Below are 55,431 nucleotides of genomic sequence, written 5' to 3'. Positions count from 1 at the left end.
ATCGACCGGCAACGCTGCGGCCCCGCCTTCCCCGTCCGCCTCCTCATCTTCGTCCGGCGGCGCAGCGGGCGCGGCGAACAGGTCGAGTTGCGGCGTGGGGGTGGCATCGGCGGACTGCTGTTCCAGCCAGGCCAGATGCTTGCGCGCGGCGCGGATCACCGGCTGCGGCACGCCGGCCAGTTGGGCGACCTGCAGGCCATAGCTCTGGCTCGCCGGGCCGTCCTGCACGGCGTGCAGGAACACGATGCCGTCGCCATGTTCCACGGCGGACAGGTGCACGTTGGCCGCCTGCGCGAACTCCTGCGGCAGCTGCGTCAGCTCGAAATAGTGGGTGGCGAACAGCGTGTGGCTGCGGTTGTGCGAGAGCAGGTGGCGGGCGATGGCCCAGGCGAGCGCCAGCCCGTCGAACGTCGAGGTGCCCCGGCCAATCTCGTCCATCAGCACAAGGCTGGACGGCGTGGCGTGGTGCAGGATGCCCGCCGCCTCGGTCATTTCCACCATGAACGTGGAACGGCCGCCGGCAAGATCGTCTGCTGCGCCAATCCGCGTGAAGATGCGGTCGACCGGACCGATCACGGCGCGCCGCGCCGGTACCCAGGCGCCCACACATGCCAGCAGCACGATCAGCGCGGTCTGGCGCATGAACGTCGACTTACCGCCCATGTTCGGGCCGGTGATCAGCAGCAGCTTGCGCGCCTCGGTCAACTGGCAGTCGTTGGGGATGAACTCGGTCGAATCGGCGGCTAGCTGGCCCTCGACCACCGGGTGGCGGCCTTGCACGATGTCGATCACGTTCTCGCTCACGCGCTCGGGCTGGACCCAGTCGAGCGTGCGGGCCCGTTCGGCCAGTGCTGCCAGCACATCGAGCCGCCCCAGCCCGCCCGCCACGCGTTGCAGGGCGGAGATATGCGGCAGCAGGGCCTGGAGCAGCGCTTCGTAGAGAACCTTCTCACGCGCCAGCGCGCGGTCCTGTGCGGACAGCGCCTTGTCCTCGAAGGACTTCAGCTCTGGCGTGATGTAGCGCTCGGCGTTCTTGAGCGTCTGGCGCCGGCGGTAGTCGTCGGGCACCTTGTCCGCCTGGCCGTTCGTCACCTCTATATAGAAGCCATGCACGCGGTTGTACTCCACGCGCAGGTTGGCGATGCCCGTACGGGAGCGCTCGCGTGCCTCGAGGTCGATCAGGAACTGGCCGCAGTTCTCGGAAATGTCTCGTAGTTCGTCCAGATCGGCATCGTAGCCGCGCGCAATCACGCCGCCGTCGCGCAGCACCGTGGACGGTTCCTCGGCGACGGCTCGCACCAGCAGGCCGAGGCAGTCTTCCGGGATTTCGAGGTCGTCGAGGGTCTGCGCCAGCAGCGGGGCGTCGTCGGCCAGCGTCACGGTGGCGCGCACGTCGGGCAGCGCGCGCAGGGTGTCGCGCAGCGACGACAGGTCGCGGGGCCGCGCCGTCAGCAGGGCGAGCCGGGACGTGATGCGCTCGACGTCAGCCAGCCGGCGCAGGTTGGTGCGCAGGGCGTCCGGGTCCTGGGCGATCAGCGCGCCGATGGCCTGCTGGCGCGCACGCGGCAGCGCGGGGTCGCGCAGCGGGTGATGGAGCCAGTGGCGCAGCGCGCGGCTGCCCATCGCCGTGGCGCAGGTGTCGAGCAGCGAGAACAGCGTCGGCGATTCGCCGCCGCGCAGCGTTTCCGTCAGTTCCAGGTTGCGCCGCGTGGCCGAATCGAGGCCCACGAATTCCGATTCGCGTTCGACGGTCACGCCCTGTACATGCCGTAGCGACTGGCCCTGGGTGGCCGCCGCGTAATTCAGCAGCGCGCCGGCCGCGCCAAGCGCCGCGCCGAGGCCCGCGCAGCCGAACGGTTCCAGACTTGCCACGCCAATCTGCTCGCGCAGCCGGCGCGTGCCGGCATCCTGGTCGAAATGCCACTCCGGCAGCCGGGTACGCGCGCAGGTCAGCGCCGGCAGGTCGATGCCATCGGCAAACAGCAGTTCGGCGGGGCGGATCCGTTCGAGTTCGCGGCCCAGTTGTGCCGCCTCGCACTCCATCAGCCGCAGTTCGCCGCTGGCGAGGTTCAGCCAGGCGAGGCCGGTCTTGCTGATGCCGCGCCGTGTGGTCTGCTGGTGCACGGCCATCAGGAACGTGTCGACCTTGTCCGGCAGCAGCGCGGCGTCGGTCAGCGTGCCCGGCGTGACGATGCGGACCACCTTGCGCTCCACCGGGCCCTTGCTCGTGGCCGGATCGCCGATCTGCTCGCAGATCGCCACCGATTCGCCCAGCTTGACGAGCTTGATCAGGTACTGGTCGACCGAATGGAACGGGATACCGGCCATGCGGATGGGCACGCCGCCGGACTGTCCGCGCGACGTCAACGTGATGTCCAGCAACCGCGCGGCTTTCTCCGCGTCGTCATGGAACAGCTCGTAGAAGTCCCCCATCCGGTAGAACAGCAGCGTGTCCGGATGATCCGCCTTGATGCGGAGGTACTGGATCATCATCGGCGTGTGCTTCTCGGGCGCGCCGCGCTTCGCGGTGGACTTGGTGTCCGGCGCGGCGGTGGTGTCTCCAGGCGCCGCCTCGGCGGACGTGTCTGGCGTGGCAGGCACGTCAGGGGTGGGGCCGAGGGCGTCCCCGGCATCACGATCGGCGGAAAGGGCTTCTACGGACATGCATTCCTCTCGGGCGGCCACGGCGGGCCGCCGGTATATCGATTGCCGTCAGGCGGATTGCCTCCGCCACGGCACAAAGCGGCATTTTACTGCCTGCCCGTGCCCGCACCTTGAGGCAAATTCTGAAAATGCGTGAGAAATGTTCTCAGCGCTGGCCTTCTTGTCGGAAATCACGCCGCGCTCAGCGCGGCAGCATCCGGTGCGTGTGTGCATAGGCACGCAGGATCTCGTTGATGCGCGTCTGCCAGCCGTCGCCGGTGGCCTTGAACGCCTCCACCACGTCGCGGTCCGCGCGCATGTTCAGCGTGACCTTGCGGGCCTCCGGCGGCAGGGCGGGGCGCCCGCGGCGCGGGGCCGGGCGCATTTGCTCGAGCTGCGCGTCGGTCAGCGGCGGGTTGTCGGGGGCGCTGAGTGCGCCGCGCGTGATCGCGGCGTCCTCGGCATCGTCAGGAATGTGGATCGTTTGCTTTGTCGACATAGTTCAAGACCTCTCGGCGGTTTGCCTTGCGCAGGCTGATCACCCGCATCACATTGCCGCGCATCGTGTAGACCATCACGTAGATCCGTTGACCAATCGGACCCACCGCAATCGTGCGGGCCTCGTTGTAGTCGTAGGGGGTGTCGATGACGACCTGCGCGGCGTCCAGATCGAGCATGACTGCCACCTCCAGCGACACGCCATGCTTGAAGCGGTTGACGAGACTCTTGGCGGCATCGAACTCGATGAAGACGGAATTAGTGTATGGACAACAAAGAAGCGGGTCAAGATATTTTTTGCCCATGCATAAAATATGAGAGTTCTCTGGTGCAACCCATCGTAGGGGCCGGGCAGCCCAAGGTCTTTGGGAGGATTCTGAAAAAGTCGGCGCACCTGACGAGAATTGTCAGGCGGCGGATATGTCACGCGGCAAACTGTCACCCACGCCGGTTCGGCGGCGGAATTGCGCCAAATCCTGTCACTTTTGGGGGTTTTTGCGGCTGGCACGTAGTTTGGATAGGAGTAGGCGGTCAACCTGCCGGAATCGCCCGATGCCAAACATCCCAACAGACAACCCCCGACTGCCCCAGCGGCTGCGCCGGGGATTTACGCTGATCGAAATGATGATCGTCGTGGCCGTCATCGGCATCCTTGCCGCGCTGGCGATTCCGGCCTATCAGCAATACATCATCAAGACGCAGATCTCACGCGGGTTCTGGGAGGCCGCGAACTACAAGACGGCCGTGGAGGAGCGCATTCACAACGGCGTGTTCGCGTTCCCGGACCCGGTGGGCACGCTTGGCTACGTGCGCTCGACGCTGACGGCGACGGCCGATACCTTCGCGTTCAATGCCGATGGCTCGGGCGCGATCGTCGTGCTGCTCGATGGCGAGGTGCATCCCCTGGTGCGCGGTGCACGGATCACGGTTGGCAGGCTCACGAACGGCGGATGGACCTGTGCCGTGCGCGGCGATGGCCTCACGTCGATGGTGTTGCCGAGCGGTTGCACGCTCGAGAGTTAACGAAAAACAGGCGCCCGGAGGCGCCTGTTGTAGCGTGCAGCGAGCCGCGTGGGTCGCTTAGATCGCGGTGGACGGCTTGGCGTTGTCCAACGAGAAGGGCGACAGCAGACGCACCATCTGCGCGAACGCCTTCGGGTTGCCGGCCAGCACTTCGCCCTGTTCCATTTGGCGCGATTCGCCCGCGTAGTTGCCCACCAGGCCACCAGCCTCGGTGATCAGCAGCATGCCGGCGGCCATGTCCCACGGCTTCAGGCCGCGTTCGAAGAAGCCGTCCAGGCGGCCGCAGGCCACGTAGGCCAGGTCCAGCGCGGCGGCGCCCGGGCGACGCAGGCCGGCGCAGCTACGCGTCATCAGCGCGAACATTTCGAGGTATTCGTCCACGCCTTCCAGGTCGCGGAACGGGAAGCCGGTGCCGATCAGGCAGTCGGCCAGCTTGTCACGGCGGGTCACGCGGATGCGGCGGTTGTTCAGGAACGCGCCGGCGCCCTTGCTGGCGGTGAACAGTTCATCGCGCGTGGGGTCGTAGACCACGGCCTGCACGGGCACGCCCTTGTGCAACTGGCCGATGGAGACCGCGTACTGCGGAAAACCGTGGATGAAGTTGGTGGTGCCGTCCAGCGGGTCGATGACCCACGTGTATTCGGCTTCCGGATCGCCGTCGACCCAGGACTGGCCGGACTCTTCCGCTAGAATGGCGTGCTCGGGATAGGCGGTGCGGATGATCTCGATGATCGCGGCTTCGGCGCTGCGATCGACCTCGGTCACGAAATCGTTGTGTTGCTTGCGCGAAACGCGCACGAGATCGACGTCCATGGACGCGCGGTTGATGATGGAACCCGCCTTGCGGGCCGCCTTGACGGCGATATTGAGCATCGGATGCATGAATCTCTCCAGGCGGCGGGGCAGGGGCGCGCACCGGCACGCCAGGCCTCGCGGCGGCGCGTGCGGGGGGCCCAATAACCGGCCGAACAACACAACGAATTGTAGAAGAACGAGGCACGCCGCCCGGACAACCGGCGCCGCACCCACAAATTTGAAGGCTGCATTGTATAGGAAGCCGGCCCACCGCACGAGCCCGGCTACCTGAACTCCACTGAATGAACAAAGACTCCGCTTCGGAAACCCAAAAGACCCTGCCAGACGGATCGACGCCTGTAAGTGATGCGTTGTCCATTTTTCACCGTGTGCGCGTGGTGCTCATCGAAACCAGCCACCCCGGCAATGTCGGATCGGTCGCGCGGGCGATGAAGACCATGGGCTTTGGCGCGGGGGCCGGCAGCCTTGTGCTGGTGAATCCGCGCGAGCCGGACGTGCGCCATCACCCCGATGCCGTGGCGATGGCCAGCGGCGCTGGCGATGTGCTTGTTGATGCACAAATCGTCCCGGATATCGAATCCGCGTTGGCTGGCGCGGCCTATACCGTGGCGATGACCGCCCGCCAACGCGAGTTCGGCCCGCCGCGCCTGCTGCCGCGCGATGCCGCAGCGCGCGGGTATGAAGTGCTGGCAGCAGCACCCGATGCCGTGATCGCCTTCGTGTTCGGCAACGAGCGCTACGGCCTGCCCAACGACGCGGTGGAGCGCTGCGCCGCCGTGACCCACATTCCGGCGAATCCGGCGTATGCCTCGCTGAACCTCGCCCAGGCGGTGCAGTTGATCACCTATGAGATGCGTCTGGCGCTGTTGGCCGCGCCCGAGGCGCGCCGGGACGCCTCGCGTGATATCGGCTATGCTGGGGAGCCCGCCACGGCCGAGCAGATCGAATCGATGTTCGGTCACCTCCAGGCGGGCCTGGCGGCCATCGGCTTTCTCGATCCGACCAACCCGCGCAAGCTGATGTCGCGTCTGCGGCGCCTGTTCGCGCGGGCCGGGCTGGAGCGCGAGGAGGTCAATATCCTGCGCGGCATTGCCAAGCGGATGATGATCGCGGCGGGCGACCCATCGGACAAGATCGAAACCTCCAAAACGTCCCAACCGTCCAAGACGTCCGATAAGCCCGGCGAGACTGACAAGGAACCGTAAGACTGTGACGACTATCGCGGCAGTGTTGATCCCTGCATCTCTGGCACCCACGCCGGCACGATGTTGAACCCGGGCCCCGCGCAAAGTCCCTGACGACGTCGGGGGCGGCGCCCATGGCCGGGCGGCAGGCTCACAAATCTCTTACACTCCCTGCTCGCGCGCCTGGACGTCCCCCGAGTCCTGTCCCTTGATACTAAAAAAAGCGCTCCGGCCAAACACGGCGCCGGCGACCGCTCACGACACGATAAAGATGTTCACTCGCCTGAAGGAAGATATCGACACGATCATGCTGCGCGATCCCGCCGCGCGCAGCCGTCTGGAAGTGCTGACCTGCTATCCCGGGCTGCACGCCGTGATATTCCACCGCGTGGCCAACGTGTGCTGGCGCGGTGGCCTGCACTGGCTGGGCCGATGGATTTCGCACTGGTCGCGCTTTCTCACCGGCATCGAGATCCATCCGGCGGTCAAGCTGGGCCGGCGCGTGTTCATCGATCACGGCATGGGCGTGGTGATTGGCGAGACCGCCGAGATCGGCGACGACTGCACGATTTACCAGGGCGTGACGCTGGGCGGCACCTCGCTATACAAGGGCCAGAAGCGGCATCCGACGCTGGGCGCGGGCGTGGTGGTCAGCGCCGGGGCCAAGGTGCTGGGCGGCTTCGTTGTGGGTGATGGCGCCCGCGTGGGCTCGAACGCCGTGGTGCTGAAGCCGGTGCCGCCTGGCGCCACGGCCGTGGGCATTCCCGCGCGCATCATCATGCCTGACGCGCCAGCGGCGCAGCAGGGCGCCAAGCAGGAGTTCTCGGCCTACGGCATCACGCCGAACGCGGACGACCCGGTCTCGCTGGCGCTCAAGAGCCTGATCGACAACGCCGCCAAGCAGCATGATCGCATCGAGGCCGTGCTGGCCGCGCTCGACCGTCTTGGCGAGCATCTCGAAAACACACCGAACGACCGCTTCGACGCGAGCGAACTGCGCAAGATGATGAAGTAGGCAACGGATCGCTGCCTCGGTCGACCTAGTCGACCTAGTCGAGTTGGGGCAGCACCGTGAAGCCATCCGCGCCAAGCCGCAGCACGGCCGCGCGCGGATGGCGGCCATCGAGATCCCAGTCGGTCAGCACCCAGCGCACGGTCTCGCCGTGGGCATGGCGCGCGGGCCGGTGGGTATGGCCGTGGATGAGCGTGGCGGCGCCATGGACGTCCAGCAGCGCGGCGACGGCGGCGGGCGTGGCATCGCCGTAGGTGGGTGGGGTGGCGGCCGGATTGGCCAGTTGCCGCGCGCGGCCTGCCTCGCTGTCCGCGCGCAGCCGTTGCGCCACGGCCATGCGTGCCGAGAGCGGCAACGCCAGGAACAGCCGCTGCACCCAGCGCTTGCGCGTCCAGTGGCGGAAGCGCATGTAGCGGACGTCATCGGTACAGAGCATGTCGCCGTGACTCAGGACCACGCGCTGGCCGGCACACTCAATCAGCGTGGGATCGGGCAGCAGCGTGGCGCCGGCAGCCGCCGCGAAGTGCGCGCCGATCAGGAAATCGCGGTTGCCGTGCATCAGGTACACCGACACGCCGGCATCGGCCAGGCGCCGTAGCGACGCAGCCACATCGGCGGCGAACGGCGAGGCCGTTTCTTCGTCGCCGACCCAGAATTCAAAGAAATCGCCAAGGATAAACAGCGCGCGCGCGTCTTGCGCGGCGCGGTCCAGCACACGCCGGAACGCGGCCAGCGTGCGGGGCATGCCCGGCGTGAGATGGAGGTCGGAAATGAACCACGCCGGCGCCGGCACCTGCAAGGGCAGGGGCGCGGACGCCGGCGGGCGGGGCGTGGCGGTCATGCGCGTCGAGGGTTCGGGATCATGCCGCCAGCGGAGAGCATTAATTGCAACAGGATTGGTGCAAAGACACTTATTCGACCACAACGGCCTTTTCGATCACCACGTCATCCACCGGTACGTCCTGGTGGAAGCCCGAGCTGCCCGTGCGCACGGCCTTGATCTGGTCGACCACTTCGGTGCCTTCCACGATCTTGCCGAACACGGCGTAGCCGAAGCCTTGCGGCGTGGGCGAGCTGAAGTTCAGGAAGTCGTTGTCCACCACGTTGATGAAGAACTGGGCCGTGGCCGAATGCGGCGCGTTGGTGCGGGCCATCGCCACGGTGTACTTGTCGTTCTTCAGGCCGTTGCCGGCTTCGTTCTCGATCGCGGCGTCGGTGTCCTTCTGCTTCATGCCGGGTTCGAAACCGCCGCCCTGGATCATGAAGTTCTTGATCACGCGGTGGAAAACCGTGTTGTCGTAGTGGCCCTTGCGCACGTACGACAGGAAGTTTTCGACCGATTTCGGTGCCTTTTCGGCGTCGAGTTCGATGGTGATGACACCCTGGTTGGTGTGCAGTTGTACCTTGGACATGGCGTTACCTCTGTTCTATGGCGGTTGGTGTTCGGGGTGTTACTTGACGACAGTGGCCGATTCGATCACGACCGGCGCAGCCGGCACGTTGCGCATGGCGCCGTAGGCCGTGGTGGGCATCGACTTGATCTTGTCGATCGTGTCCATGCCTTCCACCACCTTGCCGAAGACGGCGTAGCCGTTGCCATCGGGCTGCGGGTAGTCGAGGTTCGGATTATCCACCACATTGACGAAGAACTGCGCGGTGGCCGAGTTCGGATTGGACGTGCGGGCCATGGCCACGGTGCCGGCCTTGTTCTTCAGGCCGTTCTGCGCTTCGAGCGGAATCGGCGCGCGCGTTGGCTTCTCCTTCATGTCGCGGTCGAAGCCGCCGCCCTGGACCATGAAGCCATTGATCACGCGGTGGAAGATCGTGCCGCCGTAGAAGCCGCTTTTCACGTACTCCATGAAATTGGAGACGGTCTTGGGCGCGGCTTCCGGGTACACCTCGATGGTGAACTTGCCGGCGTTCGTGACGAACTGCACGCGCTCGGTCTTGGGCGCGGCGGCGGCCGGGCTGGCGCCCTGGGCCATCGCGGCCAGTGGAGACAGGGCGGCGGCGGCCATCAGGCCAGCCAGGACGATGCGGCGGGAAACGGTCATGTTCTGGACTCCGTGATGCGGGATTGGGGGCTGGCGGCGCCTGGCAAACGTTCGGAAACGATCGCCGGCGCCCGCAAGCCTGCTAGGGGTGGATGATCAGCGTGCCGCCGGGGCACTGGCCGGCGCAGGCGCTGCCGCAGCCGGGCGTACCTGCTGCAGTGCAGCGGCGGCGCGGGTGTCCTTCGGATTGCGCTTCACGGCCTGGGCGTAGGCCTGTTCGGCCAGGCGCCGGTACACATCGCCCAGATTGCTATAGGCGATGGCATAGTCGGGGCGCGAATCCAGCGCGGCGAGCAGTTCGGCTTCGGCACGCTTCAGGTCGCCGCGCTTGGCGTAGAGCAGGGCGAGGTTGTTGTGCGGCTCGGGCAGCTCGGGGAAGTCCTGGGCCATTTCCGAGAAGGCCTTGATGGCGTCGTCCTCGCGCCCGGCCTGGGCCAGCGACCAGGCACGCTGGAAGCGCGCCTGCGCGTTGCGCGGGTTGGCGGCCAGCACGCGGTCGAAGCCCTCTACGGCGTCGTCGTAGCGCTTGTCCTTCACGGCTTTTTCCGCCGGAACCATGCCGGGGTCCGCCGAGCGGGGGCCAGTACCGGGTGCCGGCGGCGCCTCCAGATACCGCGGGCCCTGCGCGAACGCCGGGGCGGCGAGCAGGGCGCCGGCCATGGCCAGTACGCCCGCCACGGCGCGGAAGGGGCTGGCACGGCGGCCGGCGGCAGGGGCGGGGCGGGAGGTCATGGTCGGGGTGGGCAGAAGCAGGCTCATGTAAGGGCGGTCCGTTATACTCCGCGGCATTCTAGCAAAGCGGCAGGACGTGCAGCACAGGCCGCAGGGCCTTCCGGTAAGATATGGGGCCCGCACGCCGTGGCCCGCATGCTTGTGCGCGTCCGCCGAACGGCGTCCCGCGGTGCCGGTGCGTCCTCCTTCACTCTTCGATCGCTTCATGCAGCAACTGAACATCTACAACACGCTCGCGCGTGAAAAGCAGCCTTTCGTGCCAATCGAACCGGGCAAGGTCCGCATGTATGTGTGCGGCATGACCGTGTACGACTATTGTCACGTCGGCCACGCGCGCGTGATGGTGGTGTTCGACATGGTGCACCGCTGGCTGCGCGCCGCCGGCTATGACGTGACGTACGTGCAGAACATCACGGACATCGACGACAAGATCATCCGCCGGGCGGCCGAGAATGGCGAGACAATTGGCCAGCTGACCACGCGCTTCATCCAGTACATGCACGAGGATGCCGCCGCGCTGGGCATCATCCGCCCCGATCACGAGCCCCGCGCCACCGACTTCGTGCCGCAGATGCTGAACCTGATCGAGAAGCTCGAGGCCAACGGCCTGGCCTACCAGGCGGCCGATGGCGATGTGAACTACTCGGTGCGCAAGTTCCAGGGCTACGGCAAGCTGTCCGGCAAGTCGCTGGAAGACCTGCGCGCCGGTGAGCGCGTGACCGCCAACGACGCCAAGCAGGACCCGCTCGACTTCGTGCTGTGGAAGTCCGCCAAGCCGACCGAGCCGCCCGAGACCAAATGGGACTCGAAGTGGGGCAGCGGCCGGCCGGGCTGGCATATCGAATGCTCGGCCATGAGCTGCACGCTGCTGGGCGAGCATTTCGACATCCACGGCGGCGGCGCCGACCTCCAGTTCCCGCACCACGAGAACGAAATCGCCCAGTCCGAGGGCGCGAGCGGCAAGCCGTTCGTCAATATGTGGATGCATAACGGCTTCGTGCGCGTGAACGACGAAAAGATGTCGAAGTCGCTCGGCAACTTCTTCACGATCCGCGAGGTGCTGAAGGCCTACGACCCGGAAGTCGTGCGCTTCTTCATCCTGCGCGCCCACTACCGCAGCCCGCTGAACTACAGCGACGCCCACCTGGACGACGCCCGCCACGCGCTGACGCGCCTGTACACGGCGCTCAAGGAAACGCAGCCCGGCGGCTGCGCGGTCGATTGGGAGGAGCCGCACGCCAAGCGCTTCGCCGAGGCGATGAACGACGACTTCAACACGCCGATCGCGATGGCGGTGCTGTTTGACCTCGCCAGCGAGGTCAATCGCTCCGGCTCGGCACAGATGGCGCGCCAGCTCAAGTCGCTGGCCGGCACGCTGGGCCTGCTCGAGCGCGATCCGCATACCTTCCTGCAGGGCGGCAAGGTGGCCGATGGCCCCACGGCCGAGCAGATCGAGGAGCGCATCGCTGCGCGCAAGGCCGCCAAGGCCGCGCGCAATTTCGCCGAGGCGGACGGCATTCGTGCCGAACTGCTCGCGGCCGGCGTGGTGCTCGAGGACAAGCCAGGCGGTGCCACCGAGTGGAGGCGTGCTTGAACGCTGCCGCGCGCAAGCCGAAGGTGGCCGGGAAGCCGGCTGCCAAGGTGCCCGGCAAGGTGGCGACCAAGTCGACCAAGGCGGCCGGCAAGGCCGCCAAGCCGGCATTGCCCGAAGCCAAGGCGGTGCCGCTGCCGGTGGAGACGGTCGTCGACGCAGTACGTCCCGCCTATTGGGACGAGGCCTGCGCCGACCTGATGAAGCGCGATCGCATCCTCAAGAAGATGATTCCGACGTATGGCCCCGCGCACCTGATCTCGCGCGGTGATCCATTCGTCACGTTGGCGCGCTCCGTCGTCGGCCAGCAGATCTCGGTGAAGGCCGCGCAGTCGGTCTGGGAGCGCCTGGTCACGATGTGTCCGAAGCTCACGCCGGCCCAGTTCCTGAAGTCCGGCGCCGAGCAGCTCGCTACCTGTGGCCTTTCTCGCCGCAAAGCCGAATACATCATCGATCTGGCTGAACATTTCAAGGCCGGGCGCGTCCATGTGAAAGAGTGGGCAGCGATGGACGACGAGGCGGTGATCGCCGAGTTGATCCAGATCCGCGGCATCGGCCGCTGGACGGCCGAGATGTTCCTGATGTTCAATCTGATGCGGCCGAACGTGCTGCCGCTCGATGATGTCGGATTGATCAACGCGATCTCCGCCAACTACTTTAGTGGCGAACCCGTCACCCGCAGCGAGGCGCGCGAGGTGGCGGCCAACTGGGAACCGTGGCGCACGGTGGCCACGTGGTACATGTGGCGCAGCCTCGACCCCCTACCGGTGACTTACTAGGAACCACGCAGTCCATCAACAGGCAGTGACGGCGTTGATTTTGCGCATAAGTGCTTGAAAATCAACATATCGGGCGGTCGAAACCGGTATTTTTTCCGGTAGAATGCGCCCCTTCACAGACAGGTCCGTGTTTCTATGAAAACCACCTTCCTGGATTTTGAACAGCCGATTGCCGAGCTCGAGGCAAAAATCGAAGAACTGCGCTTTGTGCAGGATGACTCGGCTGTAGATATTTCCGAAGAGATTTCGCGGCTGGCCGGCAAGAGCCAGCAGCTGACCAAAGACATTTACGCCAACCTGACCCCGTGGCAGGTTGCGCAGATCGCCCGCCATCCGCAGCGTCCGTACACGCTGGACTACGTGCGGGAGATCTTCACCGACTTCCATGAACTGCACGGCGACCGCGCTTTCGCGGACGACCTGTCCATCGTCGGCGGCCTGGCCCGCTTCAATGGCCAGGCGTGCATGGTGCTTGGCCACCAGAAGGGCCGTGACACGAAGGAGCGCGCGCTGCGCAACTTCGGCATGTCCAAGCCCGAGGGCTACCGCAAGGCCAAGCGCCTGATGGAGCTGGCGGACAAGTTCGGCCTGCCGATCTTCACCTTCGTCGATACGCCGGGCGCATTCCCGGGCATCGACGCCGAGGAGCGCGGCCAGTCGGAAGCCATCGGTCACAACCTGTTTGTGATGGCCGGCCTGAAGGTGCCCCTGATCGCCACGATCATCGGCGAAGGCGGCTCGGGCGGCGCGCTGGCGATTGCCGTGGGCGACGTGGTGCAGATGCTGCAATTCGCTACCTATGCGGTGATCTCGCCGGAAGGCTGCGCTTCCATCCTCTGGAAGACCGCCGAGAAGGCACCGGAAGCCGCCGAGGCACTGGGCCTGACCGCGCACCGCCTGAAGGCGCTGGGCCTGATCGACAAGATCGTGAGCGAGCCGCTGGGCGGCGCGCATCGCGATCCGAAGAACATGGCGACGATGCTCAAGCGCTCGCTGGCGGAATCGCTGCGCCAGTTCCAGGGCATGAGCGTCAAGGAACTGCAGACACGCCGGCACGAACGGCTGATGGCCTATGGCAAGTTCAAGGAAACCGGCGCCCAGGAATGACGGGCGCGCCGGTGTGGTGCCGTTGACCGCACCCCTGACCGACAAGGTCGCACGGGCTCTCCAGGCCGGTGCGGCCTTTGTTGTTTCTGGCGGCGCGGCGCCGGTCACGGTGGCCGTGGCGCTCTCGGGCGGGCGCGATTCGGTGGCCTTGCTCCATGCCACGCGCGCCGCGGTGGCCCAAGGCACGGCGCTGGCCTCGGCCGTGCGCGTGGTGGCGCTGCACGTCCATCACGGCCTGCTGGCGCCGGCCGACGACTGGGAGCACTTCTGCGCGACGCAGTGCCGCGAGGCGCAGGTGCCGCTGGTCACCGAGCGCGTGACCGTGCAGGCGCTGGCGGGCGAGGGCATCGAGGCCGCCGCGCGCCGGGCCCGCTACGCCGCGCTCGGGCGGATGTGCCGGGCGCACGGCGCCGCGCTGCTGCTGTTCGCCCATCATCGCGACGATCAGGTGGAAACGGTGCTGATGCGGCTGTTCCGCGGCGCTGGCGTGGCTGGTATGGCCGGCATGCCCGCGCGGCGGCCGCTGGACGCGCAGGGCGACGTGCAACTGCTACGGCCCTGGCTCGATGTCTCGCGCGACGAGATCGACGCCTATTGCGCCGCGCACGGGCTGTCGTGGATCGAAGATCCTTCAAATGCCGATACCCGCTTCGTCCGCAATGCCCTGCGCGCACAACTGCCGGCGCTGCGCGAGGCCTTCCCCGCGCTGGTCGAGAACGTGCTCCAGGCCGCCTCGCATTTCGGCCAGGCAGCGGCCATGCTCGACGGGCTCGCGGCCGGTGAGCTGGCCCGTCTCGTCTCGCCGGGGCGCGACGCGGACACCCTTGCTGAACTCGATCTGGCCGGCCTGCGTGCCTTGCCCTCCGGCCACGCCGACGCCGTGCTGCGCCACTGGCTGCGCGACCTCGGCGCGCAACCGCCTTCCACAGCGCGGTTGGCCGCGATGCGGGCACAACTGATCGAGCGTGACGGCGGCGAGCCCGCCATCGCGCATGACGGACTGGTGCTGCGGCGTTTCCGCGACAAGGCGCTGGCCTGCCACGCGGTGCCGGACGCCGCGCCGGCAGCGTTCGAATTCCTCTGGCACGGCGAGGAACGCATCGTGGTGCCGGCATGGCGGGGTGCATTGCGATTCACGCGCGACGACACCTTCGGCGTGCCGGAAGCGGTGCTGCACGGCCCGCTGCGGCTGGCGGCCCGGCGGGGCGGTGAACGGATCGTGCTGCGGCCCGGCGGCCCGGCGCGCGCGCTCAAGCAGGCCTACCAGGAGGCCGCCGTGCCGGCGTGGCGGCGCGCCTGGCTGCCGCTGCTGTGGAGCGGCGCCCAAGTCGTGCTGGCAGCCGGGCTCGGCATGCATCGCCGCTGGCCGGCCGATGCGCCCCATGCGCCACGCTGGCGCGTGGAGTGGGTGGAACTCGACTAGGCTCCCATCGGGAGCAGGGGCAGCGCCCCGCCACAGCCTTGCCTGACGGCCGGCGATCGTGTATTTTCAAGGGCTTTGCACAATCGCTGGCGTCGACAAGAAGATGGCTCTCATCGTTCACAAATACGGCGGCACTTCGATGGGTTCCACGGAACGCATCAAGAATGTCGCCAAGCGCGTGGCCAAGTGGCACCGCGCCGGTCACCGCGTTGTCGTGGTGCCTTCGGCCATGTCGGGTGAAACCAATCGCCTGCTGGGCCTTGCCAAGGAAATTTCCGCGCAGCCTGACCCGCGTGAACTGGACATGCTGGCCTCCACTGGCGAGCAGGCCAGTGTGGCCCTGCTGGCCATCGCGCTGCACGGCGAAGGCATCAACGCGGTCAGCTACACGGGCTGGCAGGTGCCGGTGAAGACCGATTCGGCCTACACCAAGGCGCGGATCGAGTCGATCGACGACGAGCGCATCCTGGGTGACCTGGACGCCGGCCGCGTGGTCGTGATCACGGGCTTCCAGGGCATCGACGACAGCGGCAACGTCACCACGCTGGGCCGTGGTGGCTCCGATACCTCGGCCGTGGCCATCGCCGCCGCCATCGAGGCTGACGAGTGCCTGATCTATACCGACGTGGACGGCGTGTACACGACCGATCCGCGTGTGGTCGAGGACGCCCGCCGCCTGGACCAGATCACCTTCGAGGAAATGCTGGAAATGGCCAGCCTGGGTTCGAAGGTGCTGCAGATCCGCTCGGTGGAGTTCGCCGGCAAGTACCGCGTGAAGACGCGCGTGCTCTCGTCGCTGACCGACCCCCTGATGCCGCTCGAGCAGGAAATGCACTCGGGCACGCTGATTACTTTTGAGGAAGAGTCTGACATGGAAGCAGCCGTCATCTCCGGCATCGCCTTTGCCCGTGACGAAGCCAAGATCACCGTCCTGGGCGTGCCGGACAAGCCGGGCATCGCCTACCAGATCCTGGGCCCGATCGCCGACGCCAATATCGACGTCGACATGATCATCCAGAACCAGTCCGTGGACGGCAAGACCGACTTCACGTTCACGGTGCCGCGCGGCGAGTACCAGCGCGCGCTGACCATCCTGACCGACAGCGTGAAGGGCCATATCGGCGCCGCCAGCGTGTCCGGCGACCCGAAGGTGTCGAAGGTGTCGGTAGTGGGCGTGGGCATGCGCTCGCACGTGGGCATCGCCAGCAAGATGTTCCGCACGCTGTCGGAAGAAGGCATCAACATCCAGATGATCTCCACCTCGGAAATCAAGATCTCGGTGCTGATCGACGAGAAGTACATGGAGCTGGCCGTGCGCGCGCTCCACAAGGTGTTCGAGCTGGATCAGGCGTGATCTGGTGAGTGTTGTGTCTGGCGGGGTAGGTGTCGCGTTTTTTGCGCGATTGGTCATGGAAATGTCATTGACCAGTTGAGACGACCCCGCTAGAATACGCGCTTCGTTGTGCGGCCTCCCTCGCACAACGCAAGTTTGGGAGACGTGGCCGAGAGGTCGAAGGCACTCCCCTGCTAAGGGAGCATCCGGGCCAAAACCTGGATCGAGGGTTCGAATCCCTCCGTCTCCGCCACTACATCGTAATGGCGGCGAACCCCGGAAGATCGCGGTCTTCCGGGGTTTTGTTTTTTCTGGCGCGGGTTTTTCGGACACGACACTGACGAGGCCGATTCCGCCCGACCCGCTCAAGCGAATCGGGGCGGCCATGCAGACGCGCATGAATCTGGCGGCGGCCTGCGGCGAGGTTTGATGCGGTGCGGCATGCTAGGATGGACGCCTCCGTTTTTCGCGCTGCCCCGCCCCCATGAATACGCTCTACGCGACGCTTGGCGTACCGTCCGATGCTACGCTCGACGAGATCAAGCTCGCCTATCGCCGCGCGGCGATGAAGTGGCATCCGGACCGCAACCCCGGTCGCGAAACCGAGGCGCATGCCGCCTTCCAGCAGATTCGCGATGCCTATTCGATCCTGTCCGATGCCGAGCAGCGACAGGTCTACGACGACGTCTTCGAACGCGAAACGCGCCGCTGGGAAGCCGAGCATGCGGCCGAGGAAGCCGAGGCGCGCGAGGTGCAGGAAGCGGCCAGGCGTGCGGCACAGGAGCACTACGAGAAGATGGTCGCCATCGCCATGCGTTTTGCCGACGATGGGCACACCCGCGACGTTCTGTTCGGTGTGCTACTGGGCCGGGATTGCGAGGCGGACCTTGCCGGACGCATTGCCGACAGCGTCTGGGCGCTGCACGAGTCGCGCAAGGCCGCGGACGCAGCCGCCCCGTCACCCGAGGCCGCCCCTGCGGAAGCGGAAAAGCCCGTCAGTGCGTTCGAGACGTTCTGGCAGGGGATGTTCCGGTTCCGCTAGCCGCCCCGCGTCTCACTCGACCTTGATGTTGGCGGTCTTGACGACCTCGCCGTACTTCTTCAGGTCCGCCTGGATCTGCTTGCCAAACGCCTCCGATGAATTGCCGACCGGCACGATGCCCAGCGTGGCGAGCCGTTCGCGCGTCTCAGGCTGGTTGACCACGACGTTCAACTCCTTCGACAGTCGGTCGACGATCTCTTTTGGCGTCTTGGCGGGGGCCAGCAATCCCACCCACGAGTCGTTGACCAGGCCTGTGACGCCGGATTCCTCCAGCGTTGGCACATCCGGCAGCGTCGATACGCGGCTCGCGCCGGAGACTGCAATCGCGGTGGCCTTGCCGGTTTTCACGTATTGCTGCGCGCCGGCCACGGCCGTGTACAGCACCGGCAGCGTACCGCCCACCAGATCCCCCATCGCCTGGCCGCCGCCCTTGTAGGGGATGTGCGTCATCTTCAGGCCGGTGCGAGCCTTGAGCAGCTCGCCGGCCAGGTGCGGCGTGCTGCCGGTGCCGGCACTGCCATATGACAACCCTTCGGGTCGGGTCTGCGAATACGCGACGAGTTCCTTCAGGTTCTTTGCCGGTACGGACGGGTGGGTAATCAGGATCAGCGCCGCATCGCCAATCTTGCCGATGGGCACGAAGTCCTTGACCGGGTCGAACGGCACTTTCGGAAAGACATGCGGATTGATGACGATGGTGCCGTCGAAAGCGAGTAGCAGCGTGTAGCCATCTGGCGCCGACTGGGCCGCCATCGCGCTGCCGATATTTCCCGAGGCACCGGGCTTGTTGTCGACCACGATCTGCTGGCCAAGGCGCTGGCCCAGCCTGTCCGCAATGACGCGCGCGCTGGTATCCGACACGCCGCCCGGCGCGAACGGCACGATCAGCCGGATCGGGCGCGACGGGTACTCTTGCGCGAAGGCGCTGGTGCCAGATAGGGCAGGCGTGGCGACGGCAATGGCGCATAGCGCCTTGACGAGGGTACGGCGGTGCATAGGGTCTCCTCCTGATGCAACAGTGAGTTCGGCGGTATTCGCCTGTTATCTGCAATCTGGTGCTGCGGAACCACGGGTACGGCTTCTGTGCGATCAGACGACGATGGGCGTGGTGGCGCCATCGATCGACAGGATCGCCCCCGAGATGTAGGACGCGCGCGCCGACGCGAGAAACAGCACGGCATCGGCGATCTCTTCGGGCGCGGCAAGCCGCCCGAGCCCGGTGCGTTCGTTGGCCTTGCCGAGGGCCTCGTCGACGGTTGTGCCAGCCAGCTTCGCTTCGGCTTCCAGGCCCTGTTGAAGCCGCTCGGTGCGGGTGGCTGACGGGTTGAGGGCGTTCACCCGCACCCCGGACCGGCCATACGCGCTGGCCAGCCCTGCCGTGGCCAGCATCAGGGCGGCATTGGCGGCGCCGCCAGGCAAATGGGTCGGGCTCGCCACCTTGCCGCCCATGCCGACGACATTGACGATGGCGCCGTGGCCGGCCTGGGCCATCCGCTTGATGACCGGGTCGATGACGTGCATGTAGCTGAAGTACTTCGCGTCCATCGCATCGCGCCACGACTGGGGCGTCAGCTCCGCAGGCGGGGTGCGGCGCGCACCCCCGGCGGACGTGACCAGGATGTCGATCCCGCCCAGTGCGGCGGCTGCGGCGTCGACGGCGTGCGCGGCCTGCGCCGCGTCACTGAGGTCGGCCGCAACCGTGAAGGGATCGGCGCCCGGCGCATCGGCCACCAGTGCGGTCCGTGCGGCGGCGAGATTGGCCTCGCTGCGTCCGATGATCGCGACCTTGGCACCTTCACGCAGGAACGCTTGAGCGCAAGCGAGCCCAATGCCGCGGCTGCCGCCGGTGATCAGTACGCGCTTTTCGGTCAGTTCAAGATTCATGGGGTTTTCCTATTCGGGCTGGATGCCACCGCGTTTGGCCACGTCGGCCCATTTCCGCGTTTCCTTGTCGAGGAAGGCGCGAAACTCCGTCGGTGGGGTCAGGACGATGGTAGCCCCTTGGTCTTTCATCTGCTTGGCGAGTGCTGGGTCCTGCGTGACCTGCTGCAGGTCGTGATGGATCTGTTCCACGATGGCCGGAGACATGCCCGCCGGCCCGAACAGGCCATACCAGTTCAGCGATTCCACGCCATCGAGTCCGGCCTCCTTGAACGTCATCGCATCGGGGAAGAGGGACATGCGCTGATCCGCCGCCACGCCGATCACGCGCAGATTGCCGCTTTGCACGTGGGGCAATGCCGTCAGCACGCTGGTGAATCCGGCGCCGACATGGCCGCCGATGACATCGACCATGATCTGTGCGCCGCCCTTGTAGGACACCGGAATGGTCTTGAGATTGCCCGCCTGGCGCAGCAGCTCGCCGGTCAGTCGCGTCTGGCCTTCCGAATAACCGATGCCGAGCGGCTGGCTACGGGCGGCACTGACGAGGTCGGTCAGCGATTTCGCAGGGTTGGACTTCGATACCACCAGCACCATCGGCGAGATGGCGAGGCGTGTGATGGGGGAGAAGCCACGCACCGTGTCGTAGGGCAGGCTTTTCATCAGCACGGGATTGATCGCGTGCGAGCCCACCACCATCAGCAGCGTGTAGCCGTCCGGGGCGGACTTGTGAACGTGACTGGAGCCGATCACGCCGTTGGCGCCGGGCCGGTTGTCCACCACCACCGACTGCCCCCAACGCTCGGACAGCTTCTGCGCGACCAGGCGGCTGACGATATCGGTGCCGCCACCGGGCGCATAGGGCACGACCAGCGTGACGGTCTTTTCCGGCCACTTCGCGGCGGCGTGGCCAGAAGCCAGCGCGGCGGTACAGGCCATGGCGCCCAGCACGCCTCGAATCCAGCGAATGTTCTTCATCAGGTGTCTCCTTCCTATATGGGTCTTGTCTGACCGGATGCTCGGCGGCATCCGTGTCGGCCTTACGTGCCGCTTTTACCGCGTTGGTTCTGCTGGCGCCGCAGCCATGCGATGGAGCGGCCGCCAAGGGGCCGATCCAGCAGCGATTCGGCGAATGTCACCGCATCGAGCAGTCCGTCGAGCGAAATCCCGGTACGCAGGCCGCACTGCTCGGCCATCAGCACCAGGTCTTCGGTGGCCAGGTTGCCTGCCGCGCCGGGGGCAAACGGACAGCCGCCGATGCCGCCCACGCTGGCGTCGAAGCGGCGCACGCCAGCCTCCAGCGCGGCCCATGCGTTGGCGACGCCCAGGCCGCGCGTGTCATGCAGATGCACGGCCAGCGTGCCGGGGTCGAGTGCTTGTGCCAACGTAGCCATGCGCGATTTGACGGCGGCGGGCGCTGCAGCGCCGATGGTGTCGGCGATGACGATCTCTTCCGCGCCGGCGTCCCGCATGCGGCAGGCCAGACGCAACACCGTATCGAGATCGACCGGGCCTTCGAACGGGCAGTCGAACGCGACCGCCACATAGGCACGCGTGCGCAGGCCGAGTTCGCGCGCCCGCACCAGTGTCTGTTCGCTGACATCGGTGGCCGCGTCCAGCCCCATATTGATGTTGCGCTGGTTCATCGTCTCGGTGGCGGAGAGCACCACCGCGATCTCGGTAGCGCCGGCGCCATGCGCGCGTTCCAGGCCCTTGAGATTCGGCACCAGCGTGGAGAGCCGCAGGTCTGGGCACTGCGCCGCAGCGCGCTGGACCACGTCCGCCGCGTCGGCCATCTGCGGCACGGCCTTCGGTGAGACGAAGCTGGTGGCTTCGACGCTCCGTACGCCGGCACGCGCCAGCAGGCGGATCAGTTCTACCTTGGCATCGGTGGAGATGGCGACGGCCTGGTTCTGCAGCCCGTCGCGCGGTGCGACGTCAGTGATGACGATGTCCGGCGTGGCGTGGCGCTGTGCGTCGCTCATGCCACGGCTCCGGCTTCGCGCAGCCGCGCAATCTGTGCGTCGTCATAGCCCAGCGTGTCGCGCAGCACCGTGGCCGTATGCTCGCCCAGCGCGGGCGGACAGGTATAGGCGGCCGTGGTCACCCCGGAAAGCTTCACCGGATTGCCGGGCATCCGCACGGTCTCGCCGGTCTTCAGGGGCACCTCGACAATCATGTCGCGCGCCTCCACCTGCGGCTCGCGCAACGCATGCGCGAAATCGTTGACGGGCCCACACGGAATGCGCGCCTGCCGCAAACGGGCCAGCCAGTAGGCCGACGACTCGGCGCGCAGTTCGTTGGTGATGATGGCGTCGATCCGCGCCTTGTCGGCATAGCGGCCCGGCTGCTTCAGGTACTCGGGCGCGCGCAGTTCGGGATGATCGATCACGCTCAGGAAGCGTTCGAAGAACGCGTCGCCGATGCAGGCAATGATGATGTGGCCGTCGCTGGTCGGATAGGTGTTGTACGGCACGTGCACGAAATGGCTGTTGCCGATACGTTCGGGCACCAGGCCGGACATCAGGTGCATCGTCGCCATGTAGTTCAGCAGCGAGATCTGGGCGTCCAGCATCGAGATGTCCACGTGCTGGCCCACCCCGGTCTGCTCGCGCGCCGCCAGCGCCGCCAGCACGCCGATGGCGCCGAATACCCCGCCGCCCAGATCCCCAACGGGGATGCCGCTGCGTACCGGCGGGCCATCCGACATGCCGGTGATGGACATGCCGCCACCCATGGCCTGCACCACCTGGTCGAACGCGGGCTGCTGCCGGTCCGGCCCGGTCTGGCCGAAGCCGGTGACGGAGCAGGTGATGATGCGCGGGTTGACCTTGGAGAGCGATGCGTAATCGATACCCAGCCGCTCCGTCACGCCAGCGCTGAAATTGTCGAAGACAACGTCGGCATTGCGCACGAGATCCAGAAACACCGCCCGGCCTGCCTCGGACTTCAGGTCCACGCACACGCTTTCCTTGTTGCGGTTCAGCGTGAGGAAGTACGCACCCATCCCGTCGCGGGCGTAGTCCTCGCTCTCCGCCAGCAATTTGCGCGTGCCCTCTCCGGTGCCGGGGGGCTCCACCTTGATCGTGCGGGCACCCAGGTCGGCCAGCAGCATGGTGCCGTACGGGCCCGAGAGCATATGGGTCAGGTCAAGTACGGTGATGTGTCCTAGCGCCTGCATGGCTTCCTCCGTGTTCGTATGGAGGGTTCAGTGCAATCGGTGTGCCAGTGCCTGAGGAGTTCGCTAAGTAACTGATTCATAACGGAATGGGAGAGGAAGGATGACGTTCCGCATGTTTCATGAAACACTGTTGAGACATTTCATGAAACGGCCGTGAAACGCTCGTGCGATGGTCACGAGAGGCGCCGCAGCGCCCGGAGGCGGCCGACGAGGAGACCCATGCGCAACACTTCCCCTGAGCGCGGCAGCCTGCCGCGGCTTTGTTTTATCAGTTACAAGCACCTCAGCCGCTTCGCCATGACGGTGCTGGACGAGTTCGCCGACCGCGCCACGATAGAGGTGGTCAATGGTTCGTTCGAGGCCGCACTGGACGCCGCGCACGAGCGCCTGCGCGAGGGGGCGGCTGACGTCTTCGTCAGCGCCGGGGCGAACGCCACGATCCTGCGCAACGCGCTCGATGCACCCGTCGCCACCATCAAGCTCAGTGGCTTCGACATCCTGGTGGCGCTCCTGCAGGCACGGCATATTTCGAACCGGGTAGGCGTGGTGATGTACGGCGAGTGCATTCCCGAACTGGATGCGGTCCGCGAGTTGCTCAATATCGAGGTGGCGCAGTACGCGTACCGCACCCCTGACGAGGCACGGCAGTGCTTCGAGCGGCTCGTGCGTGACGGCTATGAGGTGGTGGTGGGTTCCAGCATCGTCATGGAGCTGGCGGAGCAGTACGGCATCCAGGGGCGCCTGGCCTACTCGATCAATGCGGTGCGCCAGGGGATTGAGGACGCCATCGAACTGGCGCGCGTGGCCCGCCTGGAAGCGGGGCGCTATGACCAGCTCAACGGCGTGCTGCACAACCTGCAGGAGGCCGTGCTGGCCGTCGACCGCGACAATCGCGTGATTGCCGTCAACCCGCCGATGGAAATGCTGCTGGGCCGCGTCAAGGCGAGAATGATCGGCCAGCATCTGGAGGACATCGAGCCGGCGCTGTCGCTGCAATCCACGCTGGCCAGCGGCATGCAGGAGCGGGGCAGCGTGTTTCGCTTCGCGCAGCGCGACTGGATCGCCAATCGCACCCCGATCCGCGAGCATGGCGACACGGTGGGCGCGGCCATTACGCTCTATGACGCGCGCAATATCCAGGATGCGGATGCCAGCCTGCGCAGCCAGCAGCGCCGGCATCCGCGCAATGCGCGCAACCGCTTCGACAACCTGATCGGCGCCAGCCCGGCCTTCGAACGCGCCTGCGCGACGGCGCGGCGCTATGCCAGGACGGATCTCACGGTGCTGCTATCTGGCGAGAGCGGGGTGGGCAAGGAGCAGTTTGCGCAAGCGATTCATAACGAGAGCAAGCGCGCCGCCAAGCCGTTCGTCGCCATCAACTGCGCGGCCTTCCCGGAGGCGCTGCTGGAAAGCGAGCTGTTCGGCTACGACGAGGGCGCCTTCACCGGATCGCGCCGTGGGGGCAAGCGCGGGCTGTTCGAATCGGCCCATACCGGCACGCTGTTTCTCGACGAGATTGGCGATATGCCCGTCTCGCTGCAGACGCGGCTGCTGCGCGTGCTGCAGGAGCGCGAGATCCTGCGTCTGGGCGGTGCCATACCGATTCCGGTCGACGTGCGGATTATCGCGGCGACGCATCAGCCGCTGCCGCAGTTGATCGCCTCCAGGCAGTTCCGTCAGGATCTCTACTACCGTATCAACACGCTGCAACTGGCGTTGCCACCGCTGCGCGAGCGCAGCGAGGACATCGCCTTGCTCGCCACATTCCTGCTGCGGCGCTCGCTGGACCGGCTGGACTCGCGCCTCGACGCACCGGCCCTGGTCGCGCGCTTGCTGCCAAGGCTGCAGGCGCACGCCTGGCCGGGCAATATCCGTGAGCTGGAGAATATCTGCGAGCGGATGGCGGTGTTCTTCTCGCAATGGGAGGATCTGGAGCACATTGCGTTCGACGAACTGCATCACGATTGCCCGGAACTGTTCGGGGCGGTCAGCGTCATGGCGCCACCACCCGAGCTTGCGCCGTCATCATCGACCGCGCCCCGTGCACGCGTGCTGGAAGTGCTGGCCGAGTGTGGCGGCAATCGTCAGCAGGCGGCGCAACGGCTGGGCGTGAGCCGCGCGACGTTGTGGCGTTGGGAGAAGGCGGCCACGGCACAGGTTGGATAGGCTCGCTCCGCGCGACGCGATCGATCCAGTGCTGGAGTTTCTCGCGCACATCTGCCAAGATTGCGCCCCCTCTAAGATCACCGGCGAACTCGCGCAGTCTCATGGCCTCAAGCAAAGCTCACCACGCCACCGGATGGGCGGCGGCCGTCATCGCTGCAGTGGTCATCGCGAAGACCGGCAGCGAAGGGTGGGGCTGGGCCAGCATAGCGGGGTTTGTGGCGGCGATGCTGGGCAGCACCGCGCCAGACTGGATGGAAGTGGCATGGTGGTCGAGGTCGCGTCGGCTGTGGATTACCCATCGCACCTGGACGCATTGGGGCATCGCGTGGATTGGCCTCCTGCTATGGGCCTACCACGCGCTGGGCACCCATCCGTTGGCCGCACCCGCATTCGGCTTTGCCTGCGGGGGCGTCATGCACTTGCTGGCCGACTGGCCGAACCCGCTGGGCGTACCGTGGATCGCGGGGCGCCATTCGCTGAACTGGTGGAAGAGCGGGCGGTGCGACCTTCTCATCGTCGCGGCTTCATGGCTGATCGCCCTCGCGGTATCCCGCGAGTTCTGGCTGCATGGCGGCCATCCCCTCGCAATCGTCCGGCATCTGCGGACGCACTTCTGACACGCCGGGACGGTGATCCGGCGCCGCTAGCATCGCCGGAAGATCGCGGTCTTCCTATTCCCTCGGCTGGAAATAAAGATTGATGTGGGCGGGCGCCACGCCGTTCTCGTCGCGCGGCAGCGGGTTGGAGCGTGCCACGGCGCGCAGCACGGCGTTGTCCCAGCCGGTGTGTCCGCTCGAGCGGGCCAGCCGGGCCTCCAGCACGGTGCCGTCCGGTGCCAGATGCACTGCGACCACGGCGGTGGGATTGTCGGGCAGGTCTCCATCGAAGAGGATGTTGGGCGTGACCCGGCGTCGCACCTTGTCCGCATAGCCCGGCGACGTGGTGCCGCCTGTGCCGGCACCGTCGCCGGGGCGGCTGCCTGCACCGCTTGCACTGGCTGTGGCGGCTGCGGTGGCCGCAGCGGCCTGACGCTCGGCGTCGCGGAGGTTTTGCTCACGCTGCTGCGCTTGCGCGGCGGCTTCGAAAGCCTTCGCGGCTTCGGTTGCCCTCGTGGCTTCAAGTGCCTTGGCTGCCGCACGGCGTTTCTCGGCCTGCAAGGCAATGTCGGGCCTGTCTTCCGATTTCAGCTCGGGTTCCAGCTTCCGTTCCAGCTTCCGTTCCGGCTGCGGGACCACGGGCTTCGTCTCGACCACGGTCTGCGGCGGATTTTCGGGGATCGCGTCCCACAACTCGGCTTCCACGCCGACCGGGGTCCGGCTCTGCCAATGGACCGCGTAATAGAGCCACAAGCCCAGCAGCACGTGGATAAACAGGGCCAGCAGGAAACTCGGCAGGGTTCCCCGTTCCAGTGGCTTTCGACCTGACATGGCATCTCCGCGATTCATGCCCTTGATCTGACCATAGTCCCGCCGTCGGGCGATTTCAACCTGCCCCGGAGGCGCCTTTCCACTGGCGCTGGATGCGCGCGGCGTCGTCCGCGTCGGACGTGGCAACGTCCAGCCAGCCGGGAATGTGCCGGTCGGGGAGGCGCTTCGGTTCGGCCATGAGCAGATGAGCGATTTCGGATAGGATGCTGCGCGGCGCTGCGCTATTGTCGCGAGCGGCCATGTTGACCCCCGCACACTATTTGATTGATCGCCCCCGCGCACGGCAGTTGCGTCTCCGCAACGCCATCGCCCCCAACCGATGACGAAACTTCTCAAGGAGGACGGCGCGATTGCGCTGGCAGACAGCATCCCCGACGCTGTTTTCCTGGTCGACCAGACCGGGCAGATCCGCTACGCCAACACGGTGTGCGAGGAGATCCTCGGCTACCGGCAGTCCGATCTGGTCGGCCAGCTGGTGCTCGAACTGGTGGTGCCGGCGGACCGGGAGAAGACGCTGCGCGAGGCCGGCCGGGTCCTGGCTGGCAACAAGCGCGTGGGCTTCGAGAATCGCTACCGGCACCGAAACGGTGCGGACGTCCATCTGTCCTGGTCGGCCCAATGGCACGCGGCGCACGAGCTGCGCATCGGCGTGGCCCGGGACGTGACCGCGCAGCGGCAGACGCCGGCCATCCCTCCCCATCCCCCCGACCATGCCAGTCGGCTCGACGCGCTCGCCCCCCACGAACGCAGGGTGCTGAACCTGCTGCTGACCGAAGCCGGCGAGAAGCAGATCGCCGAACAGCTCGGGCTGGCGGTCTCCACCACGCACTCCTACATCACCGGCATCTATCGCAAATTCGGCGTGCGCGGCCGGGCGGGGCTGATGAGCCTGTGGCTGCGGCACCTGCTGCACGACTGACGCCCCGGCAAAAAAACGCCGGCCCGAGGGCCGGCGCAGAGTGATGCCCGGATGTTGCGCGATGTCAGGACGCGCGGCGGCACGTGCCCTGGAGGATGCTGCCGAGCGACAGGTTGAGCCACGCCAGCGAGTCGGTGCCCGTTTTCAGGAAGACATGGGCGAAGGTGGGCGGATCGGCGGCCGGGTCGCCCGGCTCGGCATCCAGGTCGCCATCGGCGGCGATTGCCACACCGTTCAGCGTGACGTCATCCTGGAACCTGTTCAGCATCAGCGGCAGCGTGAGCGCCCTGCTGGCGACGGTGAGCTTGCCACCGGCGACGGTCAGCGTCTCCCGCGCCATTGTGCCGTCAAGCACTGCCGTCGCGCCGTCCACAACGCGGTTGGCGTAAGAGCAGGCCCACGTGCCGTCAAGCTCCCCGGCCACCAGCGCGCGGGCGGGCTGGATGGTCCAGGTGCCGGTGGCGACCGCTCCCGCCTCGGCGTAGTTCATGTCAAAGCGCATGCCGCCGTTCGGGTTGACGAACAGCCGGCCACGGAAGTAGCCGCCGCCGTTCATCACCAGGTCGAATGCACCCGGAAAGCGCGTCTGGTCGGCCAGGGTCAGCTTGCCCAGTTGCGGGGTGGCGCAGGTGACGAGATCCGCGCTGTTGCAAAGCTGCACGTTGCCGTCGGTGTCGAAGCGCATGCCGGCCGGCGTGCTCGCGGGGCCCGCTAGCGGCTTGCCGGTGGCCTGGTCGTAGATGGCGAAGTTCATCAGCACGTTGTAGGTGCCGGCCAGGCTGCTCAGCGCCGGCGGGTCGATGGTGACCGCGCTCGCGGCGATATCGCCGGCCAGCAGGCCCGTGCTGGTGCCCAGCAGGTTCGGCAGGCCGGTGATCTCGCCAACCAGGCCGTCGGCCCCCTGGTGGAAGCTCAGGCCGATGCCCGCCAGCTTGGCGGTCAGGTTGGCCGGGGGCGGGTCCGCGCTATCGGCCACGAGGCCGCTCACGGTGAAATTGCCTTCCGTGTTCGTGTAGTTGCCGATGACCGTGCCGCGCAGGCCGAAGGCCGAATCGATAAAGCTGAGGGTGAGCTTGCCGCGCGACGGGGCGTCCACGGTGAGGGCGATGGTGTCGCCGAAGGACAGCGTGCCCGAGTACTTGACCGGTACTGGCGCCGGCGGCTCGGCGGGAGCCGCCGGCGTCTCTGTTTGCACGGGCGCCTGCCCGTCGCTGCCCCCGCAGCCGGCCAGGGCAGCCCCCACGACCAGCGCGCCCATCAGATATTTCCACTTCAGCATGACTAACCCCTTCTTCCCATTGTTCGTTTGTCTTGTCGACGCCAGACGTAGCTGGCGGCGGGAGCAAACGGTAACAAGGATCCGGGGCGCCTCACCATCCTGCTAATCAGAGGGGCGCTGGTCGAAGGTCGCTGGCTGGGCCGGTTATTCCGCCTCGATCCCGGCCTGCTTCACGACCTTGCCCCACTTCGTCAGGTCGGACTGGATCACCGCTGCGTAGGCCTGCGGCGTGCCGCCCTGCACCTCGATACCCGCCGCTTCCAGCTTGGCGCGCACCTCGGGCAGCTTCAGCGCCGCGTTGATCTCGGTGTTGAGCTTGGCGACGATCTCCTTCGGCGTGCCGGCCGGGGCCAGGAAGCCGCCGTTGGTGTTGGCGTCGTAGCCCTTGAGCCCCTGTTCCTCGGCCGTCGGCACATTGGGCAGGGTCTTGGAGCGATTCCGGGTGGAGACCGCCACGGCGCGCACGTTGCCCGCCTTCACCTGCTCCTGGATGGCGCTGATGGTGTCGATATAGAGCGCCGTGCGGCCGGCCACCAGATCGGGGTGGGCGGCGGACGAGCCCTTGTAGGGCACCAGCAGCACCGGCGCGCCGCTGACCATGCGGAACATCTCGGCGGCCATCTCCTGCGCGCTGCCACGGCCGGACGTGGCCACCTTGGCTTCGCCCGGGTTGGCCTTCATCCACGTCACCAGTTCAGGCATGGTCTTGACCGGCAGCTTCGGGTAGATCGCGAACACCAGCGGAATCTCGTGGGTGTAGACGATGGGCTCGAAGCTCTTCTGCGGGTCCCAGCCGAGGTTCTTGAACAGGAACTTGTTGATGTTGTGGCTGCCGCCCACGATGCCGATGGTGTAGCCGTCCGGCTTGGCGTTGGCCAGCACCGCCGTGCCGAGGTTGTTGGAGGCGCCCGGGCGGTTCTCGACGATGAACGGCTGGCCGAACTTGACCGAGAGCTTCTCGCCCACGACCCGCGCGATCAGGTCGATGCCGCCGCCGGCCGGGGCCGGGACGATGATGGTGACCGGGCGGCTCGGGTAGTTGGGCTGCGCCGAGGCCATCCCCGGCGCCACGATCAGCGTGGTGGACAGCGCAGCGGACAGGCCAAGGGTCTTGATGAAAGGGGTGAATTGCATCGTTGTCTCCGTTCGATTTCTGGTCAACTCTTGTTAACTCTGTGATGTCAGCCGCGCCCGACGAAGGGCATCGCGCTGGCCATGACGGTCATGGTCAGGACGTTGGCCTCAAGCGGCAGCGAGGCCATGTGGCGCACGGCATTGGCGACGTGGGTGGCATCCATCATCGGCTCCGGCGCGGTGGTGCCGTTGGCCTGCAGCACGCCGCGCGTCATGCGTTCGGACAGTTCGGTCAGGGCGTTGCCGATGTCGATCTGGCTGGCCACGATGTGGTAGGCGCGGCCGTCCAGCGCCAGCGCCTTTGTCAGCCCGGTGACGGCATGCTTGCTGGCCGTGTACGGCGCCGTGAACGGGCGCGGCGTGTGCGCGGAGATCGAGCCATTGTTGATGATGCGCCCGCCCTGCGGGGACTGCCGGCGCATCAGGCCGAAGGCGGCCCGCGCGCACAGGAAGACGCCCGTGACGTTGGTGTTGATCACGTTGAACCACTTGTCCAGCGGCAGCTCGTCCATCGGCACGGCCGGGGCGTTGACGCCGGCGTTGTTGAACAGCAGGTCCAGCCGGCCGAACTCGCGCTCGATGGTGTCGAACAGGGCCTGCACGCTTGCCGGGTCGGTCACGTCGGTGGGCGCGGCCATGGCGGGCTGGCCGCGTTCGGCGGCCTCGGCGGCCAGCGCCTGCAGCGGCTCGGCACGCCGGCCGGCCAGCACGACGGTCCAGCCGTCATTGAGCAGGGCGATGGCCGTCAGGCGGCCTACGCCGCTGCCGGCGCCGGTGACGAGGGCGATCTTGCGGGGTGCGTTCAAGGGGGTCTCCTATATATATATATGGTGGCGGATGGCCTTCAGCGGGCGACGGTCAGCGCTAGCTCGCCGATGCCTGCCACGCTGGCCTGGATGACATCGCCGGGCTGCAAGGGCCCGACGCCGACCGGCGTACCGGTGAAGATCAGGTCGCCCGGCATCAGCGCCACGGATCGGGACAGCATCGCCACCAGTTCCGGCACCGACCAGAGCAGGCCGGAGAGGTCCGCGCGCTGCCGCTCGACACCGTTCACGGCGAGCTGGATCGTCCCTTCGCGCGGATGGCCGCAAGTCGCTGCGGGCACGAGGGCGCTGCACGGCGCCGAGTGGTCGAAGGCCTTGGCGGGCTCCCAGGGGCCGCCGACGCGCTTGGCTTGCTGCTGCAAGTCGCGCCGGGTCAGGTCCAGCCCGACGGCATAGCCCCAGATGTGCTGCGCCTCGGCCTGCGCCGGGTCGATGTCACGCCCGCCCCGGCCGATGGCCACGACCAGTTCCACCTCGTGGCAGAACTCGGTCGTCTCCGGCGGATAAGGCAGCTCGCCCCGGGCCGGCCCCACGGCGGTCGCCGGCTTCATGAACCAGGCGGGCATCTCGGTGGGCGCCGGCTCGGCCGGGTCCCATCGATAGTTGCGGCCGATGCAGAAGACCCGGGCGATGGGAAACCGCGCCGTGTCACCCGAGACAGGCAGCGAGACCGGCGGGGCAGGTGGGAAGACGAAATCCATCGTGATCGCTCAGGTGGTCAGGCTCATGGCGGGACGCTCGCCCGCCAGGCCTTGCGCCACGCTGTCCAGCACCATCTGCACCATGGCGCCGCGCGTCTCCCAGGTGGCGCTGGCGCGGTGGGCCTGCAGCGTGGTGCGGTCCGACTGGCGCAGCGCCAGCGGCACGCGCGGTTCGTCGACGAACACATCGAGGCCCGCGCCCGCGATACGCCCGGCGGCGATGGCATCGGCCAGATCCGTTTCATTGACCAGCCGGCCGCGCGCCACGTTGATGAGGTAGCCCTGCGGGCCGAGCGCTTCCAGCACGGCGGCATTGATGATGCCCTCGGCCTTGTCGGCGGCGGCGCACAGCACCAGCGCATCGCTCTCGCGGGCCAGATCCAGCAGGTCCGCCACGAAGGTGTGCGGCACGTCGTCCATCGCGCGCAGGTCGGTGTAGCGGATGGGGCAGCCGAAGGCCGCCGCCCGCGTGGCCACGGCGCGGCCGACGCGGCCCATGCCGACGATGCCCACGCGCATGCCGCTGAAGCGGCGCGCCAGCGGGATGGCGCTGGGCTGCGGATGCAGTTCCCACTGGCCGTCCCGCACGAAGCGGTCGCCCGCGCAGATATTGCGGCAGGCGGCAATCAGCAGGCCGATGGCCAGATCGGCCACGTCTTCGGTCAGCGCGCCCAGCGTGGCGGTCACCGCAAGACCGCGTTCGCGGCAGTAGGCCAGGTCCACCGCATCGGTGCCCACGCCATTGATGGCGACCACCTTCAGGGCCGGCAACTGCTCCAGCATCGCCCGCGAAATCCCGGTGTGCCCGCCGGTGATCACCGCCTGGATGGATGCGGCGTGCTCGCGCAGCCAGCCCGCCTGGTCGGCAATCTCGAAGTACTTGTGCACCACGTAGCGGCTGGCCAGTTCGTCATTGGCCGCCGGGATCAGGATCGGGTTCAGCTGGAGGATTTGCGGCTTCATGTGCGTGAGGCTTTGGGTGTTGATGATGGATGCATGGTATGTAATAGTTGATTCACGAGGCAAGATTGATATATAAAATCAATATAAATTCGCACGGGAAGCGTCAACATGGGAACCTGGATATCGATGGATGAGGCGTGCAGCCGACTTGGCGTGCGGCCGCAAACGCTCTATGCCTATGTCAGCCGGGGCAAGCTGGAGGTCATGTCCGATCCCGCCGACACACGGCGCAGCCTCTATCGGGCCGAGGATGTGGCCGGCCTCGCCAGGCGCAAGCAGGCCGGGCGCAAGCACGAGACGCTGGCCACCAACACGCTGTTCGGCGCGGAGCCGAGCATCCCCACCGCGCTCTCGACCTTCGTGCGCGAGCGGCTGTACTACCGGGGGCAGGACGCCGTGACGCTGGCCGGATCCGCCACGCTGGAAGAGGTGGCGCACCTGCTGTGGGACGCCGAGCAGGTCGTCGACTTCTCATCGATGGCCGGCGTCGCCGAGCCCGGGCGCGTGGCGGCCTTCCATACGCTGGCCACGCTGGCGGCCACGGGCCATTCCACGCATGGGCGCATGACGCGGGTGTTGCATCTGGAAGCGCAGGAGTTGGTGGGCCAGCTGGCCAATGCCTTCGGCGCGCAGGCGGGGCAGCAGCCCTTGCACCTCCGCTTTGCGCAGGGGTGGCAGCAATCGCCGAAGGTGGCGGATCTGCTGCGGACCGCGATGGTGCTGCTGGTGGACCATGAGCTGACCAGCTCGGCCTTCGCCACGCGTATCGCGGCATCCACGGGCGCCTCGCTGCCGGCCTGCCTGCTGGCCGGGCTGACCACGCTGTCCGGGCCGTTGCACGGCGATGCGTCCGGCCGCGTCAAGGCGCTGTTCAATGAGGTGGAGCGGCTGGGCGAGGATCAGGTGATTGCCCACTACCTGTCCACCGGGTTGCCGCTGGCCGGGTTCGGCCATCATCTCTATCCCGATGGCGATCCGCGCGCGATGGCGCTGCTGGCCCTGTTCGATCCGCCCGACGTGATCACGCGCTTTATCGAGAAAGCCACCCGGCTGACCGGCCTGCAGCCCAATATCGACGTGGCGCTGGCGGCGCTGTCCATCCACTACCGCCTGCCGGACGACGCCGCGTTCGCCATGTTCGCCACGGCGCGCAGCATCGGCCTGCTGGCACACAGTCTGGAGCAGCTGGGGGTGGGGCAGGTGATCCGCCCGCGCGGGCGCTACATCGGGATCATGCCGTAGCGGGCGGGAAGGTTATCGCTTCGGGTACACCACCTGCCAGTCTTGCTTCATGCTGATGACGGTCCAGTTGCGCGCCTGCGCGGCGTCCAGCGCCTTGTCCAGCTTGCCGATCTTTGACGCGCGGTCGTAGGCGAATTCCCGCTCGGCATCGTCGTGATGGACGAGCACGGCCAGGCGCGGGCCGTCGCCAGTGGTGGTGTATTCCAGCATGTGGAAGTCGCCATCCGAGTTGCCCACGGCCAGGATCGGCCGGCGGCCAATATGGCGATAGATGCCAACCGGCTTGCCCGGGCCATCGTTGATGAACTCGATCTTCGGGTCACGCACCAGCGCCGGCTTGCCGTTCAACGTGCCATAGTGCACCGCCTGCGATGAGCCCACCACCTGCTCGGGCGGAATCCCGTACGCCTGCTCCACCCACGGCCGCATGAACTCGATGGTCCCGCCGGACACGATATAGGTCTTGAACCCGTTCGCGCGCAGGTAGGACAGCAGTTCCAGCTGCGGCTGGTAGACCAGATCGGTGTAGGGCCGGTTGAACTTCGGATGGCGCGCGCTGGCGATCCACGCGCGGATGGTCTTGTCGTAGTCATCCACATTCATGCCGCTGTTGGCGACGGCAATCAACTGCAACAACTGCTTCTCGTTGGCGATCACCTTGGCCATGTCGTTGGCCATCAGGGCCTTGAAGGCGGGGTTGTTGCGCCATTCCGGATGCTGCGGCGCGGCGGCCTTGACCTGATCGAGCAGGAAGAAGAACTGGAAGTAGAGCGGCTGCTCGCTCCACAGCGTGCCGTCATTGTCGAAGGCCGCCACGCGCTGCTCGGTCGGCACGAAGTTAGGCGAGCCCTGGCGGGTCACGTCGGTGACGAATTTGACGATGGCTTGCTTCGCGGGGCCGTCGCGCCAGGAGGGCAGGGCGTCCGTCTGCTGGGCGGAGGGGGTCGCCGAGTTGGCGGCCGGGTCCGCGGGCGCGGTCGAGCATCCGCTCAGTCCCACTCCGGACGCCGCCAGCGCGAGCAGCATGGCGGCGGTGGCGGCGACACGTGGCAGATCGGCTTGGCACCAGCGCGAAGGGAAGCGCATCGAGGTCTCCTGTGATGGATTGGATACATCCCAATATAGGCGGCGCGAGGGCGGGTGTGTAGTTTTTGCCGGTTGGCGGGCGCCACCGGGCCCGTCCCGCCCGGCTGGGCCGTGCGCCGCCGCCGGGTATGAAATTCGCTTCTCTTGATTCCGCTATGTCATGACCGGAGACGCGAAATGACCAAACCAGAGGATGGAAAGCCCGCCGGCAAGCCCACTGAACACGGCGATGCGCACAGTGTCCACCGCCGCAGCGACGGCGGCGTCTGGCCCGATGGCACGCCGCGCGACCCCGCCTCGGGGCCGCCGCACTATGGCGAAGACAACCGCGACCTGAAAAAGCCGCGCGACCACGGCAGCGACTGGGCCACGTCCGACCTCGTGAAGAACGTGCCGGGCAAGGGGCCGGCGCCGGTGGGACACGACCAGCCGAAGAAGTAAATCGACAAACCTGGGGCAGCGATGCGCTGGAGACCTATCTCCCTCCATCAAGCCTATGGCCTGATGCGCGACAGCGTGACCGCGTGGATGGACGACTACGCGCCCAGCATGGGCGCCGCGCTGGCCTACTACACGGTGTTTTCGATCGCGCCGCTGCTGCTGATCGTGATCTCGGTGGCCGGCATGGTCTTCGGGGCCGAGGCGGCGCGCGGGGCGGTGATGAGCGAATTCTCCGGGCTGATCGGCGCGGAGGGCGCGGAAGCCATCGAGAACATGCTCCTCGCGCTGAGCGACCCCGGTCTCAGCACGCTGACCGCGCTGGTCGGCACGGTGACGCTGGCGATTGGCGCCACCACGGTGTTCGCCGAACTCCAGAGCGCGCTGGACCGCATCTGGCAGGTGCCGGAGCGGAGGAAGGCGTCCGGCATTCTCGAACTGCTGCGCTCGCGGCTGCTGTCATTCGGGATGGTGCTTGGCATTGGCTTCCTGCTGATCGTCTCGCTGCTGGCCAGCGCCGGGCTCGCCGCGCTCGGGCGGGTGTGGGGGCCGCTGTTCGAGGGCGAACTGCTCGGCCATGCGCTCGACTTGCTCGTCAGCGTGGTGCTGGTGACCGTCGTCTTCGCCATGATCTACAAGATCATGCCCCACGCCGCCGTGCGCTGGCCGGACGTCTGGCTCGGCGCCACCGTCACCGCCGTGCTGTTCAGCATCGGCAAGTTCCTGATCGGTCTCTACATCGGCAAGAGCGGCGTGGCGTCCGGCTATGGCGCGGCCGGCTCGCTCGTGGTGCTGCTGATGTGGGTCTACTACTCCGCGCAGATCTTCCTGCTGGGGGCGGAATTCACCTGGCTCTACGCCAACCGCTACGGCTCGCTCAAACAGGGCGCGCCGCGCGAGGCTCCGGCGCCATCCGCCACACCGACCCGGGTGCACTGATTCTTCTCCTTGTCAGCCGCTGCGCCGTGCATGACTGCGGCGTGACTGACACCGCAGAGGTCGCGATCATGCAGCCGAAGCGGATCTATACTCGCTGGCCTGAATTGCCAGGGGGCGAAGATGGATGCATCTGCCGAGGTAAGTGGCCTGGACGCATGGTTCCGCCGTCGGGTCAGGCAGCGGCCTGACGCCATCGCGCTGGTCTACGGCGGGCGGCACGTGTCCTATGCCGCGCTCGATGCCCGGGTCGACAGCGTTGCCCGTACGCTCGCCAGCCGGGGCGTGAGGGCGGAGACGCCGGTCGGCATCCTCCTGCCCGCCGGCATCGACCAGACCATCTGCCAGCTTGCCGTGATCCGCGCGGGCGGGAGTTGCCTGCCGCTGGATCCCGATGCGCCCGACGCACGGATTCGGCTGATGCTGGACGACCTCGACGTGCGGATCGCCGTGTCGACGGCCGGTGATCGCGCCCGCCTGGGCGCGGTGGCCGATTGCCTGGCCGATTGCCCGGCCGATTGCCCGGCCGATTACCTGACGCCGGGGGCCGAGGCCGCCGGCAGCATCGCCATGCCGGCAGCGGGTCTCGCGCATCGGACCCATGTCCTCTACACCTCGGGCACCACCGGCCAGCCGAAGGGCGTGGAGATCCTGGCGCGTGGCATTGTGCGGCTGGCCTGGCAACCGCGCTATGTATCGCTGAATGCCGACGACCGGATCGCGGTCATCGCGAATCCCACCTTCGACGCCGCCCTGTTCGAGACCTGGGGGGCGCTGCTGAACGGGGGCACCGTGGTGTTCCTGCCCCGGCAGACCTGTATCGACCCCGCCACTTTCCGGCATAGCCTGCGCGCGCAAGGCGTGACGACGATGTTCATCACCAGCGCGCTGTTCAACCATACCGTGCACGCGTGCCCCGATGCGTTCGCCACGCTGCGTACGCTGCTGGTCGGCGGCGAAGCGCTCAACGCCCAGGCCATTTGCGCGGTATTGCGCAGCGCGCCGCCGGCCCGGCTGCTGAACGCCTACGGCCCGACCGAATGCACGACCTTCGCCACCTGTCACGCCATCACGCTGCATGACGCAGAGACCGGCGCGATCCCGATCGGCCAGGCCATCGACGACACCGTGGTCCATGTGCTCGATGGCGACCGGCAGCCGGTGTCGCCAGGCCAGATCGGCGAGATCCATCTCGGCGGCGCGGGGCTGGCGCGTGGGTACTGGCAGCGTCCTGCGCTGACGCGCGAGCGCTTTGTCGAGGTCGATCACCTGGCCGAAGGCAGGCCGCTGAGGCTGTACCGGACCGGCGATCTCGGCGCGTGGCGGCCGGACGGCACGCTGGCCTTCCATGGCCGGCGCGACAACCAGGTCAAGATTCGCGGCCACCGCATCGAGCTGGAGGAGGTGGAGGCGGTCCTGCGCGAAAGCGGGATGGTGCGCGAGGCTGTGGCCACCGTGCAGCAGACCGCGCTGGGCGACCCGTACCTGCTCGCCTTCATCGTGCCGCAGCTTGGGGAAGCCGGGACGGCGGCGCTGGCTGCGTACGTGTCCCGACGGATGCCGAAGGACATGCGGCCGCGCCTGGTGGGTGTGAACGACCTGCCGATGACGGCCAACGGCAAGGTGGACCGGCGCGCGCTCCGTGACCGGCTCCATGACCCGCTCCATGATCCGCTCCATGATTCGCACCCCCAAGCGATGGCGGTGCGGGGAACCACGGAGGCGATGCTGCGCGATGCCTGGCGGTGCGCGCTCGATCTGGACAGCGTGGCCGACGATGACGACTTCTTCGCGCTCGGCGGCGATTCGCTTCAGGCCGCCAGCCTGATCCTGCTGCTCGGCGAGCGGCTGGGCCGCCCGCTGCCGGTGCAGGCCCTCTACGACGCCCCGACGCCGGCGAAGCTGGCCACCTGGCTCCAGCGCCACGGGCAGGGCGGGGGTGACGAGGCCCAGGCAGGCAGCGGCGCAGCCGAGCGTGCGCGCCTGCTGGCCGATGCCCGGCTGCCCGACGATATCGGCCCCGTGTCCGGTCCCGTATCGGGCCCAGTATTCGGCCCGCCGGCGCCGTGGTGCGGCGCGGGCGGGGGCCGGGTCTTCCTCACCGGCGCGACCGGCTTCCTCGGCGCGTTCCTGCTGCGCGACCTGCTGCGCTGGCCCGGGGTCAGCGAGGTGATTTGTCTGGTACGCGCACCGTCCGATGACGAGGCTGGCCGGCGGCTCCGCGCAAACCTCTGCAAGTACGGTCTCTGGCACGAGGGCTTCACCACGCTGCTGCGGCCACTGGCGGGCGATTTCGCTCTGGGCGACTTCGGTCTCGGCGCAGCGCGCTTCGAGGCATGGGCGAATCGCTGCGACGTGGTGTTCCACCTGGGCGCGCACGTCAACTACATCGAGCCCTACAGCCTGCATCGCGCCGCCAACGTCGCGGGTACGTTGCACGTGCTGCGCTTCGTCGCCAGCGGGCGCGCCAAGGCGCTCCACTACGTGTCCAGCATCGCGGCGTTCGGCCCGGCCGGGCTACTGGCCCCCACCAAGACGCTGTACGAGGATGACGATCTCGCCCGACACCTGCCGGGGCTGATGTTCGACATGGGCTATGCCGCCAGCCAATGGGTGGCTGATCAGCTGGTCACCGCCGCGATCCGGCGGGGCGTGCCGGCGGCGGTGTATCGCCCCGGCTTCATTCTGGGCGACAGCGCCAGCGGGGCGGGCAATCGGAATGATTTCGTCGCGCGGCTGGTGCGGGGCTGCATCGCGATCGGGGCGTATCCGCACCTGCCGCACCAGCGCAAGGAAATCGTTCCGGTCGACTATGTCAGCGCCGCGCTGCTGCGTATCGCCGCCGACGGCAGCAACCTTGGCCGTGCCTACCATCTGGTGCCGCCGCGCGAGGCCGACCAGCCCGACCTGCTCGCGTTCTTCGGCATGCTGCGCGCCTGCGGCTATCCGCTGCAGTCACTGCCGTATGCCGACTGGCTGCAACGGCTGGCAGACTCGGCCGATCTGGCAGGCAATCCGCTGCGGCCGCTGCTGCCGCTGCTGACGGAACCGGTCTACGGCCGGCTCACCCGCTGGGAAGTCTACGAGGGCATGCCGCGCTACGACGCCACGCATACGGCTCGCGCCCTGGCGGTGGCCGGCGGGCTGGCCTTTCCCCGGCTCGATCGCGCGCTGATGGCGCGCTATCTCGACGTCTGGATGGGGCAGCGACCGGTTCCTGACACCCGGTAGCCGGGTGCTGTCCGGTCCACATGCACCATCCGCGTGACTTCGTATTTGGGCATTTCGCATCCGCGTCCTATCGTTAAGTGCCGGCCCCGGCGCAGGACCTGTTCGATGCGGCAGCCCAAGGAGTCGTCATGAGCAAGAAGTCCAGTATCACGACCTATATCGTCATTGCGATGATCCTGGGCGGCGTGGTCGGCTACGCGTGCCACACGGCCTTCCCCGACCCCAAGCTGGCCAAGGACGTGGCCGGCTACATCTCCGTCATCACCGATGTCTTCCTGCGGCTGATCAAGATGATCATCGCGCCGCTGGTCTTCTCCACGCTGGTCATGGGCATCGCCCATATGGGGGACGCCAGCACCGTGGGCCGGGTGGGCGTGAAGGCGCTGGCGTGGTTCATCACGGCCTCGCTGGTGTCGCTGACGCTGGGCCTGATCATGGCCACGGTGCTCCAGCCCGGCATCAACATCGGCCTGCCGCTGCCCGACGTGGGCGCCGCCACCAACCTCAAGACCAACGCCTTCACGCTCAAGGATTTCATCGCGCATCTGGTGCCGAAATCCGTCGCCGAGGCGATGGCCAACAACGAGATCCTGCAGATCGTGGTGTTCTCGATCTTCTTCGGCACGGCGCTGGCGGCACTGGGCGAGCGCGGCGCGCGCATGGCCGGGGTGATCGAAGACCTGGCCCAGGTGATGCTGAAGATCACCGGCGCCGTGATGTGGATGGCGCCGCTGGCCGTGTTCGCGGCGATTGCCTCGACGGTGACCACGCAGGGGCTGGGCATCCTGCTGACCTTCGCCAAGTTCATGGGCAGCTTCTACCTGTCGCTGTTCGTGCTGTGGGCGCTGCTGGCGCTGGCCGGCTGGGTGTTCCTGGGCAGGCGCATCGTCACCCTGATCCGGCTGATCCGGGAGCCGTTCCTGATTTCCTTCTCGACGGCGAGTTCGGAGGCGGCGTATCCGAAGATGCTCGACGCGCTGGACCGCTTCGGCGTCAATCGCAAGATTTCCAGCTTCGTGTTGCCGCTGGGGTACTCCTTCAACCTGGACGGGTCGATGATGTACTGCACGTTCGCCGTGCTGTTCATCGCCCAGGCGTACGACATCCACCTGCCGCTGGCCACCCAGATCACGATGCTGCTGTTGCTGATGCTGACCTCGAAGGGTATGGCGGGAGTGCCGCGTGCGTCACTCGTGGTGATTGCCGCCACGCTGAACCAGTTCAACATCCCCGAGGCGGGGTTGTTGCTGATCATGGGCGTGGACCAGTTCCTCGACATGGGCCGCTCGGCTACCAATGCCGTGGGCAACTCGATTGCCTCGGCCGTGGTGGCGAAGTGGGAAGGGCAGTTGTCGAGCGAATCCACGCTCGGGGATCGGGGCGAGGGCAGCGAGGGCGGCGTGGACCCAGGCGGCGGGCCGCCGCTGCACAAGCCGGGGACCGCACAGGCCTGATGCCATGTCCATCCCCCGTCTTCATTTTCGATCCGGTGGTGCGCCCCGGTGGCTGGCCGGCGCGGCGGCGGCGGCCGTGTGCTGGCTCGCCTGTCTCGGCGCTGCCGTCGCGCAGGACACCGGCGAGCTGAGCGGCACGCTGCGCAAGGCCAAGGACACCGGCAGCCTGATCATCGGCTACCGGGAATCGTCGCTGCCGTTCTCCTACCTGAACCAGGCGCAGCGCCCGATCGGCTATTCCATCGATGTCTGCACGGCCATCGTCCAGACCGCGGCGGCAGAGGTGGGGCGCGACCTCGCCATCCAGTGGGTGCCGGTGACTTCGGAAAACCGCTTCGACGCGGTCACTTCGGGCAAGGTCGATCTCGAATGCGGCTCCACCACGCGCAACGCCGAGCGGCTGAAGATGGTGGCGTTCTCGCCGGTGATCTTTATCGCCGGGACCAAGCTGATGGTGCCGCGCGGCTCGCCGATCAAGACCTTCCGCGACCTCAAGGGCAAGACCGTGGTGGCCACGGCGGGCACGACCAATGCCGATGCGCTGGAGAAGCTTTCCACGCGCTTCGCGCTGAACCTCAAGGTGATCCGGGCGCGCGACCATGCCGATGCCTTCGAGGTACTGCGCCACGGCGGCGCCGATGCCTATGCCGGCGACGACGTACTGCTCTACGGCTTCCTGGCCAAGTCCGGCGCGGGCAAGCAGTTCGATGTGACGCGCGATTTCCTGTCCTACGACCCCTACGGGGTCATGCTGCGCAAGGGCGATCCGCAGTTCGCGGCCGTGGTGGACCGGGCCGTGCGCGACCTGATCACCACGGGCGAACTGGAGCGGCTCTACAAGCAGTGGTTCCTTAGCCGGCTGCCCACCGGGGAGCGGCTGAACATCCCGATGAGTGCACAATTGGAAGACATCATCAGCGCCACCCCACAACAGCCGGATTAGGGCGAGGCATGCCAGTCAACACATAGCGGGTTAGCGTCCGCTCACACCTAAGTACAGTTTTCGATTGTTGCACCGCGATGACGCAAACTGTACTCTTCCGCCCGCAGGTGTTCTGTACGTCCCTCCACTCATCAATCGCGCCTAGTCTGCATCAATCGCTGCGGATGCGCCGACATCACGGATAACCGGGCCGCGCTCCGAGCACTTGATTGCGAGTCGCCCCCCGATGAGTACCCCTACCCCAGAGAAGGGGCATGTTGCCCCCTACACGCACCCGGCCGCCGGCTGGGGCGCCCTGAAGCAAGTCGCAGTCAACCTGATCAAAGAGAAGGTTGGCGGCGGCAAGTACAAGACCCTGTTCAAGCAGAACCAGCCGGACGGCTTCGACTGTCCCGGCTGCGCCTGGCCTGACCGCCAGCATGCCTCGACCTTCGAATTCTGCGAAAACGGCGTCAAGGCCGTGGCCGCCGAGGCCACCAGCAAGCGCGTCACGCCCGAGTTCTTTGCCGATCACACCGTGACGGCGCTGATGGCCCAGTCCGACTTCGAACTCGAACAGCACGGCCGCCTGACCCACCCGATGGTCTACGACGCCGCCACCGACAAATACCAGCCGGTGGCCTGGCAGGACGCGTTCGCGCTGGTCGCCCAGCATCTGAACAAGCTGGACAACCCCGACGCCGCCACGTTCTACACCTCGGGCCGCGCCAGCAACGAGGCAGCGTTCCTGTTCCAGTTGTTCGTGCGGATGGTCGGCACCAACAACTTCCCCGATTGCTCGAACATGTGCCACGAGGCCACCAGCCGTGGCCTGCCGGTAACGGTGGGCGTGGGCAAGGCCACGGTGCTGCTCGACGACTTCCAGCTCACCGACGCCGTCCTCGTCTTTGGACAGAATCCGGCGACGAACCACCCGCGCATGCTGAACGAGCTGCGCGACTGCGCCAAGCGGGGCGCGGCCATCGTGTCGATCAACCCGCTCAAGGAGCGCGGACTTCAGCGTTTTACGAGCCCGCAGCACGTCTCCGAGATGGTGACGGGGCAGAGCACCAAGATTGCGTCGATGTTCGTCCGCCCCAAGCTGGCCGGCGACTTCGCGCTGATCAAGGGCCTCGGCAAGCGCGTGATCGAACTCGATGACGAAGCCATCGCCACGGGCAGCAAGCGCGTGGTGGACGTGGACTTCCTGGCCGAGCACACCGCCGGCTTCGAGGCCTTCGCGGCCGACCTGCGCGCCGAATCGTGGGCCGACATCGTGGCCGAATCGGGCGTCACGCGTGAGGACATCGACGCGCTGGCGGACGTCTACGTCAAGAGCGAGCGCACCATCGCTTGCTGGGGCATGGGCATTACGCAGCACAAGAATTCGGTCAGCACGATCCAGTTGCTGTCCAACGTGATGATGCTGCGCGGCAATATCGGCCGCCCCGGCGCCGGGCTGATGCCGGTGCGCGGGCATTCGAACGTGCAGGGCGACCGCACGATGGGTATCGAGGAACAGCCGGACGACGCCTTCCTGGATCGCCTGGGCGCCGCGTTCGACTTCGAGCCGCCGCGCGCGCACGGCCAGGACGTGGTGGCCGCCATCAACGCGATGCTGGCCGGCAAGGTCAAGGTGTTCATCGGCCTGGGCGGCAATTTCTCGATCGCCACGCCAGACACCCCGCGCACCTGGGAAGCGCTGCGCCAGTGCGACCTGACCGTGAACATCGCGACCAAGCTGAACCGCAGCCACCTCGTGATCGGCAAGGACGCGCTGCTGCTGCCGACCATCGGCCGCACCGAGATCGACCTCCAGAACGGCGTGGCGCAGGGCGTGACCGTCGAGGATTCGGTCTGCATGGTCCATATCTCCTACGGCATGAACAAGCCGGCCTCGCCGGAGCTGCTGTCCGAGACTGCCATCGTGGCCGGCATGGCCGCCGCCACGCTGGGTTCGGAGAAGGTGGACTGGCACTGGTACGCGCAGGACTACGCGCGCATCCGCGATGCCATCGAAAAGGTCATCCCGGGCTTCGAGCGCTATAACGAACGCGTGGCGCAGCCGGGCGGCTTCCACCTGACGCCGGCCTCGCGCAACCGCGTGTGGCGCACCGCGTCCGGCAAGGCCCAGTTCCTGGTCCATGCGATCGACAAGGACACCCCGATCCAGCGCGCCCGCGCCCGCTACGGCGACGACCTGCTGGTGATGATGACCACCCGCTCGCACGACCAGTACAACACCACGATCTACGGGCTGGATGACCGCTATCGCGGCGTGTTCGGCCTGCGCCGGGTGGTGTTCATCAACGCGGCGGACCGCGCGCGGCTGGGGTTTGCCGAGGGCGAGCGCGTGGATATCACCAGTGTCTGGGAGGACGGCGTGACGCGTCATGCCAAGGACTTCCTGCTGGTGGACTACGACATCCCGACCGGCTGCCTGGGCGCTTACTACCCGGAAACCAATCCGCTGGTGCCGCTGGAAAGTATCGGCGACCGCTCGGGCACGCCGACGTCGAAGTCGATCCCGGTGCTGCTGGCCCGGGCCGCCTCGGTGCAAACGTCGGCGCAAGCGGCGGCATGAGCGAAGGGGAACTGGGCTACGCCCAGCGGCAGGTCGCCCGTCACAAGGGCGACGCCCGCACGGTCGACCTGGACTATGTGGCCGAGGAAGTGCCGGTGGCGCTGGTATACAACGGCATCTCGCATGCCGTGATGATGGCCACGCCGCTGGACCTGGAAGTGTTCGCGGTCGGCTTCTCGCTGACCGAAGGCATCGTGGACAGCATCAAGGAGATCTACGATGTCGAGGTGCAGCCGGCTTGCGGGACCGATGACCTGGATGGCATAAGCGGCATCGAGGTCCGCATCGAAATCAGCCAGCGCGCGTTCATGGCGCTGAAGGACCGCCGCCGCTCGCTGGCCGGCCGCACTGGCTGTGGCGTGTGTGGCGTGGAAAGCCTGCAACTGCTTGACCTCCAGCCCGTGCCGATGCCGGTACCGCGCCACCGCATCGTGCCGTCGCGCGAGGTGATCCAGCGCGCCGCCGCCGGCCTGCCGGCCCACCAGATGCTGATGCGCACCACCGGCGGCGTGCATGCCGCCGCCTGGTGCGGGCCCGATGGCGAGGTGCTCCACGCTTTCGAGGATGTGGGGCGGCACAACGCCATGGACAAGCTGATCGGCCACCTGGCCCGGCGCCGCGTGGTGATGGACGAGGGCTTCGTGTTCCTGTCCAGCCGCGCCAGCTACGAGCTGGTGCGCAAGGCCGCGCGCATGCATATCCAGATGCTGGCGACGATCTCGGCGCCCACCTCGCTCGCCATCCGCATCGCCGAGCAGGCCGGGCTGCGGCTGCTGAGCTTTTGCCGGCAGGACGGCTTCGTCGAGTACACGTCGCCGCCCGGACAATCCCAATCCGTATTACGATCTGAGCCGCTGGCAGCGGCGGCCCAGGTGACCGAATAGGGCAGCCCCCACCCCCGCCAGCGTTCCGATGAACCCTGACGTGGCGAAAGGTTGGCGGTGTGACCCTGTATGAAAAGCTCGCGGCCGAGATCGAGGCGCTGGTGCAGCAAGGCGTGCTGCTGCCCGGCGAGAAGATTCCGTCGGTCCGGCAGGCCGCCCAGCATCATCGCCTGAGCATTACCACGGTCATCCGGGCCTATCTGCTGCTGGAGTCGCGCGGCATGCTGGAGAGCCGGCCGCAGTCCGGCTACTTCGTGCGCGCCCGGCCCGGCGAGCCGGCCATCGACCTCCAGCCGACCCGCCCGGCGGCCCGCCCGTCGCCGGTGGACGTGAGCGCGCTGGTGCTGTCCACGCTGCGCTCGATCCGCGCCGATGACGCCATCCCGCTCGGCTCCCCCTATCCCGACGCCAAGCTGTTCCCGTGGCAGCGGATCATCCAGTACGCCAACGCCATCGGCAAGCGCTACGAGTCGTGGAGCCTGCTGGACGACCTGCCGCCCGGCTCGCCCCAGTTGATCCGCCAGATCACGCGGCGCTACCTGGAAAACGGCCAGGCGGTGGACCCGAACGAGGTGATCGTGACGATTGGCGCCACCGAGGCCATCAACCTGTGCCTGCAGGCGGTGGCCAAGCCGGGCGACACCATCGCCGTGGAATCGCCGACTTACTATGCGATGCTGCACGCCATCGAACGGCTGGGCATGCGCGCCGTGGAGGTCGCGACGGACCCCGTGGAAGGCATCGACGTGCAGGCGCTGGCCCGCCTGTTCGACGAGCGGCCCGTGGCTGCCTGCATGGTCATGCCGAATTTCCAGAATCCGCTCGGCTTCCAGATGTCGGACGAACGCAAGCAGGCACTCGTCAAATTGCTAACCGAGCGCGACATTCCGGTCATCGAGAACGATGTCTATGGCGAGCTGTATTACGGCGATGCGCATCCCACCTCGCTGAAGACCTACGACAAGGCCGGCATCGTGCTGCACTGCTCGTCGTTCTCCAAGACGCTGACCAACGCCTACCGCATCGGCTGGGCGCTGCCGGGGCGCTACCGGGATCAGGTGGAGCGGCTCAAGTTCCTGAACACGCTGACCACGCCGGCGATTCCCCAGCTAGCCATCGCCGAATTCCTGAAGAACGACGGCTACGACTACCACCTGCGGCGCGTGCGCAAGACCTATGCGCAGCAGGCCAATATCATGGCGGCGGCGGTGCGGCGCTTCTTCCCGGCCGGCACGCGGGTGTCGCGGCCGGCCGGCGGCTATGTGCTCTGGGTGGAGTTGCCCGAGGGCGTGGACGCCATGGCGCTGTACCACGCGGCACTGGAGCGGCGGATTACCGTGGCGCCGGGGCACATCTTCTCGCCCGTGCCCACGTACACGCATTACATCCGCCTAAACTACAGCAGCGCATGGTCGGCCGAGGTGGAAGCGGCCGTGGTGACGCTGGGCAAACTGGTGACGTCGCTCGCAGAAGCGGCGCCAGACAAGGAGACAAGCGCATGAACCAAGAAGAAGATACCGGGAACGACGGCGCCGATGCCGATGAGGACACGCTCGATCCGGTACTGGCCGGCATCCTGGCTGCCCTGTGGCAGGCGGCCCGGGAGCCCGGTGGCGGGCCGCTCTCGCTGGCCCGCCTCAGCAAGCGCGCATCAGTGCAGATGAGCGTGCTGCGGCGCGTGCTGACGCAACTGGCCGAGGCGGACCTGGCTGAAGCCGAGATCGACGAGTCAGGCCGGGGCACCGCCCAGCTGACCGCCGAGGGTCGCGCGCTGTGCGACGAGCTGTTCGAGACCCCCGGCGCGCTGCCCGATCTGGATTCGTTAGAGGATCCAGAGGATTCCGATGACGATGAAGACGCGGGCCGGTCAGAGCACCTTCCCCGGATTCATTAGCCCCTGCGGGTCCAGCGCCTGCTTGATGGCGCGCATCATCCCCAGTTCCACCTCGCTCTTGTAGCGCCGGTTCTCCTCGCGCTTGAGCTGGCCCAGGCCATGCTCGGCCGAGATCGACCCATTGTGCGACTGCACGCTGTTGTGGACGATCAGGTTGATGGCGTCCTGATGGATCAGGAACTGCTCGTGATCCACCCCCACCGGCGGCGACACGTTGTAGTGCAGGTTGCCGTCGCCCAGATGCCCGAAGGTGACCATGCGGGCGCCCGGGAAGGCGTCCTGCACCAGCGCGTCCGTGGTCTCGATGAAGTCCGCCACGCGCGAGACCGGCACGGCAATGTCGTGCTTGATGTTCTTGCCTTCCTCGACCTGCGCCATCGGGATGTGCTCGCGCAGGTTCCAGAAATCGCGCGACTGCTGCACGGACTCGGCCACCACGGCGTCCGTGACCACGCCGGCCTCGAAGGCCGCTTCCATCATCGTCTCGAAGATCGCCCGGGCGTGTTCCTCGCCCTCGCTGTCGGACAGCTCCAGCAGCACCAGTTGCGGATGGGCCTCCGTGAAGGGGTAGCGCAGTTGCGGGTAGTGCTTGCGCACGAGGTCCATGCACATCGCGGACATCAGCTCGAAGCCGGTGAGCATGGCGCTGGCGTGGGACTGGGCGATGGCCAGCAGCGCCAGCGCGGCGCGCGGGCTCTGCACAGCCGCCAGCGCCGTCGCGCGCGCGCGGGGCAGCGGGTACAGCTTCATGACCGCCGCCGTGATGATGCCGAGCGTGCCTTCAGCGCCGATAAACAGGTCGCGCAGGTCGTAGCCGGTGTTGTCCTTGCGCAGGCCGCGCAGGCCCTCCCAGACTTCGCCCTTGGCCGTTACCACCTCCAGCCCCAGGCACAGTTCGCGCGTGTTGCCGTAGCGCAGCACCGCCGTGCCGCCCGCGTTGGTAGACAGGTTGCCCCCAATCGTGCAGCTGCCCTCGGCCGCCAGGCTCAGCGGGAACAGGCGGCCATGCTCGCGCGCCACGTCCTGCAACTGCTGGAGGATCACGCCGGCTTCGACGGTAATCGTGTTGTTGAGCGGGTCCACATGGCGCACCCGGTTCATCCGTTGCAGCGACAGCACCACCACGCCAGCGGCTGCCGCCGGGCCAGCCTCGGGCGTGGCGCCGCCGCACAGGCCGGTGTTGCCGCCCTGCGGCACCACGGCCAGCTTGTGGGCGTGGCAGGCGTGGACCAGCGCGGCCACTTCCTCGGTGCTGCCGGGGCGCAGCACGGCCACGGCGTCGCCGGTGTAGCGCTGGCGCCAGTCGGTCAGATAAGGGGCCTTGTCGGCGGCCTCGGTCAGCACGTGTTGCGGGCCGACTGCGGCGCGGCAGAGGTCGAGGAACGAATCCAGGTGCGGAGCGGTCATGGTCGGGTGTCGGGGGAGGGGGAGGGGGGCTGGATGGCTTGCTGCCGTGCCCGCGCGCGACGCTTGTACGGGCGCAGATAGAGGATGGTGCTGAAGAAGAACACCAGCGTCAGGGCGACTTCGGCCCAGGCCAGCAGCGACGACGGCGCGCGGTCGCTGGTGGCGCGCACGATGCCTTCGGTGAAATAGAGCAGGATCAGCATCGACGACCACTGCATCGTGTACCGGTTGCGCGCCAGCACGCCGCGCAGCACCGGGAGCAGGAAGACGAACTTGAGGATCAGCCACGAGCCGCCGGGGCGCAGCGGGGCGAGGAACCACTCCCAGGCGATGCACAGCGCCACCAGCGCCAGCAGGCTGGCTACGCTGACGCGCCAGAGCGCCGGGCTGTGGAGGTCGCCGTCACCCTGGCTGCCGTTGCGCGGCGCGGTCATCGTGACCCTCCGGCCAGCTTCAGCGCCGTCTCGGCCAGCCGCCGGCCCATGGCCGTGGCCAGCGCGGCTTCCTGGTCGGTGACCGGGCCGTGGTTGTCCACAAAAGCATGGTGGCTCGGGCCGTAGGGGGTGCCGCCGGCCGTGGTGGTCATCAGGCCGGGCTCCGAATAGGGCAGGCCCATGACCAGCATGCCATGGTGGAACAGCGGCAGCATCATCGACAACAACGTGGTTTCCTGGCCGCCGTGCAAGCTGCCGGTGGCGGTGAATACACAGGCGGGCTTGCCGGACAGTGCGCCGGACAGCCACTGGGCCACGGTGCCATCGAGGAAATATTTCATCGGCGCGGCCATATTGCCGAACCGCGTGGGGCTGCCCAGTGCCAGCCCGGCGCATTCCTCGAGGTCGCGCAGCTCGGCGTACGGGGCGCCTTCGGGCGGGATGTCGGGCGCGGTGGCCTCGCAGACGGTGGACACCGGCGGCACGGTGCGCAGCCGGGCATGAGCGCCGGGCACGCTGTCGATGCCGGTGGCGATCAGGTCGGCGAGTTTGCGGGTGCTGCCGTGACGGCTGTAGTACAGGACCAGGATGGGGAGGGCGGCCAAGGTATCGCGGAGTCGGTGCTCAGTCGTGGATCGGGAGGGGGCGGCCCGGACCGGCACCGCGAAACAATGCGCGTATTATAGTTGTGCCCCGCTATAAGACTCAGGAGCTAGCCCCCGCATGACCGCCGCACGTATCGCCCGCCTGCGCAGGGAGTGGAATTTGCAGAAGGTGCGCGCGCTCGCGCGCTACGCCTTGCGCCGCGCCGGCGAGGACCGCCTGCCCCAGGTGTCCGCCAGCCTGACCTTCACCACCGTGCTGGCCGTGGTGCCGGTGCTGACCGTGGCGTTCGCGCTGCTGGCCGCGTTTCCGGTGTTCCGGGACTTCCGGGGCCAGATCGAGACCTTCCTGTTCCAGAACCTGATTCCGGGCGGCAATGTCAGCGATTCGGTCTCGCGCTACCTCGGCCAGTTCTCCAAGAGCGCGCGCGGGCTGACCGCGCTGGGCCTGGCTGGCCTGATGGTGACGTCGGTGCTGACGATGCTGACCGTGGAGGATGCGCTGAACGCTATCTGGCGCGTCAAGCGGCGCCGGCCGCTGGCGCAACGGGTGCTGGTGTTCTGGGCCGTGCTGACGCTGGGCCCGGTGCTGATCGGCGCCAGCCTCTCGGTCAGCTCCTACCTGATTTCGGTGTCGATGGGCTACGTCGGCTCCATGCCGATGGGCATGGGGCTGATGGTCAGCACCGTGCCGGTGATGCTCTCGGCGCTGGCCTTCGCCTTCCTCTATATGGCCGTGCCGTACGCCTATGTGGACTGGCGCGATGCCATCGTGGCCGGTGTGGTGGCCGCCGTGGCCTTCGAGGTGGCCAAGCGCGTGTTCGGCTACTTCATCACCCATATTCCGACCTACACGGCGGTCTACGGCACCTTCGCGGTCCTGCCGCTGTTCCTGCTGTGGATGTACGTGAGCTGGCTGGTCACGCTGCTCGGGGCGACCATCGCCGCCAACCTGCCCGTGATCCGGGAAGGCCACTGGCGCCGCCGCACCTTCGCCGGCAGCGAGTTCTTCGACGCGCTGGGCATCCTGCTGCTGCTCTACCGCGCCCGCGACGAAGTGCCGCGCAGCGTGGGCGAACTCGACATGGGGCGCAAGCTGCGGATGGAGGCCGACTACCTGGCCAGCCTGCTCGGCAAGCTCAAGACCCTGCACCTCGTGGGCAAGCTCCAGCAAGACCGCGGGCAGGCGCACTGGGCGATGCTTTGCGACCCATCCCAGGTGACGCTGCGCACGCTGTACGACCGCCTTGTGCTGAACCTCGCGCGCCTGCCGCGCACGGCGCTGGCGCACCAGTTGCAAGGCGTGGACCTGCTCCGTTCGATGCTCGACAACCCCCAACTGGACCAACCGCTCGAAGCCGTGTTCCGCCAGCAGTTGCTGACGCCAGCCGCCAACGAGGCGGCGGAGGCCAGTGGCGGCACTGGCGATACCGGAGAGGAGGGGGGCGGCCCGCAGCGCCGCACGCTCGAGGTGGTGCCGCCCGGCTGGCACGGGCAGGTCTGAGCCAGCTGCTAGGTCGGATTCCAGCTAGAACGGAATCCGACCGCGCAGGATGTCCGCGTACATGACCCAGTCGCCCATCAGGCTGTAGAACGGGTGCCGGAACGTGGCGGGCCGGTTCTTCTCGAACCCGAAGTGGCCCACCCAGGCAAACGCATAGCCGGACACCACGGCACCCAGCAGCCACCACGCGTTGCCGGTGACCACCAGCGCCACCAGACAGGCCAGCGCCACCGTCGACCCCACGAAATGGAGGCGGCGGCAGGTACGGTCCCGGTGCTCGTTCAGGTAATACGGATAGAACGCGGCAAAGCTCTCGAATTCGCGGCTGTGGGTTTGCGCCATGGTCGTCTCCGGCATCGGTGTTGTTATGGTTCCAGTCTAGGTGCTCGCCACAACCTTGCGCGCGAAGGCGGCCAGCGTATCGAGCACCTCGTCCGGCTTCTCGCCCATCATCGCGTGACCGCTTGGCACTGTGACCACGGTGGCGCTGCGCATCCGGCCGGCCAGCGCCTGGGCAGCCTTCGGCGACGTCATCATGTCCTTCGACCCCATCACGAATACCGCCGGGCAGGTCACGGCGGCAGCCGCTTCCTCGCCATGCGCGTAGCCGTTGCAGGCCGAAAAATCGGTGTGGAACACGTGCACGCCCGGGTTGCGCGCCGCCACGCGCTCCATCAGCCGCTGGCTGCCGCCATGCATCCAGGCGCCGGGCCCGGGCGACGACGGCTTGCTGGCGAGGCTCGAGATCGACCACTGGTTGACCATGGCGATGGCCTCGTCCTCGCGGTGGAGCGCGGCGTCGAGCAGGGCATCGGACACCTTCATCGGATAGGCCGTGGCCAGCAGCCCGATGGCGCGGACGGCTTCCGGGTGACGTGCGGCGCACTCCAGGGCGATCAGTGATCCCATGCTGTGGCCGAAGACCAGGGCCGGCGCCTTGACGCCGGCTGCCGCCACCAGCGCCATGACCCAGTCGGCCATGTCTTCCACGCGGGTCAGCGGGGCGCCCTGACTGCGGTTGTGGCCGGGCAGGTCTACCGCCAGCACGCCAAAGCCATGGCTGGCGAACCAGCGCGTCTGGAGCCCCCAGACGCTGTGGTCGTTCTGCGCGCCGTGCACGAACACGGCGCAGGGCAGGGCGGGATCGAACGGCTTGCCGCCGGTGTAGGCATAGGCCGGATGGCCCGAGACGGTCAGTTCCATCAGGCTTTTCCTCCCATGGCTTTCTCGGCGGCCTTCAGGCCGCGCTTCAGGTCGTCGATCAGGTCATCCGGGTCCTCGAGTCCGATCGACAGCCGGATCGTGCCCTCGCCGATGCCGGCCGCGCGCAGGGCGCCGGCATCCATGCGGAAGTGGGTCGTGGAGGCGGGATGGATTACCAGCGAGCGCGCATCCCCGACGTTGGCAAGGTGCGAGAACAGCGACAGGCTCTCGATAAAGCGCTGCCCGGCCGCGCGGTTCGCCTTGAGGTTGAAGCTGAACACCGCCCCGCAACCGCGCGGCAGCAGCCGCTTGGCCAGCGCGTGGTCGGGGTGGGATTCCAGTTCCGGGTAGGCCACCGACTCGACCATCGCGTGCCCGGCCAGGAACTGCACCACGCGGCGGGTGTTGTCCACGTGCCGGCTCATGCGCAGCGGCAGCGTCTCGATGCCCTGGAGCAGCTGCCACGCCGCCATCGGGTTCATGCAGGCGCCGAAGTCGCGCAGGCCCTCGCGCCGGGCGCGCAGCAGGAACGGCGCCACGGTGCTTTCCTCGGTAAACACCATGTTGTGGAAGCCCGGATAGGGCTCCGACAGCTCGGGAAAACGCCCCGAAGCCTCGAAATCGAACGTGCCGCCCTCGGACAGCACGCCGCCGATCGTCGTGCCATGCCCGCCCAGGAACTTGGTGGCCGAGTGGTACAGCAAGCCGGCGCCATGGTCGAACGGGCGCAGCAGGTAGGGCGTGGTGAACGTGGAGTCGACCAGCAGCGGGATCTTGTGGTCCTGGCCGATCTGCGCCACGGTTTCGATGTCGAGCACGTCGAGGCCCGGATTGCCCAGCGTCTCGCCGAACAGCAGCCGCGTCTCGGGGCGGATGGCGGCGCGCCAGGCGTCCATGTCGCGCGGATTGACGAAGGTGGTCTCGATGCCGAAGCGGCGCAGCGTGTAGTGCAACAGATTGTGCGAGCCGCCATAGAGCGCCGTGGATGCCACGATATGGGAGCCGGCCCCCATCAGCGTGGCCACGGCCAGGTGCAGCGCGGCCTGGCCGGATGCCGTGGCGATGGCCCCGGCGCCGTTCTCCAGGGCCGCCACGCGCTCCTCGAACACCGCCACCGTGGGGTTGCTGATGCGGGAATACACGTGCCCGGCGCGTTCCATATTGAACAGCGACGCGGCATGCTCGCTGTCCCGGAACACGAAGGAGGTGGTCAGGTGGATCGGTGTGGCGCGGGCCCCGGTGGTGGGGTCCGGGGCGGCGCCGGCGTGCAGGGCCAGCGTGTCGAATCGGGTACCGGACATGGTGAGTTCGCTTGTAGTGGCTGTTGTAGGCGGCAGGTTGTCTCCGTCCGGCATCGTAGCACCGTGCGCCGCCCTGGCAATGGGGAGGATTCTGAAAACGCATTGAGACTGGCTGAGACTTGCCGCCTTTACGAGAGACGGCGGTTTGGGTAGGATCGCCGCATCGGCCAACTCTGGCCACAGACCAGAACCAGCCTCGACACCGGGCAGCGGAGACACCACCATGAAAGTCAGCGACATCCTGCAGATCAAGGGCAATACGCTCTACACCGTCACGCCGGATGCGTCCCTGCTGGTGGCCATCAACACCATGGCCGAGCACGACATTGGCTCGCTGGTGGTCATGGAATATGGCGATCTGGTCGGCATGCTGACGTTCCGGGAGCTGATCGAGACGCTGGCGGCCAACCACGGCACGCTCGGCACGCACAGCATCCGCAAGGTCATGGACGACGCGCCGCTGACCTGCACGCCGGAAACGGACGTCAACGAGGTGCGCCGCATGATGCTGGAGCGCCACACCCGCTACCTGCCGGTGCTCGACAACCGCACGCTGATGGGCGTGATCTCGTTCTACGACGTGGCCAAGGCGGTGGTGGAGGAGCAGGGCTTCGAGAACCGCATGCTCAAGGCCTATATCCGCGACTGGCCCGAGGAAAAGACCGACTGAACGCGGTCTGGCCCGGGCTGGCGGGCCCGGCGGCGATTTAACAGAAGTTTTATTGCCTGCACTCCAGACTGTTGGCATGATGGCGGCGAACTGATGCCCCGGCGGGTCCGGGGTCCATGAAGTCCGCCGAGCGGCCTCCGCCCGCTTCCGTCTGCATGAGCCAACACAGCCAGCCAAGCCAGCACAGTCAGTTTCGCCTGTTGCGCGAACGCCGTTTCGCGCCGTTCTTCTGGACCCAGTTTCTCGGGGCCATGAACGACAATGTCTTCAAGGTCGCCTTCACCTCGCTGGTGACCTATCACACGGCCCTGTTCGACGGCGTCGATGCGCGCAGCGCGGCGTTCCTGATCTCGGCCATCTTTATCGCACCCTTCGTCCTGTTTTCCGCCACCAGCGGCCAGATTGCCGACAAGATCGAGAAATCGCGGCTGATCCGGCTCGTGAAGTCGCTCGAGATCGCCATCATGGTGCTGGGGCTGGCCGGCTTTGCCTGGCACAGCGCGCCGCTGTTGTACTTCGGTACATTCCTGATGGGCCTGCATTCCACGCTGTTCGGCCCGGTGAAGTTCGCGTACCTGCCGCAGCACCTGGACCAGCAGGAACTGGTGGGCGGCAACGGACTGGTGGAGATGGGTACCTTCGTCGCCATCCTGATCGGCACGCTGATCGGCGGGGAGTTGGCCGGCGTGATGCGCGGCGGCGCCGTGGTGGGGCCGCTCTACGTGGGCATCGCCTGCGTGGTGATCGCCGTAGCGGGGCGGGTGGTGTCGCAGGGCGTGCCGGTTTCGCCGCCGCCCCAGCCGGACCTGCGCATCAACTGGAACCCGCTGACCGAGACGTGGCGCAACCTGATGCTCGCGCGCGAGCGGCGCACGGTATTCCTGAGCCTGCTCGGCATTTCCTGGCTCTGGTTCCTCGGCGCCACCTTCCTGACCGCCTTTTTCAGCTTCGCCCGGGACGTGCTCGGCGGAGACCAGAACGTGGTTACGCTGCTGCTGGCGATGTTCTCGATCGGCATCGGCATCGGCTCCCTGCTGTGCGAGCGGCTGTCCGGCCGCACCGTGGAGATCGGCCTCGTGCCGTTCGGCTCCATCGGCATGACCGTGTTCGCCGTGGACCTGTACCTGGCCAGTAACGGCCAGTCGGCCGGCGCCACGCTGAGCGGCATCGGCGGTTTCCTGGACGATACGCGCCATTGGCGCGTGCTGGTGGACCTGTTCCTGCTGGCCATGTTCGGCGGCTTCTATAGCGTGCCCCTGTATGCGCTGATCCAGAGCCGCTGCTTGCCTACGCACCGGGCGCGGATCATCGCGGCGAACAACATCCTGAACAGCTTCTTCATGATCGCCGCGTCGCTGCTCGGCGTGGGCATGGCGCTGGCCGGCTACAGCATCCCGCAGCTGTTCCTGGTGGTGGGGCTGCTCAATGCCGTGGTGGCCATCTATATCTATACGCTGGTGCCCGAGTTCCTGCTGCGCTTCATCGCCTGGATTCTGGTCCACACCATCTACCGGCTGCGCCGGATCAACGCCGACCGGATTCCCGAGCACGGCCCCGCCGTGCTGGTCTGCAACCACGTGAGCTTTGCCGACGCCGTGGTGCTGATGGCGGCCAGCCCGCGCCCGGTGCGCTTTGTGATGGATCACCGGATCTTCAAGGTGCCGCTGCTGTCGTGGTTCTTCCGGCAGGCCAAGGCGATTCCCATCGCACCGGCGCACGAGGACCCCAGGATGCTCGAGCGCGCCTACGACGCCGTGGCCGCCGCACTTGAGGACGGCGACCTCGTCTGCATCTTCCCCGAAGGCAAGATCACGGCTACCGGCGACATCAACCCGTTCAAGGGCGGTGTGCAGCAGATCATCCGCCGCACGCCGGTGCCCGTGGTGCCGATGGCGCTGCGCGGGCTGTGGGGCAGCTTTTTCTC

Annotated in this window: 52 protein-coding genes and 1 tRNA gene (1 of these 53 only partly in view); 26 read left to right on the top strand and 27 right to left on the bottom strand. The window is 67.2% G+C overall.

The genetic code is table 11. The features are described 5' to 3' along the window. The 3 genes from mutS to AB4Z27_RS01535 all read right to left on the bottom strand — a co-directional run. Positions 1–2,493 carry the 5' portion of a DNA mismatch repair protein MutS gene (gene mutS / locus AB4Z27_RS01545; RefSeq protein WP_092293299.1) on the bottom strand. The gene continues 123 nt to the left of window position 1, outside the view, so the window shows 2,493 of its 2,616 coding nt (coding positions 1–2,493); it begins with the start codon at positions 2,491–2,493; its stop codon lies beyond the left edge, outside the window. 352 nt (positions 2,494–2,845) lie between these two features. Beyond that, a complete protein-coding gene (locus tag AB4Z27_RS01540; protein ID WP_441592088.1) occupies positions 2,846–3,142 on the bottom strand; it encodes a BrnA antitoxin family protein in 297 nt (98 codons plus the stop codon). Then, positions 3,111–3,446 (bottom strand): BrnT family toxin, encoded by a 336-nt coding sequence (locus tag AB4Z27_RS01535; RefSeq protein WP_441643821.1) that lies wholly within the window; start codon positions 3,444–3,446, stop codon positions 3,111–3,113. Before AB4Z27_RS01535 ends, AB4Z27_RS01540 begins: the two co-directional genes overlap by 32 nt. A gap of 247 nt (positions 3,447–3,693) precedes the next feature. On the opposite strand from AB4Z27_RS01535, the gene AB4Z27_RS01530 reads away from it, so the two are divergent. Then, a complete protein-coding gene (locus AB4Z27_RS01530; protein WP_441592092.1) occupies positions 3,694–4,164 on the top strand; it encodes a pilin in 471 nt (156 codons plus the stop codon). A 57-nt stretch (positions 4,165–4,221) separates the two neighbouring features. Here AB4Z27_RS01530 and AB4Z27_RS01525 read toward each other — a convergent pair whose 3' ends face one another. After that, entirely contained in the window at positions 4,222–5,046 is an 825-nt protein-coding gene (locus tag AB4Z27_RS01525; protein ID WP_441643820.1) for an inositol monophosphatase family protein, read from the bottom strand. A 215-nt stretch (positions 5,047–5,261) separates the two neighbouring features. Between AB4Z27_RS01525 and AB4Z27_RS01520 the strand changes: the two genes are divergently transcribed. Next, positions 5,262–6,185, top strand: coding sequence for an RNA methyltransferase (locus tag AB4Z27_RS01520; protein ID WP_441643819.1), 924 nt, complete (start codon positions 5,262–5,264; stop codon positions 6,183–6,185). 250 nt (positions 6,186–6,435) lie between these two features. Next, entirely contained in the window at positions 6,436–7,179 is a 744-nt protein-coding gene (gene cysE, locus AB4Z27_RS01515; protein WP_092292677.1) for a serine O-acetyltransferase, read from the top strand. Between the two features lie 34 nt (positions 7,180–7,213). On the opposite strand, the gene AB4Z27_RS01510 is transcribed toward cysE, so the two are convergent. The 4 genes from AB4Z27_RS01510 to AB4Z27_RS01495 all read right to left on the bottom strand — a co-directional run bounded on the left by AB4Z27_RS01510 (position 7,214) and on the right by AB4Z27_RS01495 (position 9,989). Continuing rightward, entirely contained in the window at positions 7,214–8,017 is an 804-nt protein-coding gene (locus tag AB4Z27_RS01510) for a UDP-2,3-diacylglucosamine diphosphatase (protein WP_441592095.1), read from the bottom strand. 70 nt (positions 8,018–8,087) lie between these two features. Beyond that, on the bottom strand, positions 8,088–8,588 hold the full coding sequence (locus AB4Z27_RS01505) for a peptidylprolyl isomerase (RefSeq protein WP_092292681.1): 501 nt from the start codon (positions 8,586–8,588) through the stop codon (positions 8,088–8,090). A 39-nt stretch (positions 8,589–8,627) separates the two neighbouring features. After that, on the bottom strand, positions 8,628–9,230 hold the full coding sequence (locus AB4Z27_RS01500) for a peptidylprolyl isomerase (protein WP_092292683.1): 603 nt from the start codon (positions 9,228–9,230) through the stop codon (positions 8,628–8,630). Between the two features lie 96 nt (positions 9,231–9,326). Then, positions 9,327–9,989, bottom strand: a complete 663-nt coding sequence (locus AB4Z27_RS01495; RefSeq protein ID WP_441592099.1) for a tetratricopeptide repeat protein — start codon at positions 9,987–9,989, stop codon at positions 9,327–9,329. Positions 9,990–10,167: 178 nt separating this feature from the next. On the opposite strand from AB4Z27_RS01495, the gene cysS reads away from it, so the two are divergent. From cysS to AB4Z27_RS01460, 7 genes are all read left to right on the top strand, one after another. After that, entirely contained in the window at positions 10,168–11,556 is a 1,389-nt protein-coding gene (gene cysS, locus AB4Z27_RS01490; RefSeq protein ID WP_092292686.1) for a cysteine--tRNA ligase, read from the top strand. Next, on the top strand, positions 11,553–12,332 hold the full coding sequence (locus tag AB4Z27_RS01485) for a DNA-3-methyladenine glycosylase family protein (protein WP_092292688.1): 780 nt from the start codon (positions 11,553–11,555) through the stop codon (positions 12,330–12,332). The genes cysS and AB4Z27_RS01485 overlap by 4 nt, the downstream gene beginning before the upstream one ends. A 135-nt stretch (positions 12,333–12,467) precedes the next feature. After that, positions 12,468–13,439, top strand: a complete 972-nt coding sequence (locus AB4Z27_RS01480) for an acetyl-CoA carboxylase carboxyltransferase subunit alpha (RefSeq protein ID WP_441592101.1) — start codon at positions 12,468–12,470, stop codon at positions 13,437–13,439. Further along, complete coding sequence (gene tilS, locus AB4Z27_RS01475; protein WP_441643818.1) at positions 13,405–14,862, top strand: tRNA lysidine(34) synthetase TilS; 1,458 nt, start codon at positions 13,405–13,407, stop codon at positions 14,860–14,862. The genes AB4Z27_RS01480 and tilS overlap by 35 nt, the downstream gene beginning before the upstream one ends. 103 nt (positions 14,863–14,965) lie before the next feature. Further along, on the top strand, positions 14,966–16,216 hold the full coding sequence (locus tag AB4Z27_RS01470; protein WP_092292692.1) for an aspartate kinase: 1,251 nt from the start codon (positions 14,966–14,968) through the stop codon (positions 16,214–16,216). Between the two features lie 138 nt (positions 16,217–16,354). Further along, positions 16,355–16,448 (top strand) — tRNA-Ser (locus tag AB4Z27_RS01465). A 231-nt stretch (positions 16,449–16,679) separates the two neighbouring features. Beyond that, entirely contained in the window at positions 16,680–17,237 is a 558-nt protein-coding gene (locus AB4Z27_RS01460; protein ID WP_092292694.1) for a J domain-containing protein, read from the top strand. Between the two features lie 12 nt (positions 17,238–17,249). Here the strand turns inward: AB4Z27_RS01460 and AB4Z27_RS01455 are convergent, their stop codons facing one another. The 5 genes from AB4Z27_RS01455 to AB4Z27_RS01435 form a co-directional block, all read right to left on the bottom strand. Further along, positions 17,250–18,233 (bottom strand): Bug family tripartite tricarboxylate transporter substrate binding protein, encoded by a 984-nt coding sequence (locus AB4Z27_RS01455; protein ID WP_092292696.1) that lies wholly within the window; start codon positions 18,231–18,233, stop codon positions 17,250–17,252. 93 nt (positions 18,234–18,326) lie between these two features. Next, the gene (locus AB4Z27_RS01450; protein WP_441592107.1) at positions 18,327–19,121 is read right to left on the bottom strand and encodes an SDR family oxidoreductase; all 795 of its coding nucleotides are present in this window, start codon (positions 19,119–19,121) and stop codon (positions 18,327–18,329) included. A gap of 9 nt (positions 19,122–19,130) precedes the next feature. After that, the gene (locus AB4Z27_RS01445; RefSeq protein ID WP_092292700.1) at positions 19,131–20,096 is read right to left on the bottom strand and encodes a Bug family tripartite tricarboxylate transporter substrate binding protein; all 966 of its coding nucleotides are present in this window, start codon (positions 20,094–20,096) and stop codon (positions 19,131–19,133) included. 62 nt (positions 20,097–20,158) lie between these two features. After that, positions 20,159–21,103, bottom strand: coding sequence for a hydroxymethylglutaryl-CoA lyase (locus AB4Z27_RS01440; protein ID WP_441643817.1), 945 nt, complete (start codon positions 21,101–21,103; stop codon positions 20,159–20,161). Then, positions 21,100–22,299, bottom strand: coding sequence for a CaiB/BaiF CoA transferase family protein (locus AB4Z27_RS01435; RefSeq protein WP_092292704.1), 1,200 nt, complete (start codon positions 22,297–22,299; stop codon positions 21,100–21,102). Before AB4Z27_RS01435 ends, AB4Z27_RS01440 begins: the two co-directional genes overlap by 4 nt. A gap of 219 nt (positions 22,300–22,518) precedes the next feature. Here AB4Z27_RS01435 and prpR point away from each other — a divergent pair, with 219 nt between their 5' ends. After that, positions 22,519–24,465 (top strand): propionate catabolism operon regulatory protein PrpR, encoded by a 1,947-nt coding sequence (prpR, locus tag AB4Z27_RS01430; protein WP_441643816.1) that lies wholly within the window; start codon positions 22,519–22,521, stop codon positions 24,463–24,465. Between the two features lie 101 nt (positions 24,466–24,566). Next, positions 24,567–25,082, top strand: coding sequence for a metal-dependent hydrolase (locus AB4Z27_RS01425; RefSeq protein ID WP_092292708.1), 516 nt, complete (start codon positions 24,567–24,569; stop codon positions 25,080–25,082). Positions 25,083–25,136: 54 nt separating this feature from the next. Here the strand turns inward: AB4Z27_RS01425 and tolA are convergent, their stop codons facing one another. Together tolA and AB4Z27_RS01415 are read right to left on the bottom strand one after the other, a co-directional pair. Further along, entirely contained in the window at positions 25,137–25,892 is a 756-nt protein-coding gene (gene tolA / locus AB4Z27_RS01420; protein WP_441643815.1) for a cell envelope integrity protein TolA, read from the bottom strand. A 55-nt stretch (positions 25,893–25,947) separates the two neighbouring features. Then, a complete protein-coding gene (locus tag AB4Z27_RS01415) occupies positions 25,948–26,133 on the bottom strand; it encodes a hypothetical protein (RefSeq protein ID WP_092292712.1) in 186 nt (61 codons plus the stop codon). Positions 26,134–26,211: 78 nt separating this feature from the next. Between AB4Z27_RS01415 and AB4Z27_RS01410 the strand changes: the two genes are divergently transcribed. Then, positions 26,212–26,811 (top strand): helix-turn-helix transcriptional regulator, encoded by a 600-nt coding sequence (locus AB4Z27_RS01410; RefSeq protein ID WP_092292714.1) that lies wholly within the window; start codon positions 26,212–26,214, stop codon positions 26,809–26,811. Positions 26,812–26,875: 64 nt separating this feature from the next. Here the strand turns inward: AB4Z27_RS01410 and AB4Z27_RS01405 are convergent, their stop codons facing one another. From AB4Z27_RS01405 to AB4Z27_RS01385, 5 genes are all read right to left on the bottom strand, one after another. Continuing rightward, a complete protein-coding gene (locus tag AB4Z27_RS01405) occupies positions 26,876–28,090 on the bottom strand; it encodes a hypothetical protein (protein ID WP_441643814.1) in 1,215 nt (404 codons plus the stop codon). Between the two features lie 144 nt (positions 28,091–28,234). Next, positions 28,235–29,224 (bottom strand): Bug family tripartite tricarboxylate transporter substrate binding protein, encoded by a 990-nt coding sequence (locus AB4Z27_RS01400; RefSeq protein WP_092292718.1) that lies wholly within the window; start codon positions 29,222–29,224, stop codon positions 28,235–28,237. A 47-nt stretch (positions 29,225–29,271) separates the two neighbouring features. Further along, positions 29,272–30,030 carry an SDR family oxidoreductase gene (locus AB4Z27_RS01395; RefSeq protein WP_092292720.1) on the bottom strand — a complete coding sequence of 253 codons (759 nt, stop codon included), beginning with the start codon at positions 30,028–30,030 and terminating at the stop codon, positions 29,272–29,274. A 38-nt stretch (positions 30,031–30,068) separates the two neighbouring features. Continuing rightward, positions 30,069–30,752, bottom strand: a complete 684-nt coding sequence (locus tag AB4Z27_RS01390; RefSeq protein WP_441643813.1) for a fumarylacetoacetate hydrolase family protein — start codon at positions 30,750–30,752, stop codon at positions 30,069–30,071. 9 nt (positions 30,753–30,761) lie between these two features. Then, positions 30,762–31,715: a 2-hydroxyacid dehydrogenase gene (locus AB4Z27_RS01385; RefSeq protein WP_092292724.1), complete on the bottom strand. Its 954-nt coding sequence runs from the start codon at positions 31,713–31,715 to the stop codon at positions 30,762–30,764. A gap of 108 nt (positions 31,716–31,823) precedes the next feature. Between AB4Z27_RS01385 and AB4Z27_RS01380 the strand changes: the two genes are divergently transcribed. Beyond that, positions 31,824–32,957, top strand: a complete 1,134-nt coding sequence (locus tag AB4Z27_RS01380; protein ID WP_092292726.1) for a citrate/2-methylcitrate synthase — start codon at positions 31,824–31,826, stop codon at positions 32,955–32,957. Between the two features lie 12 nt (positions 32,958–32,969). Here the strand turns inward: AB4Z27_RS01380 and AB4Z27_RS01375 are convergent, their stop codons facing one another. Beyond that, positions 32,970–34,043, bottom strand: a complete 1,074-nt coding sequence (locus AB4Z27_RS01375; RefSeq protein ID WP_369823385.1) for an HAD family hydrolase — start codon at positions 34,041–34,043, stop codon at positions 32,970–32,972. Positions 34,044–34,220: 177 nt separating this feature from the next. On the opposite strand from AB4Z27_RS01375, the gene AB4Z27_RS01370 reads away from it, so the two are divergent. The 9 genes from AB4Z27_RS01370 (at position 34,221) to AB4Z27_RS01330 (ending at position 46,386) form a co-directional block, all read left to right on the top strand. Continuing rightward, complete coding sequence (locus tag AB4Z27_RS01370) at positions 34,221–34,484, top strand: hypothetical protein (protein WP_441592122.1); 264 nt, start codon at positions 34,221–34,223, stop codon at positions 34,482–34,484. A gap of 21 nt (positions 34,485–34,505) precedes the next feature. Next, positions 34,506–35,420 (top strand): YihY/virulence factor BrkB family protein, encoded by a 915-nt coding sequence (locus tag AB4Z27_RS01365; protein WP_441643812.1) that lies wholly within the window; start codon positions 34,506–34,508, stop codon positions 35,418–35,420. 120 nt (positions 35,421–35,540) lie between these two features. Continuing rightward, the gene (locus AB4Z27_RS01360; RefSeq protein WP_441643811.1) at positions 35,541–38,648 is read left to right on the top strand and encodes an amino acid adenylation domain-containing protein; all 3,108 of its coding nucleotides are present in this window, start codon (positions 35,541–35,543) and stop codon (positions 38,646–38,648) included. A 128-nt stretch (positions 38,649–38,776) separates the two neighbouring features. Then, positions 38,777–40,102: a dicarboxylate/amino acid:cation symporter gene (locus AB4Z27_RS01355; protein WP_092292734.1), complete on the top strand. Its 1,326-nt coding sequence runs from the start codon at positions 38,777–38,779 to the stop codon at positions 40,100–40,102. A gap of 4 nt (positions 40,103–40,106) precedes the next feature. After that, positions 40,107–41,045, top strand: a complete 939-nt coding sequence (locus AB4Z27_RS01350) for an amino acid ABC transporter substrate-binding protein (protein WP_092292736.1) — start codon at positions 40,107–40,109, stop codon at positions 41,043–41,045. Between the two features lie 226 nt (positions 41,046–41,271). Beyond that, on the top strand, positions 41,272–43,608 hold the full coding sequence (locus tag AB4Z27_RS01345) for an FdhF/YdeP family oxidoreductase (protein WP_441643810.1): 2,337 nt from the start codon (positions 41,272–41,274) through the stop codon (positions 43,606–43,608). Continuing rightward, entirely contained in the window at positions 43,605–44,492 is an 888-nt protein-coding gene (gene fdhD, locus AB4Z27_RS01340) for a formate dehydrogenase accessory sulfurtransferase FdhD (RefSeq protein WP_092292740.1), read from the top strand. Before AB4Z27_RS01345 ends, fdhD begins: the two co-directional genes overlap by 4 nt. A gap of 59 nt (positions 44,493–44,551) precedes the next feature. Next, positions 44,552–45,994, top strand: coding sequence for an aminotransferase-like domain-containing protein (locus AB4Z27_RS01335; RefSeq protein WP_092292742.1), 1,443 nt, complete (start codon positions 44,552–44,554; stop codon positions 45,992–45,994). Then, on the top strand, positions 45,991–46,386 hold the full coding sequence (locus AB4Z27_RS01330) for a hypothetical protein (protein WP_092292744.1): 396 nt from the start codon (positions 45,991–45,993) through the stop codon (positions 46,384–46,386). The genes AB4Z27_RS01335 and AB4Z27_RS01330 overlap by 4 nt, the downstream gene beginning before the upstream one ends. Here AB4Z27_RS01330 and AB4Z27_RS01325 read toward each other — a convergent pair. From AB4Z27_RS01325 to wrbA, 3 genes are read right to left on the bottom strand one after another with little or no spacing between them, the layout of a single operon-like run. Beyond that, on the bottom strand, positions 46,360–47,793 hold the full coding sequence (locus tag AB4Z27_RS01325) for an FAD-binding oxidoreductase (RefSeq protein WP_441643809.1): 1,434 nt from the start codon (positions 47,791–47,793) through the stop codon (positions 46,360–46,362). The genes AB4Z27_RS01330 and AB4Z27_RS01325 overlap by 27 nt on opposite strands. Beyond that, positions 47,790–48,227, bottom strand: coding sequence for a DUF2069 domain-containing protein (locus AB4Z27_RS01320; RefSeq protein WP_441592133.1), 438 nt, complete (start codon positions 48,225–48,227; stop codon positions 47,790–47,792). The genes AB4Z27_RS01325 and AB4Z27_RS01320 overlap by 4 nt, the downstream gene beginning before the upstream one ends. Further along, positions 48,224–48,832 (bottom strand): NAD(P)H:quinone oxidoreductase, encoded by a 609-nt coding sequence (gene wrbA, locus AB4Z27_RS01315; protein ID WP_255370744.1) that lies wholly within the window; start codon positions 48,830–48,832, stop codon positions 48,224–48,226. The genes AB4Z27_RS01320 and wrbA overlap by 4 nt, the downstream gene beginning before the upstream one ends. 118 nt (positions 48,833–48,950) lie before the next feature. On the opposite strand from wrbA, the gene AB4Z27_RS01310 reads away from it, so the two are divergent. Then, entirely contained in the window at positions 48,951–50,333 is a 1,383-nt protein-coding gene (locus tag AB4Z27_RS01310) for a YihY family inner membrane protein (RefSeq protein ID WP_092292750.1), read from the top strand. Between the two features lie 24 nt (positions 50,334–50,357). Here AB4Z27_RS01310 and AB4Z27_RS01305 read toward each other — a convergent pair whose 3' ends face one another. The 3 genes from AB4Z27_RS01305 to AB4Z27_RS01295 are packed head-to-tail and all read right to left on the bottom strand — an operon-like array spanning position 50,358 to position 52,837. Then, on the bottom strand, positions 50,358–50,675 hold the full coding sequence (locus tag AB4Z27_RS01305; RefSeq protein WP_092292752.1) for an Mpo1-like protein: 318 nt from the start codon (positions 50,673–50,675) through the stop codon (positions 50,358–50,360). Positions 50,676–50,711: 36 nt separating this feature from the next. Beyond that, entirely contained in the window at positions 50,712–51,536 is an 825-nt protein-coding gene (locus tag AB4Z27_RS01300; protein ID WP_441643808.1) for an alpha/beta fold hydrolase, read from the bottom strand. Then, positions 51,536–52,837 (bottom strand): O-acetylhomoserine aminocarboxypropyltransferase, encoded by a 1,302-nt coding sequence (locus AB4Z27_RS01295; protein ID WP_441643807.1) that lies wholly within the window; start codon positions 52,835–52,837, stop codon positions 51,536–51,538. The genes AB4Z27_RS01300 and AB4Z27_RS01295 overlap by 1 nt, the downstream gene beginning before the upstream one ends. A 223-nt stretch (positions 52,838–53,060) precedes the next feature. Between AB4Z27_RS01295 and AB4Z27_RS01290 the strand changes: the two genes are divergently transcribed. Then, on the top strand, positions 53,061–53,507 hold the full coding sequence (locus tag AB4Z27_RS01290; protein ID WP_092292758.1) for a CBS domain-containing protein: 447 nt from the start codon (positions 53,061–53,063) through the stop codon (positions 53,505–53,507). A 155-nt stretch (positions 53,508–53,662) separates the two neighbouring features. Then, positions 53,663–55,431 (top strand): MFS transporter (locus AB4Z27_RS01285; RefSeq protein ID WP_441643806.1); only part of this gene is annotated, 1,769 nt, incomplete at its 3' end.

Source organism: Cupriavidus sp. KB_39, assembly GCF_052114485.1.
Classification (GTDB): domain Bacteria; phylum Pseudomonadota; class Gammaproteobacteria; order Burkholderiales; family Burkholderiaceae; genus Cupriavidus.
Note: the sequence above shows the minus strand (reverse complement) of the source record. Positions and strands in the feature narration are given on the sequence as shown.

What these genes read in the sequence shown, in the direction of transcription:
- tolA (WP_441643815.1), bottom strand. Translation starts at nt 25,892, where the DNA reads ATGTCAGGTCGAAAGCCACTGGAACGGGGAACCCTGCCGAGTTTCCTG.
- prpR (WP_441643816.1), top strand. Translation starts at nt 22,519, where the DNA reads ATGCGCAACACTTCCCCTGAGCGCGGCAGCCTGCCGCGGCTTTGTTTT.
- AB4Z27_RS01530 (WP_441592092.1), top strand. Translation starts at nt 3,694, where the DNA reads ATGCCAAACATCCCAACAGACAACCCCCGACTGCCCCAGCGGCTGCGC.
- fdhD (WP_092292740.1), top strand. Translation starts at nt 43,605, where the DNA reads ATGAGCGAAGGGGAACTGGGCTACGCCCAGCGGCAGGTCGCCCGTCAC.
- AB4Z27_RS01355 (WP_092292734.1), top strand. Translation starts at nt 38,777, where the DNA reads ATGAGCAAGAAGTCCAGTATCACGACCTATATCGTCATTGCGATGATC.
- AB4Z27_RS01350 (WP_092292736.1), top strand. Translation starts at nt 40,107, where the DNA reads ATGTCCATCCCCCGTCTTCATTTTCGATCCGGTGGTGCGCCCCGGTGG.
- AB4Z27_RS01540 (WP_441592088.1), bottom strand. Translation starts at nt 3,142, where the DNA reads ATGTCGACAAAGCAAACGATCCACATTCCTGACGATGCCGAGGACGCC.
- AB4Z27_RS01300 (WP_441643808.1), bottom strand. Translation starts at nt 51,536, where the DNA reads ATGGAACTGACCGTCTCGGGCCATCCGGCCTATGCCTACACCGGCGGC.
- AB4Z27_RS01505 (WP_092292681.1), bottom strand. Translation starts at nt 8,588, where the DNA reads ATGTCCAAGGTACAACTGCACACCAACCAGGGTGTCATCACCATCGAA.
- cysS (WP_092292686.1), top strand. Translation starts at nt 10,168, where the DNA reads ATGCAGCAACTGAACATCTACAACACGCTCGCGCGTGAAAAGCAGCCT.
- AB4Z27_RS01375 (WP_369823385.1), bottom strand. Translation starts at nt 34,043, where the DNA reads ATGCGCTTCCCTTCGCGCTGGTGCCAAGCCGATCTGCCACGTGTCGCC.
- AB4Z27_RS01370 (WP_441592122.1), top strand. Translation starts at nt 34,221, where the DNA reads ATGACCAAACCAGAGGATGGAAAGCCCGCCGGCAAGCCCACTGAACAC.
- AB4Z27_RS01380 (WP_092292726.1), top strand. Translation starts at nt 31,824, where the DNA reads ATGGGAACCTGGATATCGATGGATGAGGCGTGCAGCCGACTTGGCGTG.
- AB4Z27_RS01480 (WP_441592101.1), top strand. Translation starts at nt 12,468, where the DNA reads ATGAAAACCACCTTCCTGGATTTTGAACAGCCGATTGCCGAGCTCGAG.
- AB4Z27_RS01365 (WP_441643812.1), top strand. Translation starts at nt 34,506, where the DNA reads ATGCGCTGGAGACCTATCTCCCTCCATCAAGCCTATGGCCTGATGCGC.
- AB4Z27_RS01390 (WP_441643813.1), bottom strand. Translation starts at nt 30,752, where the DNA reads ATGGATTTCGTCTTCCCACCTGCCCCGCCGGTCTCGCTGCCTGTCTCG.
- AB4Z27_RS01410 (WP_092292714.1), top strand. Translation starts at nt 26,212, where the DNA reads ATGACGAAACTTCTCAAGGAGGACGGCGCGATTGCGCTGGCAGACAGC.
- cysE (WP_092292677.1), top strand. Translation starts at nt 6,436, where the DNA reads ATGTTCACTCGCCTGAAGGAAGATATCGACACGATCATGCTGCGCGAT.
- AB4Z27_RS01455 (WP_092292696.1), bottom strand. Translation starts at nt 18,233, where the DNA reads ATGCACCGCCGTACCCTCGTCAAGGCGCTATGCGCCATTGCCGTCGCC.
- AB4Z27_RS01510 (WP_441592095.1), bottom strand. Translation starts at nt 8,017, where the DNA reads ATGACCGCCACGCCCCGCCCGCCGGCGTCCGCGCCCCTGCCCTTGCAG.
- AB4Z27_RS01470 (WP_092292692.1), top strand. Translation starts at nt 14,966, where the DNA reads ATGGCTCTCATCGTTCACAAATACGGCGGCACTTCGATGGGTTCCACG.
- AB4Z27_RS01405 (WP_441643814.1), bottom strand. Translation starts at nt 28,090, where the DNA reads ATGCTGAAGTGGAAATATCTGATGGGCGCGCTGGTCGTGGGGGCTGCC.
- AB4Z27_RS01535 (WP_441643821.1), bottom strand. Translation starts at nt 3,446, where the DNA reads ATGGGCAAAAAATATCTTGACCCGCTTCTTTGTTGTCCATACACTAAT.
- AB4Z27_RS01385 (WP_092292724.1), bottom strand. Translation starts at nt 31,715, where the DNA reads ATGAAGCCGCAAATCCTCCAGCTGAACCCGATCCTGATCCCGGCGGCC.
- AB4Z27_RS01450 (WP_441592107.1), bottom strand. Translation starts at nt 19,121, where the DNA reads ATGAATCTTGAACTGACCGAAAAGCGCGTACTGATCACCGGCGGCAGC.
- AB4Z27_RS01400 (WP_092292718.1), bottom strand. Translation starts at nt 29,224, where the DNA reads ATGCAATTCACCCCTTTCATCAAGACCCTTGGCCTGTCCGCTGCGCTG.
- AB4Z27_RS01425 (WP_092292708.1), top strand. Translation starts at nt 24,567, where the DNA reads ATGGCCTCAAGCAAAGCTCACCACGCCACCGGATGGGCGGCGGCCGTC.
- AB4Z27_RS01500 (WP_092292683.1), bottom strand. Translation starts at nt 9,230, where the DNA reads ATGACCGTTTCCCGCCGCATCGTCCTGGCTGGCCTGATGGCCGCCGCC.
- AB4Z27_RS01290 (WP_092292758.1), top strand. Translation starts at nt 53,061, where the DNA reads ATGAAAGTCAGCGACATCCTGCAGATCAAGGGCAATACGCTCTACACC.
- AB4Z27_RS01330 (WP_092292744.1), top strand. Translation starts at nt 45,991, where the DNA reads ATGAACCAAGAAGAAGATACCGGGAACGACGGCGCCGATGCCGATGAG.
- tilS (WP_441643818.1), top strand. Translation starts at nt 13,405, where the DNA reads ATGGCAAGTTCAAGGAAACCGGCGCCCAGGAATGACGGGCGCGCCGGT.
- AB4Z27_RS01525 (WP_441643820.1), bottom strand. Translation starts at nt 5,046, where the DNA reads ATGCATCCGATGCTCAATATCGCCGTCAAGGCGGCCCGCAAGGCGGGT.
- AB4Z27_RS01460 (WP_092292694.1), top strand. Translation starts at nt 16,680, where the DNA reads ATGAATACGCTCTACGCGACGCTTGGCGTACCGTCCGATGCTACGCTC.
- AB4Z27_RS01445 (WP_092292700.1), bottom strand. Translation starts at nt 20,096, where the DNA reads ATGAAGAACATTCGCTGGATTCGAGGCGTGCTGGGCGCCATGGCCTGT.
- AB4Z27_RS01360 (WP_441643811.1), top strand. Translation starts at nt 35,541, where the DNA reads ATGGATGCATCTGCCGAGGTAAGTGGCCTGGACGCATGGTTCCGCCGT.
- AB4Z27_RS01310 (WP_092292750.1), top strand. Translation starts at nt 48,951, where the DNA reads ATGACCGCCGCACGTATCGCCCGCCTGCGCAGGGAGTGGAATTTGCAG.
- AB4Z27_RS01305 (WP_092292752.1), bottom strand. Translation starts at nt 50,675, where the DNA reads ATGGCGCAAACCCACAGCCGCGAATTCGAGAGCTTTGCCGCGTTCTAT.
- AB4Z27_RS01295 (WP_441643807.1), bottom strand. Translation starts at nt 52,837, where the DNA reads ATGTCCGGTACCCGATTCGACACGCTGGCCCTGCACGCCGGCGCCGCC.
- AB4Z27_RS01435 (WP_092292704.1), bottom strand. Translation starts at nt 22,299, where the DNA reads ATGCAGGCGCTAGGACACATCACCGTACTTGACCTGACCCATATGCTC.
- AB4Z27_RS01325 (WP_441643809.1), bottom strand. Translation starts at nt 47,793, where the DNA reads ATGACCGCTCCGCACCTGGATTCGTTCCTCGACCTCTGCCGCGCCGCA.
- AB4Z27_RS01345 (WP_441643810.1), top strand. Translation starts at nt 41,272, where the DNA reads ATGAGTACCCCTACCCCAGAGAAGGGGCATGTTGCCCCCTACACGCAC.
- AB4Z27_RS01495 (WP_441592099.1), bottom strand. Translation starts at nt 9,989, where the DNA reads ATGAGCCTGCTTCTGCCCACCCCGACCATGACCTCCCGCCCCGCCCCT.
- AB4Z27_RS01520 (WP_441643819.1), top strand. Translation starts at nt 5,262, where the DNA reads ATGAACAAAGACTCCGCTTCGGAAACCCAAAAGACCCTGCCAGACGGA.
- AB4Z27_RS01440 (WP_441643817.1), bottom strand. Translation starts at nt 21,103, where the DNA reads ATGAGCGACGCACAGCGCCACGCCACGCCGGACATCGTCATCACTGAC.
- AB4Z27_RS01415 (WP_092292712.1), bottom strand. Translation starts at nt 26,133, where the DNA reads ATGGCCGCTCGCGACAATAGCGCAGCGCCGCGCAGCATCCTATCCGAA.
- AB4Z27_RS01320 (WP_441592133.1), bottom strand. Translation starts at nt 48,227, where the DNA reads ATGACCGCGCCGCGCAACGGCAGCCAGGGTGACGGCGACCTCCACAGC.